Origin of the sequence: Psychrobacter sp. L7, assembly GCF_002810365.1 — a bacterium.
Lineage (GTDB): Bacteria > Pseudomonadota > Gammaproteobacteria > Pseudomonadales > Moraxellaceae > Psychrobacter > Psychrobacter celer.
Window position 1 is genome coordinate 403701 of sequence record NZ_NEXR01000010.1, and the last position, 48350, is coordinate 452050.

Consider the following 48350-nt stretch of genomic DNA (forward strand, 5'->3'; position numbering starts at 1 on the left):
ACCGCAGACCATAAAGGAGAAGACATGATACAGCGGTAGTGCTGTCAAGATGACATCATTGGCATCGACATCATCGTCAAAGGCACTATTCATCAAAGCGCTGATCTGTAGCATATTGGCGACTAGGTTGCCGTGAGAGAGCATGGCGCCCTTGGCCACGCCTGTGGTACCGCCGGTATACTGGAGCAGCGCCACATCGCTAAGGTTCATATCTGGACGCTGGTACTTACTGGCTGATACAGCGTTTAGCGCTTGTTTAAAACTCACACTGTCTGGCAAGCTATAGGCTGGAATCATTTTTTTGACATGGCGAGCCACAAGATTGACCACCGCGCCTTTGAGCGTGCCCAGCATATCGCCGATTTTGCACAAGATCACATGCTCAACCTGACCTTTGTCTTCGGCATCTTGATAAGTCTTAGCAAAGTTTTCGACGATAAACAGCGCTTTGGCACCGCTATCATGCAGCTGATGCGACAGCTCGCGGCTGGTATAGAGGGGATTGACATTGACCAGCACCATCCCTGCGCGAATGATACCCAAGGCCACGACAGGATACTGCAAGATATTGGGCATCATCACCCCAACTTTATCACCCTTGACCAGTCCTAGTGACTGCAAGTAGCTGGCGATTTGGCGACTGTACAAATCCAATTGCTTAAAGCTAACAGAAGCACCCATGCAGATATAGGCAGGCTTTTGCCCATAACGACTAAAATTACGCTCAAACACATCAAGTAAAGAGGTATTGTCCTCTGGCATATCGATAGTTGCTGCGATGCCATAACGCTCATAAGCACTCAACCACGGACTGTCGCTGTCTATCGTCGGCATATCGGGAAAGGCGTTGTCTTGATATGCCTGCCTAGCGGTATGGCCCGTGGCAGCTTGATCCTCTGTCGTCTCTTTATTGATACTGTCGGTCATAATTTTCCCTAAATGTTGCCGTTAAAAACATAAAATAATCAAAAGCGCGTCATCATTTCTCGCCCTTTAGCCATGCATCGATTAAAAGCAATACATCGATTAAAAGCAGTGCATCGATTCAATGAAAGACATGCCCCAATAAAGCACCCTTATCTATCGCAGCAAATCTGTGGCTACAAAAGCTTATGAATAAAAAAACAAGGCAACACCATTGGGTTTATCATTCATAAGCTTTGCAAGTCACAAAGCCATACCACGTCATCGATAAGTGGCACCATGCCTTAGCCACACGCTAAGGTATACCTTACTGTCATTATGATGGTTTTGCCAAACCGCTCAAGCCAAACCAACAGATATATACAAAAATAGGTCGGTGGGCACTATAGCAGTTTTATGCAAAATTCTCTATCTGTGGCGATGATGTTGTACAGACAAAAATAGCAGAAAAGACAAAAAATGATAAAGCAGCAATCAGCGGCCTTATCATTTTTGTGTACGATGACATCTCGAGCAAAACCACTCAGACTATAGAGTCCTAGCCCTAGTGAGTCATGAATAGCTGATCAGCTCGGCTTAAGCAAGAGCCTAACCGTGGTTTTTCTCTTCAAGCTCTCGCAAGTCTTTGCGTAAGATTTTACCCACGTTTGACTTTGGTAGCTCGTCGATAAACTCTACGTAACGCGGACGCTTATAACCCGTTAGATTCTCTTTGCCATACGCGATGACTTCTTCTTCTGTCAAGCTGTCATCACTACGTACCACATAAATCTTTGGCACCTCACCGCTTTTTTCATCATCGATACCGATGACACCGCACTCTAAGATTTTTGGATGACCTGACATGGCGTCCTCTACTTCGTTTGGATAAACGTTGAAGCCTGACACCAAGATCATGTCTTTTTTGCGATCGACAATCTTAAAGTAGCCTTCTTCATCCATCACACCGATGTCACCGGTACGGAAATAACCATCCGCCGTCATCACCTCGCTCGTGGCATCATCGCGTTTCCAGTATCCTTTCATCACCTGCGGCCCGCGCACACTAATCTCTCCGCGCTCACCAATCTCAACCTCATTACCCGCCTCATCCAAGATGGCCATATCTGTGGCTGGCATTGGCAGACCGATGTTGCCTGAGAACTCGCCTGTCCCTTGTGGGTTTGCTGAGGCAACAGGCGAGGTCTCTGATAGACCATAGCCCTGTACAATGATATTGCCCGTGATTTGCTGCCATTTTGCCGCTGTATCCTTTAGCACAGCCATACCACCGCCCATCGACATCTCAAGCTTGCTATGATCGAGCGCTTTGAATACTTCACTATTGGCAAGCGCATTAAACAAGGTATTTACCGCTGGGAAAAACGCAGGTGGATAATCTTTGTAGGCTTTGATTAAGCTTGCGCCATCGCGCGGGTTGGGTACCAATAGCCCAATACAGCCGCGATAGAGGCCGTACATACCACAAACGGTAAATGAGAAAATATGATATAGCGGTAGTGCCGTCATAATCACTGGCTGCTCATTCATTTTTTCAAACTTATCAAAAGCATCGCCTAAGTACGTGTCACACTGAATCAAGTTGGCAACCAAGTTGCCGTGCGTGAGCATCGCGCCTTTGGCCACGCCTGTGGTACCACCGGTATACTGTAGTACCGCGACATCATCCAAACCGATGTCATTGGGGCGCTGATAGCTGGCCGCCGAAAAGCGATTAAGCGCTTTTTTGAATTTGACGCTACCATTGATATGATAGGCTGGCACCATTTTTTTGACATGGCGCACCACCGTATTGACGATGAAGCCTTTCAGCGGGCTCATCAAGTCGCCCATCGATGTCACCACCACATGATCGACCATCTCCTTGCCGATATCTTCGTAGGTTTTTGCAAAGTTTTCTAACAAAATCAGCGCCTTGGCATCAGAATCTTCTAATTGATGGGCAAGCTCTTTGGTGGTATAAAGTGGGTTGACATTGACCAGCGTCAGACCTGCCCGCAGTACGCCCAAGACAGCAACGGGCAGCTGCAGGATGTTTGGCATCATTACCGCGACTTTATCGCCTTTTTTTAGGCCGAGGGACTGTAGGTAGGCGGCGACCTGCTTACTATAACGGTCTAATTCTTCGTACGAGAGTTTGACATCCATACAGACAAACGCGGTTTTGCCAGCGTGTTTGATGAAGTTTTGCTCAAGTATCTCAAGCAACGAGGTGTCAGCGGGCGGCATATCGATATCGTACTGCATGCCAAGTTTTTCGTAAGTTTTGACCCATACTTTGTCGTTACGACGAATCAAGTTACCGTGATTTTCCATAATCTTTTCTCTCCTAGTAATAGTACGCTACCGTCCACTCATACAAATCACAGCGTGACAAACACACAAAGTCTCAAAGCACTGGCAAACCATGGTGATGGCTGTCAGGCACCGACCTTGCTGTATGGTGACAAGCAAACCCTATAGCAGTAAATAGCCCTTTGTTCATTAACATACACACTTTATAAAGACTACTCAATACAAAAGATTGCTACTTGCGTTCGCAAAGCTACTTGACGCTCATTAATACCATTATTATCAATCAGTTAAGCAATAAATGACTCGCCATTTCATAGATTTTCATTTTCTTATTTATTGCTAGGGCGTGTCCCTAATCTGGAAAAGCAAGTATAAAGCCTTTAAAATAAAGAGACTATTTACCACATGGCTCTCTAAATTATGGCAAGAACAGTGCTCAATGATAATACATGGGAACAACTCCAAAGTACCATGAAAGCTCATGGCTGTCATACTTGGAAAAACGACAGACAAGTCATGGAAGCCATATTGTGGAAACTTCGTACAGGAGCCCCATGGCGTGATATACCGAGTGAGCTATGTCCATGGAAAACCGCCTATAATCGATTTAACAGGTTGTCAAAAAAAGGCTTATGGGAGCAATTTTTTTTGACCTACGAGCAAGTATTGATGAAGAATGGGTATTCGCAGACGGAAGCTACATCCGCTGTCATCAGCATTCAAGCGGCGCCAGACGAGGAGAACTTCGAGCCACTGGAAAATCTCGAGGTGGAACAACCACCAAGATACATCTCGCCGTCGACTCGCATGGAAACCCGATTGATTTTAAAATCACTGGGGGTGACGTCCACGACAGCCAAGCGGTAGATGACATCATAGAGATGTTAACGGATGCGACCTACTTCATTGCTGATAAAGCTTATGATTCTGAAACCATTAGAAACAGGCTAAAGCAAGACAACATAAGCCCTGTCATCCCTAAAAGAAGAAATGCTAAACAACCAGATGTAGCGTTTGATCATTATTTATATAAGCTACGACACTTAGTTGAAAACACGTTTGCAAGGCTAAAGCAGTTCCGTAGTATTGCGACTCGATACGAGAAATTGGCTCGTAATTATAAGTCTATGCTGTATCTAGCTTGTACTATGATTCATTGCAAACTGAATTAGGGACACGCCCTAGACAAATTTCTACTTTTATACCAAAAATCCTCACTGACGCAGTTATTGCTAAAGCGTGGCGAAAACGCTGGCTTTTATGGCATGTGAAGCGAGTTGTGTTATTTTACCTTGCTTGCCTGAACAGGCACGTCACACCTTGTCGTCTATTCTGAGTTATCTCTTTTTAATTTTGCCGATATCCTTTACGATAGCACTATCTTATTTTGGCGCTGATGCGCATTATTCACACCTATTACCTATACCTATTAAAACTGATAAGTGAACCTTACTTTATGTCCGATGTTATTGACCATACCGTCCCTGCCGCCCCTTCTCATGAGCCGATGGACACCCGCTCGGTAGCGGAGTTCACCGAGCAGGCTTATCTCAACTACGCCATGTACGTCATCATGGATCGGGCGCTGCCAAATATCGCCGATGGTCTAAAGCCCGTCCAGCGCCGTATCGTCTATGCCATGAGTGAGCTTGGCCTAAAATCCTCTGCTAAAGCCAAAAAGTCTGCCCGTACCGTCGGTGATGTACTGGGTAAATACCACCCACATGGCGACAGTGCTTGTTATGAGGCTATGGTACTCATGGCGCAGCCGTTTAGCTATCGCTATCCGCTGATCACCGGTCAAGGCAACTGGGGCAGCCCTGATGATCCCAAATCCTTTGCCGCCATGCGCTATACCGAGGCCAAAATGTCTGCCTATGCCAACACCTTGCTGGCAGAGCTCGGCCAAGGCACGGTCGATTGGCAAGATAACTTTGATGGTACCTTACAAGAGCCTATCACCCTGCCTGCGCGCCTGCCCAATATCTTGTTAAACGGCACGACAGGGATCGCCGTCGGTATGGCCACCGACATCCCGCCGCACAACCTAAATGAAGTGGTACGCGCCGCCATTCGCTTACTAAAAAATCCTGAGCTATCGGTAAAGCAGCTCACCCAGTCGATACCTGCGCCTGACTTGCCCACGCCAGCTGAGATCATCACCAGCAAAAAAGACTTGCAGGCCATGTACGAAAGCGGCCGCGGCAGCTATAAAATGCGCGCGACCTACCATATCGACCCCAAAGAAAAAAACCTCGTCATCATCGATGCGCTGCCCTATCAAGTCTCAGGCAACAAAGTGCAAGAGCAAATCGCCAAACTCATGCTGGACAAAAAACTGCCATGGGTGACCGACATCCATGACGAGTCTGACCACGAAAACGCCTGCCGTATCGTGCTTGAGCTACGCTCTACCCGCGTCGATGTCGAGCGCGTGATGAGTCACCTGTTTGCCAGTACTGACCTTGAGAGTAATTATCGCGTCAATATGAATATGATTGGCCTAAACGGTAAACCGCAGGTCAAAAACCTCAAAGACATCCTTGAAGAGTGGCTCATTTGTCGCCGCTCGGTGGTCACGCGGCGCTTGCAGTATCGCCTCGATAAAATCGATAAACGCTTACATATCTTGGCAGGGTTGCTGATCGCTTATCTACATATCGATGAGGTCATTCGTATCATCCGCGAGGAAGACGAGCCAAAGTCAGCATTGATGGAAGGTTATGATCTGACCGACATCCAAGCCAATGCCATCTTGGACATACGTTTGCGTCAGCTGGCAAGGCTTGAAGAGATTGAGCTGCGCCGCGAGCAAGATGCACTAGACGCTGAGCGCGCCACCATTCAAGAGCACTTGGACAACCCAGACAGTCTGACCAATCTGATGATTGAAGAGCTGAACGCCGATATGAAAGAACACGGCAACGAGCGCATGTCACCACTAGCAGAGCGCGAAGAAGCGCAGGCGCTAAAAGAGTCGGATCTGGTACCAAGCGAGCCTATCACCGCGATACTCTCAAAAGCAGGCTGGATTCGCGCTGCGAAAGGTCATGACGTCGATGCCGCTGGTATGAGCTATCGCTCAGGAGACAGCTATCAAGCGCACGCACGCGGTAAGTCCAACGAGAGAATCTACGTACTCGATAGCACAGGGCGTAGCTATAGTGTCGACGCGCATAGCCTAGCCTCAGCGCGTGGTCAAGGCGATCCGCTGACCAGCGTACTCAAGCCGCCAGCAGGTGCCAGCTTCGAGCAGCTAATAACTGGTCGCGACGATCAGCGTATCATCCTCGCCAGCTCTAACGGCTATGGCTTTATCAATACCCTTGGCAACCTCGATAGCAATCAAAAAGCCGGTAAAAAAATCATCAATCTAGCGGCCGATAGTCGTCTGCTTCCTGTCGTGCGTATCGATGCGCCAGCAGAAGTGACGGTTCATGTTGACGGTGCAAGCAGCAACGAAAACGTGGCACCTGACCATGTCGCTGTGATAACCAATGCAGGGTATTTATTGGTATTTGCCCTTGATGGCTTGCCCGAGCAAGCACGTGGTAAAGGTAATAAGCTGATTAAACTAAAAGACGGTGAAGAAGTGCTTGCTATCACGCCGCTAAGCTTGCGAGACAGCCTAGTCATTACTGCGGGCAAACGTCATGTGACACTAAAACCCAATGATTTGGCCAACTATACAGGCACTCGTGGTAATCGCGGCGGTCAGTTGCCAAGGGGCTTTCAGAATGTGAGTTCGGTTGCGATTGGGTAATCATGGCGATACTTTGTGCTCTAGGCTCTAATAGGCACAGCCCTCCATAGTGTTAATAAAAAGCCGTCTATACACAAGGTGTAGACGGCTTTTTTATGCACGCTAAAACAAATGGTCAGTATAGTGAAAAGACACTACTCGGCTAAAACTTGCTAAAGTTGCTATCTCCAAACACTGCTGTCAAGAAGCTTTCAATCTGAGTGCTTGTCATCAGATAGGGATTATAGTCAGAACCTGCTGAGAAGCTTTTTAGAGCATAATCTTCATCTTCAGCGTTTGAGGTGAGATGCTTGACTAAAAACCCATTCCATTGACGCGACTCTATTTCATAGATATTCACAATATTAGGGGAAATGACTGAGTGTTTATCAAGTATTTTTTCTAAGGCAGTATTGATAGCAGGCCTTGTCCCCTGAAAGCTTTGCACAAAATAACCTTCGCTAATGACCAAAGCTGAAACTATACGATTATCTTCAAAATATCTTCGCCAATACTCAAGTGCACGAGTCAGCTCCACGCCCGAATCTAGGCCGATGTTTTTGGCGACGTATGTCATGTTAATAAGAATATGCTCGCCATTTCTTTTTTTACTTTCTGAGGTATAGTTTGTCGTCATCGGTATAAGAAACCTTATTTATTTGAAATACTTATCTAAACTAAAACACACTTTATTATAATACATAATAAAATATTTTTTAGGTTTTAATCGACTTTCTTTTACTTGTTATGATTTTTTAGAGTTATAGATAGCATTTCATCTTTAGCCCTGTCGCAACCCCAAAATAGGAATAACCAAGTCTTCCTCATCACTCAGATGCTGCGAGAGTAAATTGGTTGCGTCCACCAAGGTTTGATGCAACTGCCCTGCCAATGCTTTATCCTCAACCTCAGTTCTCGCCAGCGTATCGTTTTGCAGCTGCAGCTTATCGAGTAGCGCATCCAAGCGCACATGGTCGCGCCCCAATATCTCAAACCCTGCCTGTAGCTGCGGGTACATCCGAATAAATTCAGGGAAAAACCCCTCGTCCTCCACGCCATGATGCTGATGCAGCTTGAGGATATGCATATTGATACGTTTGAGTAGCTGCGAGCGATATTTTGCCCAGTCGTACTCACCAGATTGATAACCCTCACTTATCTGTGTCAAGATACGCTGGCGTTTGCGTATGTTAGTATGTACCTTTAGCCAGCCCGATGTCTTATAGGCATAATCTGCGCCAAACCATTGATCAGGCGGTAACTTATTGAATAAAAATAACCACTCCGCCTCTAGCCGACTCTCAGGATGACGCGGTGATGGAGCAAACAAATCATCGTCTAATGCTTGTGGACTAGCCTTATTATCGCTTGTGGTAGAGAAGGTCATGCAGGTGTCCTTAGGTCGTGGCTTTGGCTGATGACTGGCGCTGATAACGCTCACTCAAACGTATTACCAAGCACTTATATATTTGCTATTTTATTAAAAATAACTGCAATTACAATAGATAATATTTAGATTTTATATAGCCCGTGCCCCACTCTGACCCATTAACTCAAAAGACTTACACGGTTGTTTTTTAAACATAAAGGATGCTCATGTTTATTGTAGATAAGGCTGCGACAGCCAGTATGAACCATACATTGCCTGTGCCAAAAGTGATATTTTTTGATATCGACGATACGCTAAGCCGCAACGGTATTATTGCAGCGCACAACAAGGCTACCCTTGAGGCGCTTGCCCAAACCGGCATTAAGCTGGTGATTTCTACAGGGCGCTCTAAAGCGATATTGCCGGCTGATATTTTGGCCTTGCTCGAGGCAGAGGTTTTAGACGCCATTATCTGTATGAACGGACAGTACAGCTTTGATAATCAGGGCTTAATCAGTCACTATCCGTTGTCTGCTGAGCAGGCGGACAAAATAGTGCAGTTATGCCAAACCAGTCAGCTGATTCATAAGTTTGACTCAGCGACTCATATCGCTTGGTCGGGGGAAAATGAGCGTCTGCGTGAATTCAATGCCAAAACCCCCAACTCCATCGTCGATCCCCTCTACTATCTATCAAACCCTGTTTATCAGTGCTCGGTGTTTTTTAACAATCAATTCGATAAAATGCAGGACATCAATTTTGCACAGGACGATTTAAAGCTAGTACATTGGCATCAAATTGGTGCGGATATTTTGCCTGCCAACGCCTCAAAAGCCCGTGGCATCCTAGACGTTTGTGACTATTACGGCGTAAATGCCAGTGAGTGTATGGCGTTCGGCGATGGTATGAATGATTTGGAGATGTTTGATTTGGTCGGCTATGCAGTCGCAATGGGCGATGCCCAGCCTGCGCTAATCGAGCGCGCAGATTTTGTCACAGGTACCATTGAAGAACATGGGATTCAAAAGGTGCTTGAGCAATTTAAGGTGGCGTCATAAATAGAATATAGTGAGTTCAGTATAAAAACGATACAGTGGGACTGGGATAAATTTTTCGCAGCCTCTGTCGGCGCAGGCACAGCACGCAAGGAAAATTTATACCAGTTCCACGTTGACATATAACGTATCTGTTTTATTTAGAATTGACTATAGTCTTAAGCAAAACCCTTGCCAATCGCTGACAAGGGTTTTTATTTTTTATATCAGCTAAATAGTATTAGCGATTATTCAAATAACAACTACTGAGCAGGATAATAGGTCTCTGCGCCAGGGCCGACTGGCAGACCCAGCACAAACACCCAGACAGAAAATAATATCGTCCAACCAATCAAAAAAGCCATGGAGTATGGCAGCATCATCGCCATCAAGGTTCCCACCCCAGTGTCTTTTTTGTAGCGCATTGCCACTGCCAAGATAAGACCAAAATAGCTCATCATCGGCGTGATAATATTGGTGGATGAGTCGCCAATACGGTAAGCCGCCTGAATCATCTCTGGCGCATAACCTGTGAGCATGAGCATCGGCACAAAGATCGGCGCGGTCACCGCCCACTGAGCAGACGCCGAACCGAGCATCAGATTGACCAGACCACAAATGATGATAAAGCCTACCAGCAATAAAGGCCCTGTCAAACCAACATCACTTAAGAAGGTCGCGCCAGACACCGCCATCACCGAACCAAGATTTGACCATTTAAAGAACGCGGTAAACTGCGCGGCAAAAAACACCAATACAATATAAATACTCAAGGAGCTCATGGCGTTACTCATGGCATCGACCACGTCTTGATTGCTCTTGATGCTGCCGGTAATCTTGCCGTAGATATAGCCTGGTAGGGCAAAAAACACAAAGATAAAGACCACGATGCCTTTTAAGAATGGTGAGCCTGACACCAGACCGGTTTCTGCATTACGCAAGATGCCATCTGCAGGCACCACGGTCCACGCCAGCAATAAGCAAAATATGAGCATGCTTATCCCTGCCCATAGTAGTCCCTTTTTCTCAACTGACGATACTTTTTCGATTTGTGTCTCTAGTACAGAGGCATCGTCAGCGTCGTTAGGATTGTATTTACCTAGGCTTGGCTCAACGATTTTTTCTGTGACAAAATAGCCCAGACCACTGATCAAAAAGGTACTGGCGATCATAAAGTACCAGTTGGCCTCTGCGCCGACGGTGTAGGTAGGATCGATGATACGCGCCGCTTCTTGGGTAATCCCCGAAAGCAGTGGATCTACGGTTCCTAATAATAAATTGGCACTATAGCCGCCTGACACCCCAGCAAACGCTGCAGCCAGACCGGCTAGCGGATGCCTACCAAGTGAGTGAAAGATAACGGCCGCCAGTGGTATTAATACCACATAACCAAGCTCAGCGGCGGTGTTTGACATGATGCCAGCGAACACAATGGTAAAGGTCACCATTTTTTTGGGTGCATTCATGACCAGACCACGCAGGGCGGCTGATATCATGCCAGAGTGCTCAGCAATACCGACACCGAGCAAGGCCACCAGCACCGTACCAAGCGGCACAAAGCCGGTAAAGTTGGTGACTAAATTTTCAACAATGCGTGCTAAACCCTCGCCGTTCAATAGGTTAACGACTTCGATCATGCCATCGGCACTACGCCCGCTGGTGCCCTCAGGGCGCGGATCTATCACCGACACCCCAAAATAAGACATCACAGCTGAGAGTACCAACAGCAGCACAGACATCCAAACAAACAAAATGACCGGATGCGGCAGTAGATTACCGAGCCACTCAACCCCTTGTAAAAACCGCTGCATACGAGAGCTTTTCGCTGCGGTATCAAAGTTATTGTTTGGTGGACTGCCATTTGGCGAATTACTTCCTTGCATAGCCACTGCTCCATTTAGGACTTAAATAAATTAATAGGTTTCAAACGTATGAAAACATTGATAAAAGATAGCGATTGAAACATAGTTGGGAAACAGAAACAAATACTTTTGGCTTATAAAACCAAATGTTTGCAATTTTGGACAATCTATAAATGACAAGGAGCCTATATATAGTCAGTTGAAAACAAAACTGTCATAAGCTCCAAAGCGCTACTGGGATAAATTTTTGCCGCACCCGTCGGCGCAGCACCGCACACAAGGAAGATTTATACCAGTAGCGCTATAACATTTTTTAAACTAAATCTACTATATTCACCAGTACCATCATCGATACAAGTAAACCAAAAACAAAAAAGCGAGAGATTAGAATATCTCTAATCTCTCGCTTTTGCAGCGGTGCAGCAGTACTGTCATTAACGCGTGCGCGCTAGCAAACCATAAATCCAGCCGCCTATTTTATAAAGCCCTATCACCAGTAAAATCAGCACCAGCGCCGCCAGCACATAGGCCAGCCAATTCGGCACGCTGCTCAGCCAACCAATGGTAAAGGCCATCCCCATGTAGGTTTCTACCGGCCAATTGACGATAGGCGTCGGTGAGCCTGAGTTAAACATCGCCATAAAAACGATGATACCAATGATGGCAGCAATCACGCCGGCACGGTTACGATTATTCATACTTTCTCCTAATCTTACACTTATATTTGGTTTTTTTAGTGACTTGCTCAGTAACATACCTTGAAACGACAGCATCATCTTAGTTATTTTGTTGTACTTTTTATGATGATGGTACGTGCGGCCAAAATCTCTTTACGCCGACCCTTTAAATCAGTAACACTAATGGTCATAATAGTATCGATCACCGTATGCAGCGTTTAGCACTTTGTATGCGCCTGTTTTTATGCCGTTTTATCGATTTGCCTTTATTATTTAGGAGAGATATTTTGACACACGTATCATCATCCCAAGCGCCAGCCCGCTCTGTGGTCGGCATCGGTCGCCTATTGCCTACGGCCGTGACAAAGACTGCACCAAAAGCCTTGCTTGCTATGGCAGTCGGCTTGGTACTTGCCAGCTGTAGTAACTCTGACAATGCAGCAGCGGATGGCAGTGCTGGCGCAAGCAGTGAGACGCTTAATCTGTATAACTGGTCAGAGTATATGCCTCAAGAGATTCTCGATGGCTTTGAAGAAGAGACCGGTATCGCCGTCAATTACACCACTTTTGACTCCAACGAAGCGATGTACGCCAAGCTCAAGCTACTTGATGACTCTAGCCAATACGATTTGGCGATTCCATCGACGTACTATGTCGAAAAAATGGCCAAAGAAGGGTTGTTGCAAGAGCTCGATAAATCGAAATTAAGTAACTTTAACAACCTTGATACGTCATTTACCAATACCAAGGTCGATCCAGACAATAAGTACTCGATTCCTTATATGTGGGGCAGTACAGGCCTTGCCATCAATGGTGATAGCGTCGACCCTGCGACCGTCAATCGTTGGAATGATCTGTGGGACCCGAAATATAAAGGTCAAGTGATGCTGACCAACGACGTGCGCGAAGTCTTTGGTATGGCACTACTAACCCTCGGCTACTCAGGCAACAGCAGCAACCCTGAGGAAATAAAAGCCGCTTATGACAAGCTCACCACATTGATGCCAAATGTCAAAACCTTTAACTCAGATGCCACGCGTATGCCCTATATCGAAGGGGAGACGGCGCTTGGTATGACGTGGAATGGCGAAGCGGTCATGGCCAATGATGAAGGCTTGACCAGCTTGGTTTATAAATACCCATCTGAGGGCGCGATATTGTGGATGGACAACTTTGTCATTCCAAAAAATGCCAAGCAAGTGGATGCCGCGCATAAGTTTATCGACTACCTGCTTCGCCCCGAAAACGCCAAAATCGTCAGTGAAGAGATTGGCTATGCGTCGCCAAACTTAGCCGCACGCGAGATGATGGACGAGTCAGTACGCAACAATCCGGCGATTTATCCTTCTAAAGAAGTACTGGCAAAAGCAGAGTTCCAAGAAGATGTGGGTGACGAAGCCTTGCAAATGTATCAGCAGTATTGGGATAAGCTAAAAACAGGCCGTTAATCTTTGGTTATTGGGCTTTAAAAATTATAGAGATGGATTATAAATGCAAATCCGTCTCGCCGCCTTTGTCCTCGATACGGCGTTGCTCGCGGCGCTGATAGCGTAGGCCTGAGGCTGCAAACCACTGCGGCTTGGTCTTTTGTAATAAGTCGCTGAGGCGCTGAAGCTGCACTTGTAGCGTCTGAGTTAACCAAAAATAGCCCTGCCATTCAAAGCCTAGGTTTTCTACACTGGGGTATTCAGAGACCGCAATACGGGTGATCGGCTGAAACACTTCATCGCTCGGACTGCGTAGCACCGCCGCCATATGCAGCATGGCTTGGGTCAGCTCATGCTGGTAGTGTATCAGCAAAATATGGTTTTCGTCGTCGATCTCGATATTGGCCAAGCGCGGCGCTGCACTGAGCAGCAAATCAATCGTCCCGATGATGTTACGGTGGGTACGCTGGATGGTTTCTAGGGTTTCTTTGTCGATACCTGACTCGCTGGCGGTCGCTGCAATATGTGGGCGCACAGCCAGCAGGCGTTTATTGATTTTTTGTAGCGCTTTAACCAGTGACTTGTTGACTGGCGTATCAGGGACAGAGCTGCTTTGGGGGTAAACGATACTCGCTGAGCTGGTGGCTTTGGTATACTTAAAAGGCTTTGGCACCAAGACCTCAGCATCGATATGATTGCCAACGCCTGCGTATAGATTACTACAAGTCTCCAGATTATTGGCCAACAAAAACCGCCACATCAAGGTTGACTTTAAAGGCAAAATCATCGTCGCGCCGACCGCCACCCCAGCGCCAATCAAGATATTAAACGCGCGGTACAGACCATCTTGACCGACATTGCTATGATCAGGGCTAGAGACAATCATCAGCATGGTAATGCCGGTGAGCAACCCGATATAGCCCAATTGTTTGACCGCCACATAACCGATGATACCGCTAATCAAACCAATCAGCGCATAATATAGCCACATCCAGCCGCCGATGTCTTGACTCACCCACAAAAACCCCAACCCCACCGCCACACCAAGTATCGTGCCAAGTATCCGCTCTTTGGCTTTGGTATAAATCGCCCCTTGATACTGCAGCAGTCCCAAAATGACAAACACAGTAATGGTCGTCCACTCCCCGTTTGGAAAGTGTGTAAACTCATTTAATAATAAGGCGGCGAGCACTGCCACCCCCAAACGGATGGCGTGCAGGACATCCGCATGCTGGTAGCGCGCATAAGGCTCAATGAACGGTGCGCTAAATCGCTGCCAAAGTTTTGGTTTCACGCAAGGTCACTCTTATTAGATGAATAAAAAAACAGTCGCTTGGCGCACGTCTTAGTAGGTTCAAACCCTCATGCGCCACTGTCTATCAAGTAGCTTAAACACTTCACCGACATTTATCAAAAAAATAACGCCTTTTATCTATCGACAGATAAAAGGCGTCTATCAGGCAGCGCCCTGACGAGCTGGCGCAAGCCTTGAGGGTCATCAGAGCAAGCCTTACACCTCTAAGAAGTCCAAGATGCCTTCCGCGGCTTCACGGCCTTCCCAGATGGCGGTCACGACCAAATCAGAGCCGCGCACCATATCGCCGCCTGCAAAGATTTTGGGATTGCTGGTTTGAAATTTAAATGCTTGCTGCTCGAGCGCCAATACGCGGCCCGAGCTATCCATACTCACTTGCTGTCTCTCAAACCAGTCAGCAGGGCTAGGACGAAAACCAAAGGCCATAATCACCGCATCACACTCAATGATCTCTTCTGAATTTGGAATCGGCTCAGGACGACGGCGGCCACGATTGTCTGGCGCGCCCAGTTGTGTGGTGACGACCTTGACGCCATTGACCTTACCATTTAGGCCGATGATTTCGGTCGGCTGACGATTGAACAAAAACTCCACCCCTTCCTCGCGCGCATTGACCACCTCGCGGCGTGAGCCTGGCATGTTTTCTTCATCACGGCGATAGGCACAGACGACTTGCTCAGCGCCTTGGCGAATGCTGGTACGGTTGCAGTCCATCGCCGTATCGCCACCGCCCAGCACCACCACGCGTTTGCCTTTTAGGTCGATGTACTCTTCGGCATCTTTTTCCCAGTCATTGCAGCGATTGACGTTGGCAATCAGATAATCTAGAGCGTCATAAACGCCGTCGAGCTCTTCGCCTACAAAGCCGCCGCGCATATAGGTATAAGTGCCCATTCCCATAAACACCGCGTCGTACTCGCTCAACAGCTCATCGATAGTGACGTCTGTACCGATTTCGGTCTCGAGGCGAAACTCAATACCCATGCCTTCAAAGATCACACGGCGATTGCGCATGACGTCTTTTTCCATCTTAAACTCTGGGATACCAAAGGTCAGTAGGCCGCCAATCTCAGGACGCTTGTCAAAAACCACAGGCTTGACGCCATTTCTTACCAAGATATCAGCGCAACCAAGACCTGCCGGCCCAGCCCCAATGATGGCAACTTTTTTGTCTGTCCAAACCACATCTGACATATCAGGTCGCCAGCCTAAGGCAAAAGCGGTATCGTTGATATATTTTTCAACATTACCGATGGTCACCGCGCCAAAACCATCGTTTAGGGTACAAGCGCCTTCGCACAAGCGGTCTTGAGGACAGACGCGGCCACATACTTCAGGCAAAGTATTGGTACGGTGGCACAGTTCTGCTGCCTGAAAGATTTGGCCTTCGGTGGCCAGCTTGAGCCAATTAGGGATGTAATTGTGAACTGGGCATTTCCACTCACAATAAGGGTTGCCGCACTCAAGACAACGATGAGCTTGCTGCGCTACCGCCTCACTCTCAAACGGCTTATAAATCTCAACAAACTCTGTCGAGCGGGTGGCAATGTCTTTTTTGGCAGGATCAAACCGTGGTACATCTAAAAACTGAAAACTATTTTCTAAGCGTTTTGCCATGATAACTGTCTCTTCTCTAGGTGGCTTTTATCGTGGGTGGGGAGCCGCTGCGACACACTGTCAGTCCGTCTGATATATGTCGCTGCGGTCACCGACCTGCGAAAAAACCAATGTATTAAAACGTCTCTTATACCTTATACCCGACTACTGCGGATCAGCCATGGTGGTTTTTAGGAGACTGGCAATATTCGCCGCTTTGGGCTTGACCAAGTAAAATTTGCGCACATAGTGCTCAAAGTCAGCCAATATCGTCTGGCCCCAAGCGCTGCCTGTTTTATTGACATGGTTTTCTATCACTTGCTGCAAATAAATGCGGTATTCTTCGGTTTGCTCGCTGGAGATACGGTTTAAGTCAATCAGCTCGTGATTGCAGCGATCAAAGAAGTCGCCATCCATGTCGAGCACATAAGCAAAGCCGCCGGTCATCCCTGCGCCAAAGTTCAGCCCTGTCCGTCCAAGGATGGTCACCACGCCGCCGGTCATATATTCACAGCAGTGATCGCCTGTGCCCTCTATCACCGCGTGCGCCCCTGAGTTACGTACGCCAAAGCGCTCGCCTGCGGTGCCTGCCGCATATAACTTACCGCCTGTCGCACCATAAAGGCAAGTATTACCGATGATGGCGGTCTCTTGGGTACTAAAGCTGGCACCCTTTGGTGGATAGATGACGATCTCGCCACCAGCCATACCTTTACCGACATAGTCATTGGCATCACCTTCTAGCTCGATATTTAGGCCGCCTGCATTCCACACGCCCAAGCTCTGCCCTGCTGTGCCCGTTAGATGTAGCTTGATTGGCATATCACTCATACCAAGATTGCCCCAGACTTGAGCGATCTCACCTGAGATACGCGCGCCGATTGAGCGATCGCAGTTGCCAATAGCATAGCTATAATCGCCGCCTGTACCTTGACGAATATTAAGCAGCATATCACTGACCATCTGCTCAGCGAGCAAGCCTTTATCAAATGGCTCATTACGCTCTACCTGACACGTTTGTGCGTTGCCAACGCTGGCTGGATGACTAAACAAGAGTGGCGTTAAGTCGAGGTGACGCTGCTTTGCAGTATTGCCTTCTAACACCTCGAGCAAATCAGTACGTCCGACCAGCTCTTCCATACTACGTACGCCAAGGGCGGCAAGCCACTCACGTGTCTCCGTCGCCACAAACTTAAAGAAGTTGATGAGCATCTCCGCTTCACCGATGAAGTGCTCGTCACGCAACTTGGCTTTTTGGGTAGCAACGCCTGTCGGGCAGTTGTTTAGATGGCAGATACGCAAGTATTTACAGCCCACCGCAATCATCGGCGTGGTACCAAAACCAAAGCTTTCTGCGCCAAGGATAGCGGCTTTTACCACATCAAGGCCTGTCTTGAGTCCGCCGTCCGTTTGTACCCGCACTTTATCACGCAGCCCATTGACCCGTAGCGACTGATGCGTCTCTGCCAAGCCCAGCTCCCACGGCGAGCCTGCATGATGGATAGAAGACAGCGGTGACGCTGCCGTACCGCCATCATAGCCTGAGATGGTGATTAAGTCGGCATAGGCCTTGGCCACGCCCGTCGCGATGGTGCCAACGCCTGGACGTGAGACCAGCTTCACCGAGACTAAGGCATCGGGATTGACTTGTTTTAAGTCAAAAATCAGCTGCGCCAAGTCTTCGATAGAATAAATATCATGATGCGGCGGCGGTGAGATGAGTGTCACCCCTGGTACAGAGTAACGCAGGCGCGCGATCAGCGCATTGACCTTACCACCTGGCAGCTGTCCACCCTCCCCTGGTTTTGCGCCCTGAGCGACCTTGATCTGCATGACTTCAGCTGAGCGCAAGTACGCAGGCGTGACACCAAAACGACCAGAGGCCACTTGTTTGATTTTTGAATTGCGCAACGTGCCATAGCGTACCGGATCCTCGCCGCCCTCTCCTGAGTTTGAGCGGCCACCGATGGTATTCATCGCCATGGCGATCGCTTCATGTGCTTCTGGTGATAGAGCGCCAAGCGACATGCCCGCCGAATCAAAGCGTGTCAAGATAGCCAAGATGTCTTCGACCTCATTCACGTCAATCGAGTTATCTGTCTTTAATTGCAACAAATCCCGCAAGGTTGCTACAGGGCGACTGTTCACCAAGTCGGCATAATGACGATAATTGTCATAATCGCCTGTCCGTACAGCGGTGTGCAGGCTGTTAATCACATCAGGGTTAAAGGCGTGATACTCTTTGTTAAAGACAAACTTGAGCAAACCACCTTGATCAAGGGGCGCACGGCGCTTAAAGGCGTTGGCCGCGAGTATGGCCTGATCTGCTGCCAGATCGGCAAAGGTGGCGCCTTTGATACGGCTTTGCACACCTTTAAAGCATAGGTTTACCACTTCTTCTGAGAGACCGACCGCTTCAAATAATTGTGCACCGCGATAAGAGACGATGGTTGAGATACCCATTTTTGATAAGATTTTTAGCAAACCTTTATCCAAGCCTTTACGGAAATTGACCCGCGCCTGAATCGGATCGCCAAGCAGCTCACCACTGGCCACCAAGTCATCAATGACATCATAAGCCAAATATGGATAGACGCAGGTAGCGCCAAAGCCAATTAATACCGCCACCTGATGTGAGTCACGCGCCAGCCCCGTCTCGATGATGAGATTGGCATCGGTGCGGATACCTTGGGCAATCAGATAATGATGCACTGCCCCTGTCACCATCATGGCATTGGCAGGAACTTTGTCGGCGGCGATGTTTTTGTCAGATAACACAATCAGCGTATGGCCGGCGCGAATACTGCTTGCCACTTGCTCACAGATAGCAGTGATGGCTTCTGACAGCTCAAGGGTGCGATCATAATTTAAATCAATACGCGCCATCTGAAACGCTGGGTCGTCTAAGCGCTCAAGCTGCTGCATTTTGCTGGCTGACAATACCGGTGAGGATAAGATAATACGGTGTGCATCGCGCGCGGATGGTGCAAACACATTGGTTTCAGCGCCGAGGCACGTCTGTAGTGACATCACGATTGACTCACGTAATGGGTCAATCGGTGGGTTGGTCACCTGCGCAAACTGCTGACGAAAAAAATCGGCGACATGACGAATTTGTTGCGACAGCACTGCCATTGGTGTGTCATCGCCCATCGAACCTACTGGCTCTTGACCATTTTCGGCATTGGGACGGATGATTTCGGTACGCTCTTCATTGGTGATGTGATACATCTTTTGTAGGGCTTTGAGTGGCTCGCCGCGGCAGGCCTGCGCCGCCAGCTGCTCTTCTAGGCGCTCATCATCACGGATACGGGTCGCTTCTTCACGCAGCCATTTGCGATACGGGTGCGCTTTTTTTAGTAAGGTCGCTATGGCTTTGGTATCTAAAATCTGGCCAGTCATGGTATCGATGACCAGCATTTGACCGGGACCGACGCGGCCTTTTGCCAGTACATCTTTTGGCGCATAATCCCAAACACCCACCTCAGAGGCGACTGTGATGTAGCCGTTCTTCGTCGTCACCCAGCGCGATGGGCGCAAGCCATTGCGATCAAGCATGCACACCGCATAGCGCCCATCTTGAATCACCAGACCCGCAGGCCCATCCCATGCTTCCATATGCTGCGAATAAAACTCATAAAACGCGCGCAAATCCATGTCCATGCTATCGACATTTTGCCAAGCAGGTGGCACGAGTATCGACATGGCATGAAACAGACTCATGCCGCCAGACATCAGCACCTCAAGCATATTATCCAAACTTGAAGAATCCGAGCCTGTACGATTGACCAGTGGTGTCAGCTCATTTAGGTTGGGCAGTTTGTCCGATTTGAGTTTTGGGGTACGTGCCTCCGACCAGTTACGGTTGCCCGTGATGGTATTTAGCTCACCATTGTGCGCCAGATAGCGAAACGGCTGCGCAAGCGGCCAGCGCGGTAAGGTATTGGTAGAAAAACGCTGGTGGAATACCACGATATGTGAGGCCAAGCGCTCATCTTGCAAATCCAAAAAGAACGCTGGCAAGTCAGACGGCATCACCAACCCTTTATAGATAATCGTCTGAGCGCTCAACGAGCACACATAAAACAACTCATCGTCTGCCAAACGTTGCTCGGCTTTTTTGCGCGCGACAAACAGCTTACGATTGAAATCATCTGCTGATAAATCATCAGGCGCATTGACAAACACTTGCTTAAAATCAGGCAATGTCTCACGGCCTATGTCACCGACAATCGTCAAATCAAGTGGCACATTACGCCAGCCCGCCACATCCAAGCCTTGTGCAGTAATCTCTTCAGAGAGTATTTGCTGGCTGTGTTTTGCTTTAGCAGCGTCGAGACTGACAAAGACCATGCCCACCGCAAAGTTATCAGTAATATCAAACTGTAGCTCGGCGGCAATTTTTTGAAAAAACTTGGTCGGCGTTGCCAACAATAGACCACAGCCGTCACCCGTCTTACCATCAGCAGCAACACCGCCACGGTGCGTCATACAGCTTAAGCTATGAATGGCTGTTTTTACCAAATCATGGCTGGCCTCACCCTCAATGTGAGCGATCAAACCAAAACCACAGTTATCAGAGAAGTCATCTGGCGTGGCCAAATGCGTATAGGAGGAAATCATTGACATGGCTAGTCCTTTTAAGTGAACGGGTCGCTTATCATCCAATGCGGAGCATAAACGGCTATCCGTAGGCAGAACGGGCTAATAATTAATATTCGTATATCCGAATTAATAATTGATGTGACGTTCTTATTCATCATACTCTGAGAATCAGGTTAGCACCTTGACCCTCCTAGTCATTAATGATGTCTGAACAGATAATTAATGTATGAATAGACAGTAAGTAATTGATCTTGGCAATCAGATAAAAATCGCTTTATCTGCCAGTTACTCAGTTCTCAATCACATGCTATTGTTAACTGGAGTATCGCTTGTCACCGTGTATTACCGAACGCTATGATTATATTGGCTAGGTAGTGTAACGGTGCGATGATTTATATTGAATATTTGACGCTCTGTATTTAAGCGCTTTATTCACTCTAAAAAGAGCGACCGTAAGGGAGGCTGCGCCATTTATTATCGTATAAATGCAAATAAAAATGGCTGCGCTTGGGACAACAAACAGTAGCAAAGCGTCTTATAAAGTTGATGCAATCACTCACCGAATGTTCAATAAATAGTTATTTACGATAACTATACAGAACGTCGCCCACCGTTATATTAGTTAATGATTGACAAAAAATCTAGTCTTTTCTATCGATTCATCACCCATATTTTGTAAGAGAACGTATTACTAATGGTTATATAATGACGAAAAATAGCAGATAAAAACGCATATAAAGGCAGGTTTCAGCCATCATTTAAGCCATGGTTCATGCAACTAAGATAGCAGAACATCAAAGCAAAAGCGGTAACTGGAGAAAATAATAACGGTCACTTGATACACAAAATACCTGCCAAAAAAAGCCCATCAGCATCTTTGCTAATGGGCTTTATTACTATCGCTACGGCTCTGATCAAATCATCAGACGCAACTTAATTGCTTTTTTCTTCAATCAGCTCTTTAATACTGTCGCCGTTATTTTTGGCAGCGTTGTTGTTTTTAGCTACACCTTGGTTGGTACTTTTATTGTCCGTGTCGGTATTGCTATTTTTATTGGGATTACTGTTTTTATTGCTGGCGTTATTGACACCGCTATTTGCCGCATTATTTGCGCCCGCATTTGCCCCACTGCTACTACTTGGCGGCTTCGGCGTTGGCACGACTGGTGGCTTCTTATTGCTACTATCACCGCCTGCCGCTACCGGTTTTTGATTGTCCGCAGGTTTGTTGCTCGACTCTTCGTTGCCTGCGGTCACAGACGACTGCTCTTCACCGCCTACGATACGCTCCTCAGTGACAGATAAGGTCTCAGAGGTGTCGATAGACTGGCGAATACTGGTCTCACTGCTGCTCTTAGCGCGCCGTGTTTCATCGGCGTCGTTGCTGTCATCGGCAGGTTGACGCACTGGTACTTCGCGCTTGGTCGGGCGCAAATCAACCGTGCGCGTTCGCCTATTGCTCAAATCTTTTATGGGATCGGGGCGCTCATAATTATCGATGATACCGATATAGCGATTGATTTCTTCTGGCAACACGCGGACATCGGCCGGTAGTTTAAAGTCCACCAGTTTTGAGGCGCCAACCGCTTCTTGCGGACTGCTCATCAACCCATAAGTTAGCATATAACGCACTTGGTTTTCGTCATCTAAATAGCGAAAATACGCAAACTTTTTGCGATCATCACGGCTTTCTAAATAGCTGACGATAACGTCGTTTTCGGCGACATTCATCACCTGCACTGTCCATTTGCCCTTGTTTGCTAGCAAATAGCGCTTGTCTTTGAACTCATCAGGATAGCTGCGCAAATCGCGAATGGTCGCGTCAAAGCTGAGCGGCTGCACATCCGTATCCAACTCATGCAAGGATTCTATGGTGAGCGGCTGCTCAAGCTCAGCACTAAGCGGCTGCGGCGTGGTTATCGGTGCGTTTTCGATTTTGGCACCCATCGCTGGGGTTTGACTAAACATCCAAACCAAAGCGGTAACCACGCCAAGTAGCAACGTCGCTACCAGCCAAATCAATGCTTGGCGGCGATATGCTTGGCTTGCGCTACGCGTCGTCGATCTTGGTGCTGCCATGAGAGTATCCTTGGTGAAAATAGGGTTAAGAACGCAACATAAAGACTCGTTGAAAGTAAATGCCAGCGGTCACGTTAGGCGCTAAACGCACGTTGTCTTCACCAAACGCTTATAACTGTAAGAACAATATCTTACGTACTGTTTGCGGCCAGCACGTCGGTTAATAGCGTGGCATCAAAATCATTGGTCAATACCGCCTCACCCAGTGATTTTAACAAAATCAGGCGGATTTGTCCGTGTTTCACTTTTTTATCATGACCCATCAGATCAAGCGCAGTGTCCACCGCGATCGCAGGCGGGTGGATAGGCAGATTTGCCAAGGTCAACACATGCTTGACACGCGCCACCTCCTCATTACTTAGCCAGCCCATTTTTTGTGAAAGCTCGGCGGCCTGTACCATACCTGCCGCCACAGCCTCGCCGTGTAGCCAGTTGCCGTAGCCTTGATGCGTCTCGATCACATGACCAAAAGTATGGCCGAAATTAAGCAAGGCACGCACACCTGACTCGCGCTCGTCTTGGGCCACGATATCGGCTTTATATTGACAGCAGCGCTTTACTGCCTCACCAAGCACGGCCAAATCCAGCGCCATCATGGCAGGCAGATTGCTCTCCAGCCACTGCAAAAAACTGACATCCATGATAAGGGCGTACTTGATGACCTCTGCCAGCCCTGCTGAGAGCTCACGAGCGGGCAAGGTTTTGAGTGTACTCATATCAGCCAGTACCATTTGCGGTTGCCAAAAAGCGCCAATCATGTTTTTGCCTTGTGCATGATTGATGCCTGTTTTGCCGCCGACACTAGAGTCTACTTGTGACAGCAATGTCGTTGGTATCTGGATAAAATTCACGCCGCGCATAAAACTTGCCGCCGCAAAGCCTGTCATATCGCCAATGACGCCGCCACCTAGGGCGATGAGCGTCACGTCACGGTTGAAGTGAGCATCCATCAGTGCATCATAAATCTGATTGATACTGTCTTGATTTTTATACTGCTCACCATCTGGCAGCACGCAGACTCTCACAGTAAAGTGCGCGGCCAGCGCTTGTTCAAATGCAGAGAGATATAAAGGCGCAACCGTCTCATTGGTGACGATTAAAACCTGACGGCCCGTGATATAAGGCGCCACCTGCTGCGCCATACTGCCATTTTTGGCAGCGTCTTCAGTAATAATGATGGGATAATCATGGCTTTGTGTCTGAACGGTTAAACCCTCAAAAAACAGTGGCGTGGCCATGAAGTACTCCTTAAATAGTGGTCATAAGCGATGAGCAACTGACTGTCTGTCATCCATACAGTATCTATACAGTTAGCTTCGGTTATTGGGGACGGTAATGGCAGACATATCAAACGATGCCAGCTGCTGCAAGAGTTGATTGACCATATGACGCGGATAAGTATGGCCAGTTGGCATGATGATATGCGCCACTTGCCGGTATAGCGGATCACGGGTGCTGTAGAGATCCTGCAATATCTGCTTAGGGTTGGGCTGCTGTAGCAATGGTCGCGACTTGTCTTTTGCCGTACGCGCCATTTGCACATCAACGGGGGCATTGAGATACACGACGATGCCACGCTGGTGCAAAAACGCGCGATTTTCGGCAGACATGACCGCACCGCCACCAGTTGCCAATACAATTTGCGGTTTTTGGGTCAACTCATCGATGGCGCGTGTCTCACGCTCGCGAAAGCCTGCTTCACCTTCTTTGGCAAAGATCCACGCAATATCGGCACCTGTTTGCGACTCGATGTACCAGTCACTATCCAAAAACTCACGTCCTAGCTGCTTAGCCAGCAGTTTACCGATTGTCGTTTTCCCTGCTCCCATCGGCCCCACTAAAAACACCGACGGCAATTCCTCCACCATAGTACTTACTCAGCTAAATTAGCTATGATACAACGTCATTGATATTCTGGCTAGTAACGAGCCGCGATAATTGTCCGCAAAATCTCATCCCTCTTTCGGCTGACTCATAAAAAAAGCAAGCACTCAGGCTCGCTTTTTTAAAGTAGGTCAACCTATGATTAATTCAAGCGGCTGGTACCATCATTGATGAGTTTTGGTGTGACAAAGATTAATAGCTCTTCTTTGGCATTACTACGCACATCTTTGCGGAAGGCGCGGCCAATATACGGCAAATCCCCTAAGAAAGGCACTTTATCCACGCCGTTACTGGTACGGTTTTTGAACACGCCACCTAAGACCACGGTCTGACCATCTTCGATGATAACGTTGGTTGAGATTGAGTCTTCAGCGATGGCGACCTGATTGTTGATGATGGTCGGTGTGCCATTGGTGATGAGGAGTTGTAGGCCAATTTTACCATCAGGGGTGATGTTTGGCGTGGCCTCCAAGCTCAGCGCCGCTTCTTTAAAGCTGGTGGTGGTCGCGCCACTGGCTGAGGCTTCTTGATACGGAATCTGAGTCCCAGATGACACCTTTGCGGTTTGTTTATCCGCGGTCAAAATCTTCGGCGTCGAGATGACTTCACCGCGGTTGTCCGCTTGCAGCGCTGATAGCTCAAGGTCGAGCATCACATCTGACATACTGAGCAAACCAAAGGCAATACTACCCGCTGGGTTGGCCACACCCAAATCGACGTTTAGGTTATCAGGGCGCGTGATGTCATAAGAAGGATACGAGACCGTCTGACCGTTGACGGTGGTGGTTTCTACATCAAAGTCTTTTAAGTCCCACAATGTCTGGTTACTGCCGCCCACCAATAAGTTGCGGTTATTGGCCGCACCATTTGACAAGATACCCCAACGAACACCGATCTCTTTACTAAAACTGTCGGTCGCACTGACAATACGCGCCTCGATCATCACCTGACGCACCGGAATATCGATTTTGCTGATCAGTTTATGAATGTTTTCAATACTGTCTGCCACATCTTTGACAATCAAGGTATTGGTACGCTCATCCACAGTGACGGTACCGCGATTTGACAACAAAGAGTTATTGTCATCGGCACGGTTTGAGCTACCACCAGAAGAGCCGCTGCCTTGAGAAATCAATGTCAGAACATCTTGCGCTTTAGCATAGCTTAAGCGGATGTACTCTGTACGTAATGGTGCAAAAGATTCAACCGCTTGCTGCGCTTCAAGCTCACGTGCTTCTTGCTCTGCAAGCTCTGTCGCTGGCGCGACCAAAATCACATTGCCGTTTTCACGTTTGCCCAGATTTTTACTCTTTAAAATAATATCAAGCGCTTGATCCCAAGGCACGTTGATCAGGCGCAACGTGATGTTACCTGCAACCGAATCACTTGCCACGATATTCATCTCGGTAAACTGCGCCAAAATATCTAAAACGCTGCGGATCTCGACATCTTGGAATTCCATAGACAGTGGCTCACCGCTATAGACTCTTTCTTCGAGCGTCGGCTCACGCAGTAGCTCAGGCTTACTGATGCTGATATTTAGCTGATTGCCTGACTGGTAGGCTTGATACTCATAATCGTCGTTCATATTGATGGTGACGACACCATTTTGACCTTGGTTTTTGGTATCAATACTAGTGACCAGACCGCTATTGATATTTAGACGGCGCAGCAAGTTTCTAGGCACCGTACTGCCTGTCAAACGGACGACCAGCTTATTGCCTTGACGTTGTACATCTACTGGAATGGCTTCATTGGCCAAAGCGATACTGATATTACCACCACCATCGTTACCTGCAGCAAAATTGACGGCGGTTAGGCCTTCATAGCTATACTGCTTACTCACTTGTGAGGCGGCAAGCTGTGGATCCAATAGCGGATTGACCCGAACCACCATCGTATCTGCGGGTACTTGATTTTTGACCACCGTAGTGTCGGTGCTATTGACCGCCGAAACAGGAACGCTACTGGTTTCTACAATGGGGGTGACAACTGCTGTGGTTGTCATGCCACTACTGTTATTCAGCACATCTTGCACAGGATCATTGGTGATTATTTGATTAACGACGGGCTGATTAACAGGTTGGCTAACCACGGGGCGGCTAGGATCAGTGATAGTCAGCAGCAAATCATTACCATCGACCGCTGTGGTATAGTTGCCTGCTTGCTTGAGACCCACAATGAGACGCGTGGTGCTGTCGCTGCTTAGTGTCGTGACATCATTGACCATGCCGATGTTGTATTCGTTAAATCGGCTAGCCAGCCCATTTTGCACTTGTTCAAAATCTAGTACCAAGCGGCTTGGATCATCTAGCTGATAGGCTGCAGGCAATGCTGGCGCACTGGCAAAGCTCAAGCGCATTTGCGTCACTGCTGGCGCAGTTTGTACCACAGAGACGTTATTGATACGCTGGGCAGCTTGGGCATGGTTACTCACTGCTACCATGCTGACTGCCAATGCTGAAACGGCAAAAGCAGAAGATACGCGGTTACTCATCGTCATTACCTTGTTGTTGCGTACTGTCATTATTTATTCCTCAAAAAATCTGCCGACTTAGCTTATAGGAGAGACCAGCGACTGGGGTTTTTCGATAAACCCTGCGCGGCTGTCTGGCACAATTTCAATCAAGTTAATCTGGGTCGGCGTGATTTCAACAATACGGCCGTCATTCAATCCAAGATAATCACCTACTTTCACACTCGCAACTGAGCCATCAGGACGTTGTACCAACGCATATCGCTGACCTTCAGGCGAAATAACAACACCGCGAAAGACCAGCTGTGATAGCTCGTACTGCTCAAGCGGCCCTTTGACTCTGGTAATATCAGGGCGTACACCATCGATAGGCGTCGTCGGCCCTTGTACATTGACCAAACTTGGGGGCAAAAACGGACTGCGCTGCGTGCTTGCGCTGTATACAAAATCTTCTACCAGCTCCGCCTTAGGTGGGGGCTCAATCGGCTGCGCTGGCTGGTTGCGTATGTCATTCATCGACTGCTGTGCCATCCCTATGCGATCGCTACAGCCCGTCATCGACAACACCACCATACTTAACGCCAGTAACGTGGGCAGTTTATTTATCATCATTGACTGTCTCCTGCAGCAGCGGCATCACCTTCAGGATTTGCTTCTTTTGAACGATAGGTTTTGGTTTGTAGTACCAGATTTAGCTCTGGCAATACATCCAAGCTCGGCTGCGGGTTACTCACCTCAAAATCATGCATCGTGATGATACGAGGTAGAGCAGCCAGTCCACTGATAAAGCTGCCAAACTGATGATACTCACCCAATGCGGCAATACGTATCGGCTGCTCAATAAAAAACTCGTTTTCAATTTCAGGCTCAACCGAGATATCCTGAAAACGAATATTGCTGCCCACACCAGTCATGTTGATGCCCTCTACCAGCTCTGACACCCGTGTGTCTTTTGGTAGTTGATCAAGTAACGAGTTAAACTCAGCTTCCATCTGCACCACTTGCGCTTTATACGCTTCTAAGTGACGGGCGCGTGATTCTTTTTCACGATAACTATCGAGCAAGGTTTGCTGCTGGCTTTCGGCGGCATTGATTTCATCGATTTTGCCACTGATCGGCAGCGCCCATGACAAGGCGGCGATAAAAACAATGATAAGCCCTATCACCGTTACCTTGACGGGCAATGGCCAGCTACCATAGTTTTCGGAGTCTAATGACTCAAAACTGCGACGAAACTCTTGTAAGTCAAACTGCTTTTTTGGCTTTAGGTCTGCTTTTTTGATTTTGATTAGGCTTTTTTTGCGGCTCAGTTTCATAACGCACCTCCAAGCCCAGTACCTTCTTCAGGTGTGGCCGTCTCTGACTGCACCCTTGTGGTTACCACAAACTGTACATAGCTGTCTTCTGGATAAACAGGGCGCGTCTGCTCACCTGTATTGATGGTGTTATTGAGCGCAGGCGCTGCCTGATAAGCACTGATGTTTTGTTGAATATTGCTGACAGCAGAGTTACCCATCCATTTACTACTATCGAGATTACGAATCAGATTGGACACCACATTTGGGTTATCTGCCAGGCCGGTCAAGGTGATGACATCTCCTTCGCGCTTGAGATTATTGAGATAAAGCGCCGACGGCATTGCTTTAGCCAAATCGTCCCATAGACGTACAGGAACCGGTCGGCGACCTTGCAAGTCTTGAATCACTTGCATACGTGAGATAATATCTTCACGGCGCTGCTCTAAGCTATCGATTTCGCTCAACACGGTGTCTAAACGCGCGTTTTCTTGTTCAATCAAGGCATTGGCATCGAGCTGCTCTTCAAGCTCATTATTAAAATAGCTCCACGTAGCAAATGCGGCCAACAACGTCAGTAGTGTCACAGCTACCACAAGCGTGATAAACTCTTTGTTGCGGCGTTCGCGCTCTTCGGCGCGCCAGGGTAAGAGGTTAATACGAGCCATTAGTCAAAGCTCCTTAACGCAAGACCACATGCTGCCATGAGGCTTGGGGCATCGATCGCCAGTTGCTCATTATCGATATGTGGCGCGATGGTCATATTGGTAAATGGATTGGCGATACTGACAGTCACGCCCAGTTTTTGTTGCGCCATGCCAGCCAGACCGGGAATCGAGCTACTGCCCCCCGCGAGGACCACGTGATCGATATTGCTGTATTGGCTCGAAGAAAAATAGAACTGCAAAGAGCGAGTGATTTGCTGAATGGTGTTTTCGATAAACGGCGTCAATATCTCAGGATAGTAATCGTCAGGCAAGGTGCGCTCACGCTTACTCAGCGCCGCTTCCTCAGATGATAAGCCATAGCGATTTTGTATTGCCTCTGTAAGCTGAGCACCGCCAAATAGCTGTTCGCGGCTATAGATAAATTCGCCATTTTTGGCGACATATAAGGTGGTTTGATTGTGACCAATATCTACCAAAGCGACTAATTCTGGTAGCCCTGGTAAATTATCTACCATCAAACCAAAAGCACGCTCAATGGCGTGCGACTCAATATCCATGACCTTGGTTTGCATGCCACCGAAGGTCAAGGCATCGACGCGTTGGTCGACATTCTCCGAGCGTGAAGCCGCCAGTAGCACCTGCACCATATCGTCACTGACCAAAGAAGGGCCTAAGACTTCAAAGTCTAGGTTGACGTCTTCAAGAGGATAAGGCACGTATTGATCGGCATCGAGACGTATCTGCGCTTCGCGCTCGACATCGCTGAGTGCCATGTCCATATCGATGATCTTGGTAATCACCGCTGACCCTGATACAGCTGTCGCTGCATGAGCATTAGCCACTTGACAGCGTCTGGCCAAACTGGCAATCGTATCGCCAACGGCTTCAGTATCCACGATGAGTTTATCGACGACTACGCCTTCCGGTAGTCTTTCAATGCCATAAGATTTTAAGTGGAACATGCCTTGTTGGCGCTGTATGTCAACCAACTTTACTGAGGTGGCACAGATATCCACTCCAATCAAATGTCGACTTTTGGAAGTAAATAGCCTCACAAACTCTATACCTTATATTAAGTGTACAATCTGATAGTTATTTGTAATAATTGAATACAATACTTTACTTAATAGATAGATTCAAGCATTTAAATTATATATTAAGGCTAACTTACACATTTATTATGACCTCCCTATTTCGTTCAAGGTATAATGCACTACCTGTTGCAAATCATTAATTAATAAGTCTTATTATGGCCAAAAAAAATGCTACTGCTCACATTATTCACTTTTTGGTAGGGCTATTTATTGCTTGTTTAGCCTTGGCGGTCATCTTGGCAATGGCAGTTCCTATTGGCTTTTATGGCATGGCCATGTATTTATCGCCTACCCTGCCAAGTACGCAAGAGATAAAGACCGCAACGCTAGAAATGCCATTGCAGATATATAGTAGTGATGACAAACTCATCGGTCAATACGGCAATCGTTTATCATTGCCGATCACTTTTGAGGAAATCCCTGAAGATTTGACTCATGCTTTTTTGGCCGCAGAAGATGCGTCTTTTTTCCAGCACAGTGGTATCAGCATTAAAGGTCTAGGTCGCGCGGTCACCGAAGTGGTGACCGATGATGATAGTCAAACAGGTGGCTCAACCATCACCATGCAGGTGGCCAAAAACTACTTTTTGAGCCCAGAGCGTACCTTAAATCGTAAACTAACTGAGCTGTTTTTAGCTCGTAAAATAGAAGACGAGCTCAGTAAAAACGACATTTTGACCCTTTATGTCAATAAGATTTATTTGGGTGAAGGCGCTTACGGCATCCGTGCGGCCGCCAAAAAATACTATAGTAAGTCACTAGACAACCTCACCATTGCAGAGATGGCAATGCTGGCAGGTCTGCCAAAAGCCCCTTCTAAGTACAATCCTGTTGCCAATCCTGAGCGCGCCCTGACACGCCGAAACTGGATCATTGGCCGTATGCATGAGCTGGGTTATATCAGTCAAGCGCAGCATGATGAGGCAGTCAACTCCCCCATCGGCATCAAGCTCTATCAAGAAAAACTCGATGTTAATATGCCTTATTTGGCAGAGATGGCACGCTCTACCTTAGTAAATCGCTACGGTGAGCAGGTCATGCATGGCGGCTGGCGCGTGCGTCTGACCGTCGATAGCAAAGCACAAACCGATGCAGAGGCCGCCGTACTCAAAGGTCTCATTGCTTATGAGCATCGACATGGATGGCGCGGCGCTGAAGCGAATGATGAGCCATTAGAGAACTTCCGTCGGTATAGTAACCTATCACCTGCCAAAGTGACAAAAGTAAATGCTCGTAGTTTTGAGGCCACTATCCCCTCGGGTGAGACGGTAACGGTTAACTGGTCTGGGATGAGCTGGGCGCGCAAATACATCTCTGCCGATCGTATCGGTTATTATCCAAGTAATGCCAGTCAAGTCGTCAGTAAAAACGATATTGTGCGCCTGATTCCGACAGCGAGCAACCGCTGGCAGCTGGCTCAAATTCCTGACATACAAGGCAGTCTGGTTTCATTAAACCCAGAAACAGGCGCGCTCAATGCTTTGGTCGGTGGTTTTGATTTTAATCACAGTAAGTTTAACCGAGCGCTACAAGGCTGGCGGCAACCTGGCTCTACCATCAAGCCTCTAGTCTATACCGCAGCCTTAGAAAAAGGCTACCGCCCTGATAGTATCGTCTCAGATCGTCCTATCCAAGTTGGAGACTGGAAACCCAAAAACTCTGACGGGCGTTTTTTAGGAGACATCACCTTACGTCGCGGTTTGTATCTATCGCGTAACCTTGTCTCTATTCGTCTGTTACAGGCCGTCGGTATCTCTGATACTCGTACATTATTAGACGAGTTCGGTCTCGATAAAGAAAAGCTGCCAACTACCCTATCGTTGGCATTGGGTACAGGGCAAGCGACACCGCTACAGATGGCCACCGCTTATGCAACCTTTGCCAATGGCGGTCACCGTGTACAGCCTTATTTTATTGAGCAAATTTATAACTACAATAACAAACTGCTTTTTCAAGCCAACCCGCAGCAAGCCTGCGCCTCATGTTTTAATGAGCAACTAGAACGCGTCAACAAAAAACTGCTAGAAGACTATGATAGCGCGCTCGAACAAGCGGCAACTGTAGATGCAGCAGCAGACTCAAAAGACAGTGATGCCGAAGCAAGTACACAGAGCGATCAAAGCCGTATCTATGATGCCAGTCCGCAATCAGATCGCCTAAAAGCGCCTGCAGTACAGTACGTGATGGCCAAACAAGCACCGCGTATCTTAAAGCCTAGAGTGGCCTTTGAGATGGCAGACATATTACGTGATGTTGTACAGCATGGCACGGCCAGAAGAGCAAAAGCACTGGGACGTGATGATATCGGTGGTAAAACTGGTACCACCAACGAAGCAAAAGACGCTTGGTTTGCAGGGTTTCATCCCAGTAACGCAACCGTCGTCTGGATGGGCTTTGACCAACCATCGACCATGGGGCGGCGCGAATACGGCGGGGTGGCAGCGCTACCAGTATGGATTGACTTTATGAAAGCCCAGCTCAAAGACACCCCTCATCAATGGGTCTCTATCAATAATCGCTCAAAATCCAAAAAACAAAAACAAAAAATCATAGAAATGACGGATGATGGTATCGTTACCAGCGCTGAAGATGGTAATACGCCTACCGACACTGCATCAGAAAAACCTGTCAAAACCAGCACCCAGCAGCGCAAGCCGCCAGCACCTGAGCCGGTCGAAGACGAGCGTTCAGCACCAACGACGCGTCATGATAGCGTACCGCAAAATCCGCTATCGGTAACCCCGGTGGAGCGTATGCCGGCCATGCCTGAATAACCCAAGCTCTAGGGTGTTTCCTCATTTTAAAAATGAGATAAATCGCCGTCAAACAAGGAAAATAGCGCAGGTAATATCGAGATATTAGTCAGCTATTTGACACCGTTTTGGCCGGATTTAGCCATTTTTAGCCCATTTAGATGGCTATCGATTGAATTGAGGACACACCCTAGTATGGTTAATTCACTTTAAAACCGATACAGTGCAGCTGGTATGAGTTTTGCTCAGCATCTGTCAACGTAGACACAGTAAGTAAGAAAAATGTATATCAGTTGCACGTTAATTTGGGCCTATCGACTTTATTTCGAACTGACTATACATTATATAAAAAGCGTGTTTGACCATGATCAAACACGCTTTTTTCTTGATGCTCTTGTATAAAGTAGGGCCAAAAAGCCGTTAAACAATGTGGATCAGGGTGGTTAAAACTCAACCATACCCGCACGCAGCTGCTCTATCAGCTCTAAGAGCTGCTGACGCCACTCACGGATGGTGGCTTCATCTGGCAGCCACTGATTCGATAACGTCACAACGTTGACAATAAGATCAGTCGCTTTTGCCGTATCTCTACTCGCACCTAGCGTCTCATCAATCACTGTATCTGGCGGTACCGCATACAAACTACGCTGATACGCGCGCTCTATGTTGGCCACAAAACCCTGCTGCTGCAACTGTTGTAAACGCTGGACTTCAGGCGATACCTGCGTGCGCGCACTTAGCGCTTGCTCGATGTCGCACAATGTCGGCGCTGTCATGTTTAAACCATAAAAATGTCCAAGCTCCTGAGTAAAAGCCAACAACGCACCATATAAATGAAAAATAGCGGTTTCACAATGAGCCTGATATAGCTGCTTATCACTACTACTGTCTGCCGCTTGGCAGGCAAGACGACAAAAATACAGCTTTTGATTGGTGCGGTCTGCTTGATATTTGGCAACACGGGTTTTACCAGCCATTGGCAATTTATCCTTCTATAAGATATAAGTGGAAGCTTGTTTTCCAGTGTACTATTTTTTTGGATAACAGTACCACGTCTTTCTGACTTTTGTACGTGCACAAAAAAGCCAGCAACATAGGCTGGCTTTTTTGACAGTGATAAGACATCAAAGACAATTAATTATCTTGATTTAGCTCTTGCGCAAAGGCTTCATCAAAGCTTGCAAAGTCTTTACTATCGGTGCTGGCCGTCATATCAAAAGCTGCGTTTAGATCTGACTCTTGCAGTTTTTGCTCTGCTTTTTCTTTACGGGCTTTGTGATAAGCAAGTCCCGTACCAGCAGGAATCAAGCGACCAACGACCACGTTTTCTTTTAGACCACGTAGCTCATCAACTTTACCTGTTACCGCAGCAGCAGTTAGGACACGAGTAGTCTCCTGGAACGACGCCGCTGAAATAAAGCTTTCTGTTGCCAGACTTGCTTTGGTGATACCAAGCAATTGACGCTCGTACTGTACTGGGAACTTACCTTCGGCTTCAAGTTTGCTATTTAACGCTTTGATATCCGCGTACTCGACCTGATCGCCTTTAAAGTGGTTTGAATCACCGCCATCAGTCACTTCAACTTTGCGCAGCATCTGACGAATAATAACTTCGATGTGCTTATCGTTGATTTTTACACCTTGCAGACGATAGACGTCCTGTACTTCGTTAACGATATAATCAGCAAGGGCGGTTTGACCTTTTAGACGTAAGATATCGTGCGGGTTTTGCGGACCATCAGCGATGATCTCACCGCGAGCAACGGTTTCGTTTTCGAAGACGTTGATCTGACGCCATTTCGGGATTAGCTCTTCATGCACTTCACCATCTTCATTGGTGATGATAAAGCGGTTTTTCCCTTTGGTTTCTTTACCAAAGCTGACCACACCAGTCATCTCTGCCATGATGGCATGATCTTTTGGACGACGTGCTTCAAACAAATCAGCCACACGTGGTAGACCACCGGTAATATCCTTGGTACCTGATGACGCTTGTGGTACACGGCCTAATACCGAACCTGCGGCTACTTTTTCACCGTCGCTGACGCGGATGATGGTTTCCGCTGGCAAGAAATAAACCACTTCTTTGCCTTCATCCGTATTCAAGATGATAGCAGGACGCAAATCTTTAGCCGAGCTTGAGCGGTCACGAGTCGCTAAAATCTCAAACGAGCTCATACCTGTTGCATCATCGACTTTGACCGTCGCTGTCGAACCATCAATGATATCGCTAAAGCGTGCCGTACCGGCAAACTCTGTGATAATTGGGTGCGTGTGTGGATCCCATTTAGCGATGGTCTGGCCACCTTCGACTTGCTCTTCGTTTTTCACCAGAACGCTTGAGCCATAAGGCACTTTATAGCGCTCACGCTCACGACCAAGCTCATCGGTCAACGCAAGCTCTGCTGAACGCGAGACGATAACCAAGTGGCCATCAGTGTGTTCAACTGTTTTCATGTTTTCAAAATGCACTTGACCTGCATTACGTGCTGAGATGCTGTTGTCCACAGATGCTGAGCTTGCCGCCCCGCCCACGTGGAAGGTACGCATGGTCAACTGGGTACCAGGCTCACCAATTGACTGCGCTGCCATGACACCGACTGACTCACCAATATTGACCTTATGACCACGAGCCAGATCACGACCATAACACTGTGAACACACGCCATGCTCAACTTCACAGGTGATCACTGAACGTACCCAGATGTCATCAATGGCGTTATTGTCTAGCACATTTACCCAATGCTCATCAATCAACGTACCCGCTGGAATCAAGACTTTTGACGGATCGTCATTATACGTCACATCACGCGCGGTCACACGGCCAAGAACAAGCTCACCGAGTTTTTCGATGATCTCACCACCTTGGATGTGCGGCTTCATGAGTAAGCCTTCTTCGGTACCACAGTCTTCGCTGGTCACAACCAAATCTTGCGCCACATCGACCAAGCGACGCGTTAGGTAACCTGAGTTAGCCGTTTTTAGGGCAGTATCAGCCAGACCTTTACGCGCACCGTGCGTCGAGATAAAGTACTGTAGTACGGTCAAACCTTCGCGGAAGTTAGCTTTAATCGGTGTCTCAATGATTGAGCCATCTGGTTTTGCCATCAAACCACGCATACCAGCAAGCTGACGAATCTGCGCGGCACTACCACGAGCACCAGAGTCTGACATGATAAAGATAGAGTTAAATGACTTTTGCTCGTCTTCTTCGCCTTGGGCATTGATGACTTTATCGGTCGCCAAGTTATCCATCATCGCTTTAGCGACTTTATCGTTGGTACGCGACCAGATATCGACGACTTTGTTATAACGCTCACCTGCGGTCACAAAACCTTGCTCAAACTGATCTTCGATTTCGCGAACTTCCGCTTCGGCGGTTTCGATGATTTGTTTTTTCAGCGGCGGAATCACCATATCATCGATACCGATTGATACGCCTGATAATGTCGCTTGAGCAAAACCAAGATACATCAATTGGTCAGCAAACATGACACTTTCTTTGACGCCGACTTTACGGTAGCAAGAGTTGATCAAACGCGAGATGTTCTTTTTGGTCATCTCTTGGTTGCACTCATCAAACGACATGCCTTGTGGCATGATGTTCCAGATAAGCAAACGACCAGCCACTGTATCTTTTAGAGTGACTTCTTTGCTTTCGTTGCCCTCTGCATCGACGTGCGTTTCTGTCACACGCACTTTGATTTTTGCGTTGACATGCAAGTCGTTTGAACCAATGGCACGCAAAGCTTCGTTGACGGTCGAAAATATCATGCCTTCGCCTTTGGCATTGATCGACGAGCGGCTAATGTAATACAGACCAAGTACAACGTCCTGTGAGGGTACGATGATTGGATCACCGTTGGCTGGCGATAGGATGTTGTTGGTTGACATCATCAATGCGCGCGATTCGAGCTGAGCTTCTAGCGTCAATGGCACGTGTACGGCCATTTGGTCACCATCAAAGTCAGCGTTAAACGCGGTACAAACCAGCGGATGCAATTGGATCGCTTTACCTTCAATAAGCACCGGCTCAAATGCCTGTAAACCCAAACGGTGAAGCGTTGGCGCACGGTTTAGTAGGACTGGATGCTCACGGATAACCATGGCCAGCATATCCCATACTTGCGGCTCTTCACGCTCTACCATCTTTTTGGCAGCTTTAATCGTTGTGGCTAGGCCATGCGATAGTAGCTTGTTGTAAGTAAATGGCTTGAACAACTCAAGTGCCATTTTCTTCGGTAGACCACACTGATGCAGACGCAGGGTCGGACCAACCACGATGACCGAACGACCAGAGTAGTCAACACGTTTACCAAGTAAGTTTTGACGGAAACGGCCTTGCTTACCTTTGATCATATCTGCCAAAGATTTCAATGGACGCTTGTTACTACCAGTAATTGCACGACCACGGCGACCGTTATCAAGCAAGGCATCGACTGATTCTTGTAGCATACGTTTTTCGTTACGTACGATGATATCAGGTGCACTTAGCTCGAGCAGACGCTTTAGACGGTTGTTACGGTTGATGACGCGGCGATACAGATCGTTTAGATCTGATGTCGCAAAACGGCCGCCTTCTAGTGGTACCAGTGGGCGCAAGTCTGGTGGCAATACTGGTAAGATATTCATTACCATCCACTCAGGCTTGTTGTTCGAGTCACGGAACGCTTCTAATAGTTTTAGGCGCTTAGACATCTTTTTGAGCTTGGTTTCAGAGCCTGTTTGCGGGATCGCTTCGCGCAGCTCATCAATCTCGATATCGATATCGATGTCTTTGAGCAGGTCTTGTACCGCTTCTGCACCCATTTTGGCAGTGAATTCGTCACCGAACTCTTCTAGGGCTTTGTAGTAGTCTTCATCATCGAGCAGCTGGTACTTCTCTAAAGAAGTCAGGCCAGGCTCAGTGACGATATAGCTCTCAAAGTATAGAACGCGTTCGATATCGCGTAGGGTCATGTCGAGCAGTAGACCGATGCGGCTTGGCAGAGATTTTAAGAACCAAATGTGCGCAACAGGGCTTGCAAGATCAATGTGACCCATACGATCACGGCGAACTTTGGCGGTGGTGACTTCTACGCCACACTTCTCACAGATAACGCCTTGAAACTTACGGCGTTTGTACTTGCCGCACAAACATTCAAAGTCTTTGACTGGGCCAAAAATTTTGGCACAAAATAGACCGTCACGCTCAGGCTTAAACGTACGGTAGTTGATTGTTTCTGGCTTTTTAACTTCACCATGTGACCACGACTTAACCACATCAGGGGCGGCTAAGGTAATTTGAATACTATCAAACTCTTGATTACCGCTAGCGGTAGGGCTTTGCATGATATCGAGTAAATCTTTCAAGTTGCTTCTCCGTTATCTTTATAATCATCTAACAGCATATTGTCGACGCCAAGTTAGATGAATGAAGGCAATGAATCGGGTTGAGACAAATCACCAAAAGTAGTCGCCATAAGCGTACTACTTTTGGTTGACAACTAGGTTAAACAGCAATCTTTCTGCTTTGGGTTTAGTTGCTTTGTTTTAACTCAATATTAATACCCAGTGATTTGATTTCTTTGGTCAGTACGTTGAATGACTCAGGCATACCTGGATCCATGTACTGCTCACCATCGACGATGTTTTTGTACATACGGGTACGGCCTTCGACGTCATCTGATTTCACTGTCAGCATCTCTTGCAACGTGTAGGTTGCGCCGTACGCTTCTAGTGCCCATACTTCCATCTCACCGAATCTCTGACCACCGAACTGTGCTTTACCGCCTAGTGGCTGCTGGGTGACCAGTGAGTAAGAACCCGTTGAACGCGCGTGCATCTTGTCATCGACCAAGTGGTTAAGCTTGAGCATATACATGTAACCCACGGTCACTTTACGGTCAAACTTCTGACCGGTACGGCCATCATACAAGGTTTGCTGACCATCACGATCCATACCAGCAAGCTCTAGCAAGTCTTTGACTTGATACTCGTGAGCACCATCAAATACTGCTGTACCCATCGGCACGCCATCACGTAGATTGTCTGCTAATGCCAAGATATCATCATCAGACAAGCTGTCTAGATCGACTGACTCACCACCGACTTGGTTATAAATCTTATCTAAAAACTCACGTAACTCTTTGATTGCCGCTTGCGCTTTTAGCATACCGTCAATCTTTTCACCCAAGCCCTTAGCCGCCATACCCAAATGCGTCTCAAGTACCTGACCGATGTTCATACGCGATGGTACACCTAGCGGGTTCAATACGATGTCAACGGTATTGCCATGCTCATCATATGGCATGTCTTCGACTGGCATGATGCGTGATACCACACCTTTGTTACCATGACGACCCGCCATTTTATCCCCTGGCTGGATACGACGTTTCACCGCAAGATAGACCTTGACGATTTTTTGGACGCCATGCTGCAAGTCATCACCAGCCGTTAATTTGCGTTTTTTCTCTGCAAATTTCACATCGATGTCTTTTTGCTTATCGACCAAGTAATCAGCGATCTGCGTGAGACGCTCAGAGATCTCTTCTTCGACTGGTTGGATATCAAGCAGCGTTTCAAGACTCATCTCTTTCATGTCAGCCAACGCCATGACTGTGCCGGCTTTTAGACCAGCACCGCCACTGACTTTTTGACCATCAAGCAAGGTGCCGATACGGCCACGAGCCGCTTCTTCAAAGATACGTAGCTCTTCTTTTAAATCTTTACGATAGCTATCGAGCTGCGACTTCTCGATTGCTTTGGCACGCGCGTCTTTTTCGACGCCATCACGGGTAAAGACTTGTACGTCGATGACCGTACCTTTGCTTGATGTTGGCACCCGCAGTGAGGTGTCTTTTACATCCGCGGCTTTTTCACCAAAGATAGCCCGTAGCAATTTCTCTTCTGGCGTGAGCTGCGTCTCACCTTTTGGTGTGACTTTACCAACCAAGATGTCGCCTGCGTCTACTTCAGCACCGATATAAACGATACCTGCCTCATCAAGGTTTGAGAGCGCCGCTTCACCAACGTTTGGAATATCAGCAGTGATTTCCTCTGTTCCAAGCTTGGTATCACGCGCCACACAAGTCAATTCTTGAATATGAATGGTGGTAAAGCGATCTTCTTTGACAACTTTTTCAGAAAGCAAAATCGAGTCTTCGAAGTTATAACCATTCCACGGCATAAAGGCGATACGAATGTTTTGACCAAGCGCCAATTCACCCAAATCGGTTGATGGACCATCAGCTAGAATATCCCCTGATGCGATTTCGTCGCCTTGGTTGACAATGATGCGCTGGTTGATACAAGTATTTTGGTTTGAGCGCGTGTATTTGATCAAGTTATAGATATCGATACCCGCTTCGCCTGCGACCATCTCCTCTTCGTTGACACGCACGACGATACGCGAGGCATCGACGTCTTCGATCACACCGCCACGCTTGGCGATCACACATACGCCAGAGTCACGCGCGACGTGACGCTCCATACCCGTACCCACTAACGGCTTATCCGCACGTAGGGTCGGAACCGCCTGACGCTGCATGTTTGAACCCATCAATGCACGGTTAGCATCATCATGCTCTAGGAATGGAATCAAACCTGCGGCGACCGATACTACCTGACTTGGTGACACATCCATATGCGTCACTTTTTCTGGTGGCATACGGACAAATTCACCATAGCTACGCACGCTGACCATCTCATCGCTCAGCTCACCATTTTCATTCACTGGCGAATCTGCTTGAGCAATGACCGTACCAACTTCTTCGATGGCAGATAAGTATTCGATCTGGTCAGTTACTTTGCCATCAACCACACGGCGATAAGGCGTTTCTAAGAAACCAAAGCTGTTGGTTTTGGCAAAGGTCGCTAGTGAGTTAATCAGACCAATGTTTGGGCCTTCAGGCGTCTCAATCGGACAGACACGGCCATAATGGGTGTCATGAACGTCACGTACTTCAAAGCCTGCACGCTCACGGGTCAGACCACCTGGGCCAAGCGCGGATACACGGCGCTTATGCGTGACTTCAGACAATGGGTTGTTTTGGTCCATAAACTGTGACAACTGACTTGAGCCAAAGAACTCTTTGACAGCAGCTGCTACTGGTTTTGAGTTGATCAAATCTTGTGGTGACAAGTTGTCTGATTCTGCTGAGCTTAAACGCTCTTTGACCGCACGCTCTACGCGCACAAGGCCAACGCGGAACTGGTTCTCTGCCATCTCGCCCACTGAACGAATACGGCGGTTACCTAAGTGATCGATATCGTCGACTTCACCGCGACCATTACGAATCTCAATCAGCTCTTTTAACACATTGATGATGTCATCATTGGTCAACACACTACGCGCACGCTGGATATCAGCGTCGTCAGTGTCCTCAAAATCAAGACCTAAGCGACGGTTAAACTTCATACGACCGACGTTTGACAAGTCATAACGATCGGCGTTAAAGAACATACTCTCAAACAGCTTTTCAGCAGTCTCAACCGTTGGTGGCTCACCTGGGCGCATGACTTTGTAGATCTCAATCAATGCTTCTTCACGGCTAGAAGTGGTATCAGCACGTAGCGTATCGGCGATATAACTGCCTTGATCGATATCGTTGGTGAACAAAATGCTAAACTCTTTGAGTGCATCACTGGCTTCGAACGCACTGAGCTTGACCAGTAATTCATGATCGATGAGCGTATTGGCATGAGCAATCACTTCACCATTGACCACGATATCTTCAGCCAAAATACGCTCGTATAGATATTCATCAGGCACAGCAATTTTCGTCATACCCACTTGCTCTAACTGACGGATACGGCGAGCATTGATACGTTTGCCCTGCTCGACGATGACATCACCATCAGGTGACACGATATCGAACTGCGCCATCTCGCCGCGCAGACGATCAGCGACCAGATCAATCCCAAACTGCTCTTCACCCTTATAGACTTTTACTTTATCAAAGAACAAGTCTAAGATTTCAGAGGTCGTCAAACCAAGCGCACGTAAGATAATAGACGCAAGTAACTTACGACGACGGTCAATACGAGCAAAAACTAAGTCTTTGGCATCAAATTCAAAGTCAAGCCATGAGCCGCGATAAGGGATGATACGAGCGTTATAAAGCACCTTACCACTTGAGTGCGACTTACCTTTATCATGATCAAAGAACACACCAGGCGAGCGGTGCAACTGTGATACGATGACACGCTCAGTACCGTTGATAATAAAGGTACCGTTATCAGTCATCAGTGGCATCTCGCCCATATAGACGCTTTGCTCACGGATGTCTTTGATCGCCGCTTTACTGTCTTTGTCTTTGCTGTCTTTATCCTTGATAATCAAACGGATCTTGACACGCATCGGTGCTGCAAACGTTGAGCCACGCAAGATACACTCACGCTCATCAAACTCAGGCTCGCCTAAGTAATATTCAACGAATTGTAGCTCTGCATTACCAGAATGACTCTCAATCGGAAAAATAGATGAAAAGGCAGCTTGCAGACCAGTATTCTCACGAGCTTTCGGCTTTTTGTGCTCTTGCAAAAATTGCTCATAAGAATCTACTTGAATAGACAGTAAATAGGGAATGTCCATTACAGTGGGCAATTCAGCAAAACTTTTGCGAATACGCTTTTTTTCAGTATAAGAATATGCCATCGAGAGTCCTTACAGTAAACGTGGAAACAAATTAAAAGCGTGGCATGCGTGCATAAATACTATGCAAACATAGCAACGTAAACGTTAATATAAAACAGGTGTTCGTGTTCAGTTTATATCTTTTGTTAATGACTACTTTACTACCAGTGCCGGCTTAGCACCCTTATCAAGTTTTGTCATCAGCATATAGGTCTTTTACCTAGACCATCCAGCCAAAACCCCATCAGCTGTCACTCATCAAAACCAATATCGTCGCTGATATCTACCGTCTACGAGCCTACATACTGACAGTACAACCATGCAAAATGAATAACCTAAGATAAACAGCTTATTAGAACTAATAATATTGGGGATAACTATAACTTTTAGAATCAGTGTAAACTATAGCGTTAATGGAAAAGCATGCAGACACAAAAAAACGCCAAACATCTTAAGACGTTTAGCTCATATCACTGATTTTAAAAACTGGCATGTGTGCTTGCATGTATATCGTCTGTCCTTTTGATGGGTATCCACCGTGATGTTGCATACGTATGTTGGCAGACACAAAAGGTCAAGCTACGAATTATAGTAAAAAAAAGCTGGCAATGCAAGGCATTACCAGCTTTTTTTTCGTACAGCGTTAAACTTATTTTAGTTCAACAGTTGCACCAGCTTCTTCAAGTTTCTTTTTCAACTCTTCAGCTTCGGCTTTAGATGCGCCTTCTTTGATTGGTGCTGGAGCACTTTCAACCAAATCTTTTGCTTCTTTTAGGCCAAGACCAGTTGCTTCACGTACGGCTTTGATAACGCCAACTTTCTTGTCGCCGAAGCTAGCAAGAACAACGTCAAACTCGTCTTTTTCTTCAGCAGCTGGACCAGCAGCAGCGGCAGCAGGTGCAGCAGCAGCAACAGCAGCAGTTACGCCGAATTTTTCTTCCATATCGCTGATTAGCTCAACGATGTCCATTACTGACATTTCAGCGATTGCGTTTAACACATCTTCTTTAGATAGTGCCATGAGAACTCTCCGTTATCTGATAAAAATTAATTGATTTTAATATCGCTTGGATTGCTTGCCAAATGTTTAAATAGAGTTGGCAATACAGTACAACCAGCGATGTCAAAGTTACGTTAAAACAAGCAATTAAGCAGCTTCTTTTGCGTCTTTGATTGCCGCTACAGTGCGAACGAACTTGCCAGGAACAGCGTTCATAGTCTGGACAAGCTTGGTCACTGGTGCGTTCATAGTTGCCATCAAGATAGAGATTGCTTCGTCGCGAGTTGGTAGCTTCGATACGCGCTCTAGCTCTTCTGGACCATAAACTTCACCACCGACTGATACTATTTTGGTCTCTAACGCTTTGTTTTCTTTGCTAAAGTCGAAAACGACTCTGGCAGCAGAACCCAAATCTTCCATAGAGAAAGCCAAAAGTAGTGGACCAGTCATACGGTCTGACATGCTCTCAAAATTAGTGCCTTCAAATGCGCGTTTTGCTAGGGTGTTTTTCACCACTTTCAAAACGACGCCTTTTTCACGAGCTTGTTCGCGCAGCTTAGTAAGCTGTGCAACACCAATACCGTGATATTCGGCAGCTACTGCTGAGTAAGCATTAGCAGCAACTTCAGACACTTCAGCCACAACTTGTTGTTTTTGTTCTAGCGTTAATGCCATAAGTTGACTCCTTTAATCTTATCAATCCGCTCATCTTTTAGTTAAAAACGATCAGCTAAGATAGACTTGATACGACACGTTATTCATAACTTCTAAAAATAGAGTTTATTCATAACGACTGATTACGGCACCGTTATCAGACTGACATCGAGTGATAGCTTGGTATAAATACCGGTTTATCGGCTCTTATCAACAACTGGGTGGGTCACCGTCTGCGTAGGACAACTAAGATTTTCATCTGTCGTCGATTAACAAAAGCAGCTTACCGTCATCACTAGCTATCAAAAGACCACTTAATAATGACGTAAAACCGCTCTCTACCTACGGTCTTAGACAGCATAGCGTTTGCTACGCTGACCTAATTCTTTAAAACAATATGGACTCTTTATTCAAAATCGTTGAATATCGAGTAATTTTTATACAAAAAACTATTTAGCCACGCGATAAGGAACAGGATCGATAGTGATGCCTGGGCCCATGGTGCTAGACAAGGTGATTTTCTTAATGAATGTACCTTTAGACGTCGCAGGCTTAGCGCGCTTTAGATCTGAGATCAATGCTTGAACGTTTTGGGTAACTTGTTCAGTCGTGAAACCAACTTGACCGATAGTGGTGTGGATGATACCCGCTTTGTCAACACGGTACTGTGCTTGACCAGCTTTGGCATTGGCCACAGCTTCCGCAACGTTTGGCGTTACTGTACCAACTTTTGGGTTAGGCATTAGGCCACGTGGACCTAGGATAGTACCTAGTTGACCCACCACACGCATCGCATCTGGAGCTGCGATAACAACGTCAAAGTCCATGTTACCGGCTTTAATGTCTTCTGCTAGGTCTTCAAACCCTACAACGTCTGCACCAGCTTCTTTGGCGGCTTCAGCAGCAGCGCCTTGAGCGAATACGGCAACGCGTTTGGTTTTACCAGTACCCGCAGGCAAGTTGGTAGCACCGCGAACGACTTGGTCAGATTTACGTGGGTCAACGCCCAAGTTTACTGCGATGTCGATAGACTCTTTGAACTTCAAAGGTGGTAAATCGTTTAGGATTTGAACCGCTTCTTCAAGAGTGTATAGCTTTTCGTTTTCAACGCGATCAGCGATTAGCTTTTGACGCTTAGTAAGTTTACTCATTTACACACCCTCCACGGTAATACCCATTGAACGAGCGGTACCAGCGATGGTACGAACAGCAGCGTCAAGATCAGCAGCAGTCAAATCTGCGTCTTTAGTTTTCACGATTTCTTCTAGTTGTGCACGGTCAACTTTACCGACTTTTGCGGTGTTTGGCGTACCAGAACCTTTCGTGATACCAGCAGCTTTACGTAGTAAAAACGCAGCTGGTGGTGACTTCATGATGAAAGTAAAAGATTTATCGCTATAAACAGTGATCTCAGTTGGGATCGGCAGACCCGGCTCTTGAGATGAAGTCGCAGCGTTAAATTCTTTACAGAACGCCATGATGTTCACGCCTTTTTGACCCAAAGCTGGACCAATCGGTGGTGAAGGGTTTGCTTTACCTGCAGGCACTTGCAGTTTGATGTAACCATCAATCTTCTTAGCCATGATATTCTCCTAAATGGGTGATAGCGCCAAATCAACATGGTAGAAACCTTATCGAAAAACAGCTCCCCGGTTAATGAACTTTATAGGTTTAGTCTAGTTTTTCAACTTTACTAAACTCAAGCTCGACCTGAGTCGGCCTATTAAATACGTTTACGGTCAGATGTAGTTTAGACTTTTCATAATCCACTTTTTCTACCAACCCTTTAAAGTCAGTGAATGGACCATCAATGACCAATAATTCTTCGCCTGGCTCAAAGAGCGTCTTAGGACGTGGGTCAGCTTCAGTCTGATTCAGACGGTTCAAAATACGATCCGCTTCTGCCTGCGTGATAGGTGCTGGCATCTCTGGCGTACCGCCAATAAAGCCCATAATACGTGGACAGTCTTTGACGATGTGCCACGTGTTATCATTCATTTCCATCTGGATCAATACATATCCTGGAAAGAATTTACGCTCACTCTTACGCTTTTTGCCGTCTTTCATTTCGACGACTTCTTCTGTCGGCACCAACACATCACCGAACGAATCAGCAAACTCACTGCGGTTGATACGATCAGTTAATGAACGCTGTACTTGCTTTTCATATCCTGAAAATGCTTGGACAATATACCAACGCATATCACGCTCCTGATCATTATAAATAAGTCGTTATCTGTCCATTTTGGTCTTGCCCACTAATACGTGTGACTAGCCAATAAAGATACCAACGAACCAATTAAAAAAGTTATCCAACAACCAAATAAAGAACCCAACAATCGCAATCACAACAAGCACTTGCCATGTGTATTGAAAGGTTTCGTCTTTACTCGGCCAGGTCACTCGGCGTAGCTCAACCGCAGCGTCTTTTAGTAAGATTTTAAAAGCGCGACCCTGATGGGTTAAGGCCAAACACACCAAGGCAACCACAACCAAAGCAACAATGATGCCAATACGCACCCAGACATCGTTGGCTGGCTGCCAATAACCGGGTAAATACTGATTGACCAATGTTGCTGCAATTAATACTACTGCGGCTACAAGCCACAAAATCAAATCTTTGATTGAGCCTGTCTTAGCAACCTCGACCGCAGTGGTCTTATTGCCTGCTGAGACGTGCTTACCTTTAGTCAGCATCGAGCTCGCCGTCGCCTTGGCATCAGATAACTTATTCTCGAGGTTATCTTGATTATTGCTCATAAAGAACTCGCTTCGGAGATGGTGAGGTACAACAAAGATGTGATAAGAAGATGGCAGGCGATGTAGGACTCGAACCTACAACCCTCGGTTTTGGAGACCGATGCTCTACCAATTGAGCCAATCGCCTATGGGTGTAAAGGACAGCATTATACAATATTTAGCATAGAATGCAAGCCCTTAGCGGTAAAATTATCGTTTTTACCGAGCTTTGCTCTTAGTCATTTTGTGGCTACATCAGTCTTACTTAAGTAAATAAATAAGTAAAAATCGATGTCCCAACTGACTTATTAGAAGCAGCGTTAATATAGCAAGCTCTCATAAAAAACACAATAGACTAAAAACAAAAAAGAACGGTATTTTTACTTACTGTAGTTATTGATAGTTATAGCTTTAAAAAACATACTTTTATGAAGTACCACCTTCCCTACCCCTTTCCAATAAACCCCCATAACCCCTACAACTTCCACAAAAAAAGCCACCCTATAAAGGATGGCTTTTCACTACTCAATACTTTGTGTCAGCTTGTGCTGAGATCAGTATCGCTTAGTTTTTAACGTTAGCTACCACACCAGCACCTACAGTACGGCCACCTTCACGGATAGCAAAACGTAGGCCTTTGTCCATAGCGATTGGGTGGATAAGCTCTACGCTCATCTCAACGTTGTCACCAGGCATGACCATTTCTGTACCGTCTTGTAATTGGATTGCGCCAGTTACGTCAGTGGTACGGAAGTAGAACTGTGGACGATAGCCGTTTAGGAACGGAGTATGACGACCACCTTCTTCTTTTGATAGTACGTATACTTCGGCGTCGAAGTTGGTGTGCGGGGTGATTGAACCTGGCTTGGCTAGTACTTGGCCACGTTGTACGTCTTCACGCTTGGTACCACGGAGTAGTACGCCACAGTTTTCGCCTGCACGACCTTCGTCTAGCAACTTACGGAACATCTCAACACCAGTACAGGTGGTTTTTTGGGTGTCTTTGATACCGACGATTTCGATTTCGTCACCAACTTTTACGATACCTGATTCAACACGGCCAGTTACAACGGTACCACGACCTGAGATTGAGAATACGTCTTCGATTGGCATTAGGAATGCTTTGTCGATGTCACGCTCTGGCTCTGGGATGTAGGTGTCTAGGGTGTTTAGTAGTTCTACGACTGCTGGTTCGCCGTATTTGCCTTCGTCGCCTTTTAGGGCTTGGGTGGCACTACCTTTCATG

At 47.2% G+C, this 48350-nt stretch carries 32 protein-coding genes and 1 tRNA gene (1 of these 33 only partly in view); 5 read left to right on the forward strand and 28 right to left on the reverse strand.

Going from position 1 to position 48350, the window contains the following annotated elements; genetic code table 11:
- A protein-coding gene (locus CAP50_RS11435) for an AMP-binding protein (protein ID WP_100750070.1) crosses the window boundary here: on the reverse strand, window positions 1–927 show its 5' portion. 864 nt of this gene lie to the left of the window's left edge; 927 of the gene's 1791 nt are visible here — the first part of the coding sequence; it begins with the start codon at window positions 925–927; its stop codon lies beyond the left edge, outside the window.
- Window positions 928–1512: 585 nt separating this feature from the next.
- The gene (locus CAP50_RS11440) at window positions 1513–3240 is read right to left on the reverse strand and encodes an AMP-binding protein (RefSeq protein WP_100750071.1); all 1728 of its coding nucleotides are present in this window, start codon (window positions 3238–3240) and stop codon (window positions 1513–1515) included.
- Between the two features lie 399 nt (window positions 3241–3639).
- Here CAP50_RS11440 and CAP50_RS11445 point away from each other — a divergent pair.
- Both CAP50_RS11445 and parC read left to right on the forward strand, forming a co-directional pair.
- Window positions 3640–4391, forward strand: a protein-coding gene (locus CAP50_RS11445; protein ID WP_198411581.1) for an IS5 family transposase whose coding sequence is annotated in 2 segments (ribosomal slippage) — window positions 3640–3868 and window positions 3868–4391 — 753 coding nt in all. Because the reading frame shifts where the segments join, the coding sequence is not laid out codon by codon here.
- 284 nt (window positions 4392–4675) lie between these two features.
- Window positions 4676–6982 (forward strand): DNA topoisomerase IV subunit A, encoded by a 2307-nt coding sequence (gene parC / locus CAP50_RS11450; RefSeq protein ID WP_075100343.1) that lies wholly within the window; start codon window positions 4676–4678, stop codon window positions 6980–6982.
- Window positions 6983–7124: 142 nt separating this feature from the next.
- Here the strand turns inward: parC and CAP50_RS11455 are convergent, their stop codons facing one another.
- Window positions 7125–7598, reverse strand: coding sequence for a BLUF domain-containing protein (locus tag CAP50_RS11455; protein ID WP_100750072.1), 474 nt, complete (start codon window positions 7596–7598; stop codon window positions 7125–7127).
- A 144-nt stretch (window positions 7599–7742) separates the two neighbouring features.
- On the reverse strand, window positions 7743–8348 hold the full coding sequence (locus CAP50_RS11460) for a hemerythrin domain-containing protein (protein WP_100750073.1): 606 nt from the start codon (window positions 8346–8348) through the stop codon (window positions 7743–7745).
- 209 nt (window positions 8349–8557) lie between these two features.
- Here CAP50_RS11460 and CAP50_RS11465 point away from each other — a divergent pair, with 209 nt between their 5' ends.
- Entirely contained in the window at window positions 8558–9388 is an 831-nt protein-coding gene (locus CAP50_RS11465; protein ID WP_241900755.1) for an HAD family hydrolase, read from the forward strand.
- A gap of 239 nt (window positions 9389–9627) precedes the next feature.
- Here the strand turns inward: CAP50_RS11465 and CAP50_RS11470 are convergent, their stop codons facing one another.
- Together CAP50_RS11470 and CAP50_RS11475 are read right to left on the reverse strand one after the other, a co-directional pair.
- On the reverse strand, window positions 9628–11247 hold the full coding sequence (locus CAP50_RS11470) for an AbgT family transporter (RefSeq protein WP_100750074.1): 1620 nt from the start codon (window positions 11245–11247) through the stop codon (window positions 9628–9630).
- A 413-nt stretch (window positions 11248–11660) separates the two neighbouring features.
- Complete coding sequence (locus CAP50_RS11475) at window positions 11661–11924, reverse strand: hypothetical protein (protein WP_075100341.1); 264 nt, start codon at window positions 11922–11924, stop codon at window positions 11661–11663.
- Between the two features lie 266 nt (window positions 11925–12190).
- Here CAP50_RS11475 and CAP50_RS11480 point away from each other — a divergent pair, with 266 nt between their 5' ends.
- Window positions 12191–13351, forward strand: coding sequence for an ABC transporter substrate-binding protein (locus tag CAP50_RS11480; protein WP_241900756.1), 1161 nt, complete (start codon window positions 12191–12193; stop codon window positions 13349–13351).
- A gap of 37 nt (window positions 13352–13388) precedes the next feature.
- Here CAP50_RS11480 and CAP50_RS11485 read toward each other — a convergent pair whose 3' ends face one another.
- From CAP50_RS11485 to CAP50_RS11535, 11 genes are all read right to left on the reverse strand, one after another.
- A complete protein-coding gene (locus CAP50_RS11485) occupies window positions 13389–14624 on the reverse strand; it encodes an FUSC family protein (protein WP_100750075.1) in 1236 nt (411 codons plus the stop codon).
- Window positions 14625–14840: 216 nt separating this feature from the next.
- The gene (locus CAP50_RS11490; RefSeq protein WP_100750076.1) at window positions 14841–16262 is read right to left on the reverse strand and encodes an FAD-dependent oxidoreductase; all 1422 of its coding nucleotides are present in this window, start codon (window positions 16260–16262) and stop codon (window positions 14841–14843) included.
- 144 nt (window positions 16263–16406) lie between these two features.
- Complete coding sequence (gltB, locus tag CAP50_RS11495) at window positions 16407–20870, reverse strand: glutamate synthase large subunit (protein WP_100750077.1); 4464 nt, start codon at window positions 20868–20870, stop codon at window positions 16407–16409.
- 909 nt (window positions 20871–21779) lie between these two features.
- Window positions 21780–22925 carry a hypothetical protein gene (locus CAP50_RS11500; RefSeq protein ID WP_241900757.1) on the reverse strand — a complete coding sequence of 382 codons (1146 nt, stop codon included), beginning with the start codon at window positions 22923–22925 and terminating at the stop codon, window positions 21780–21782.
- Window positions 22926–23056: 131 nt separating this feature from the next.
- Complete coding sequence (aroB, locus tag CAP50_RS11505) at window positions 23057–24163, reverse strand: 3-dehydroquinate synthase (RefSeq protein ID WP_100750078.1); 1107 nt, start codon at window positions 24161–24163, stop codon at window positions 23057–23059.
- 72 nt (window positions 24164–24235) lie between these two features.
- On the reverse strand, window positions 24236–24793 hold the full coding sequence (aroK, locus tag CAP50_RS11510; protein WP_075100336.1) for a shikimate kinase AroK: 558 nt from the start codon (window positions 24791–24793) through the stop codon (window positions 24236–24238).
- Between the two features lie 158 nt (window positions 24794–24951).
- Window positions 24952–27336, reverse strand: coding sequence for a type IV pilus secretin PilQ (pilQ, locus tag CAP50_RS11515; RefSeq protein WP_100750079.1), 2385 nt, complete (start codon window positions 27334–27336; stop codon window positions 24952–24954).
- Between the two features lie 27 nt (window positions 27337–27363).
- Window positions 27364–27897: a pilus assembly protein PilP gene (locus tag CAP50_RS11520; protein WP_075100334.1), complete on the reverse strand. Its 534-nt coding sequence runs from the start codon at window positions 27895–27897 to the stop codon at window positions 27364–27366.
- Window positions 27894–28601 carry a type 4a pilus biogenesis protein PilO gene (locus CAP50_RS11525; protein WP_075100333.1) on the reverse strand — a complete coding sequence of 236 codons (708 nt, stop codon included), beginning with the start codon at window positions 28599–28601 and terminating at the stop codon, window positions 27894–27896. The genes CAP50_RS11520 and CAP50_RS11525 overlap by 4 nt, the downstream gene beginning before the upstream one ends.
- Window positions 28598–29248, reverse strand: coding sequence for a PilN domain-containing protein (locus tag CAP50_RS11530; protein ID WP_075100332.1), 651 nt, complete (start codon window positions 29246–29248; stop codon window positions 28598–28600). The genes CAP50_RS11525 and CAP50_RS11530 overlap by 4 nt, the downstream gene beginning before the upstream one ends.
- Window positions 29248–30303, reverse strand: coding sequence for a pilus assembly protein PilM (locus CAP50_RS11535; RefSeq protein ID WP_100750080.1), 1056 nt, complete (start codon window positions 30301–30303; stop codon window positions 29248–29250). Before CAP50_RS11535 ends, CAP50_RS11530 begins: the two co-directional genes overlap by 1 nt.
- Before the next feature lie 194 nt (window positions 30304–30497).
- Here CAP50_RS11535 and CAP50_RS11540 point away from each other — a divergent pair, with 194 nt between their 5' ends.
- The gene (locus tag CAP50_RS11540) at window positions 30498–33116 is read left to right on the forward strand and encodes a penicillin-binding protein 1A (protein WP_100750081.1); all 2619 of its coding nucleotides are present in this window, start codon (window positions 30498–30500) and stop codon (window positions 33114–33116) included.
- Window positions 33117–33538: 422 nt separating this feature from the next.
- Here CAP50_RS11540 and CAP50_RS11545 read toward each other — a convergent pair whose 3' ends face one another.
- The 11 genes from CAP50_RS11545 to CAP50_RS11595 form a co-directional block, all read right to left on the reverse strand.
- Window positions 33539–34072, reverse strand: a complete 534-nt coding sequence (locus CAP50_RS11545; RefSeq protein ID WP_100750082.1) for a DUF6586 family protein — start codon at window positions 34070–34072, stop codon at window positions 33539–33541.
- Between the two features lie 157 nt (window positions 34073–34229).
- A complete protein-coding gene (gene rpoC / locus CAP50_RS11550) occupies window positions 34230–38447 on the reverse strand; it encodes a DNA-directed RNA polymerase subunit beta' (RefSeq protein WP_075100328.1) in 4218 nt (1405 codons plus the stop codon).
- A 166-nt stretch (window positions 38448–38613) separates the two neighbouring features.
- On the reverse strand, window positions 38614–42732 hold the full coding sequence (rpoB, locus tag CAP50_RS11555; protein WP_100750083.1) for a DNA-directed RNA polymerase subunit beta: 4119 nt from the start codon (window positions 42730–42732) through the stop codon (window positions 38614–38616).
- A gap of 628 nt (window positions 42733–43360) precedes the next feature.
- Complete coding sequence (gene rplL / locus CAP50_RS11560; protein ID WP_075100326.1) at window positions 43361–43732, reverse strand: 50S ribosomal protein L7/L12; 372 nt, start codon at window positions 43730–43732, stop codon at window positions 43361–43363.
- Between the two features lie 126 nt (window positions 43733–43858).
- Window positions 43859–44386, reverse strand: a complete 528-nt coding sequence (gene rplJ / locus CAP50_RS11565; RefSeq protein ID WP_075100325.1) for a 50S ribosomal protein L10 — start codon at window positions 44384–44386, stop codon at window positions 43859–43861.
- Between the two features lie 428 nt (window positions 44387–44814).
- Window positions 44815–45516, reverse strand: a complete 702-nt coding sequence (gene rplA / locus CAP50_RS11570) for a 50S ribosomal protein L1 (RefSeq protein ID WP_075100324.1) — start codon at window positions 45514–45516, stop codon at window positions 44815–44817.
- A complete protein-coding gene (rplK, locus tag CAP50_RS11575) occupies window positions 45517–45948 on the reverse strand; it encodes a 50S ribosomal protein L11 (protein WP_075100323.1) in 432 nt (143 codons plus the stop codon).
- A gap of 88 nt (window positions 45949–46036) precedes the next feature.
- On the reverse strand, window positions 46037–46567 hold the full coding sequence (gene nusG / locus CAP50_RS11580; protein ID WP_075100322.1) for a transcription termination/antitermination protein NusG: 531 nt from the start codon (window positions 46565–46567) through the stop codon (window positions 46037–46039).
- A gap of 69 nt (window positions 46568–46636) precedes the next feature.
- Complete coding sequence (gene secE / locus CAP50_RS11585) at window positions 46637–47125, reverse strand: preprotein translocase subunit SecE (RefSeq protein WP_100750084.1); 489 nt, start codon at window positions 47123–47125, stop codon at window positions 46637–46639.
- A 51-nt stretch (window positions 47126–47176) separates the two neighbouring features.
- Window positions 47177–47252: transfer RNA gene (locus CAP50_RS11590), tRNA-Trp, on the reverse strand.
- A 416-nt stretch (window positions 47253–47668) separates the two neighbouring features.
- On the reverse strand, window positions 47669–48350 hold a 682-nt coding region (locus tag CAP50_RS11595), incomplete at its 5' end, for an EF-Tu C-terminal domain-related protein (RefSeq protein WP_241900758.1).

What these genes read in the sequence shown, in the direction of transcription:
- CAP50_RS11440 (WP_100750071.1), bottom strand. Translation starts at nt 3,240, where the DNA reads ATGGAAAATCACGGTAACTTGATTCGTCGTAACGACAAAGTATGGGTC.
- parC (WP_075100343.1), top strand. Translation starts at nt 4,676, where the DNA reads ATGTCCGATGTTATTGACCATACCGTCCCTGCCGCCCCTTCTCATGAG.
- CAP50_RS11455 (WP_100750072.1), bottom strand. Translation starts at nt 7,598, where the DNA reads ATGACGACAAACTATACCTCAGAAAGTAAAAAAAGAAATGGCGAGCAT.
- CAP50_RS11460 (WP_100750073.1), bottom strand. Translation starts at nt 8,348, where the DNA reads ATGACCTTCTCTACCACAAGCGATAATAAGGCTAGTCCACAAGCATTA.
- CAP50_RS11465 (WP_241900755.1), top strand. Translation starts at nt 8,558, where the DNA reads ATGTTTATTGTAGATAAGGCTGCGACAGCCAGTATGAACCATACATTG.
- CAP50_RS11470 (WP_100750074.1), bottom strand. Translation starts at nt 11,247, where the DNA reads ATGCAAGGAAGTAATTCGCCAAATGGCAGTCCACCAAACAATAACTTT.
- CAP50_RS11475 (WP_075100341.1), bottom strand. Translation starts at nt 11,924, where the DNA reads ATGAATAATCGTAACCGTGCCGGCGTGATTGCTGCCATCATTGGTATC.
- CAP50_RS11490 (WP_100750076.1), bottom strand. Translation starts at nt 16,262, where the DNA reads ATGGCAAAACGCTTAGAAAATAGTTTTCAGTTTTTAGATGTACCACGG.
- gltB (WP_100750077.1), bottom strand. Translation starts at nt 20,870, where the DNA reads ATGTCAATGATTTCCTCCTATACGCATTTGGCCACGCCAGATGACTTC.
- CAP50_RS11500 (WP_241900757.1), bottom strand. Translation starts at nt 22,925, where the DNA reads ATGGCAGCACCAAGATCGACGACGCGTAGCGCAAGCCAAGCATATCGC.
- aroB (WP_100750078.1), bottom strand. Translation starts at nt 24,163, where the DNA reads ATGGCCACGCCACTGTTTTTTGAGGGTTTAACCGTTCAGACACAAAGC.
- aroK (WP_075100336.1), bottom strand. Translation starts at nt 24,793, where the DNA reads ATGGTGGAGGAATTGCCGTCGGTGTTTTTAGTGGGGCCGATGGGAGCA.
- pilQ (WP_100750079.1), bottom strand. Translation starts at nt 27,336, where the DNA reads ATGACAGTACGCAACAACAAGGTAATGACGATGAGTAACCGCGTATCT.
- CAP50_RS11520 (WP_075100334.1), bottom strand. Translation starts at nt 27,897, where the DNA reads ATGATGATAAATAAACTGCCCACGTTACTGGCGTTAAGTATGGTGGTG.
- CAP50_RS11525 (WP_075100333.1), bottom strand. Translation starts at nt 28,601, where the DNA reads ATGAAACTGAGCCGCAAAAAAAGCCTAATCAAAATCAAAAAAGCAGAC.
- CAP50_RS11530 (WP_075100332.1), bottom strand. Translation starts at nt 29,248, where the DNA reads ATGGCTCGTATTAACCTCTTACCCTGGCGCGCCGAAGAGCGCGAACGC.
- CAP50_RS11540 (WP_100750081.1), top strand. Translation starts at nt 30,498, where the DNA reads ATGGCCAAAAAAAATGCTACTGCTCACATTATTCACTTTTTGGTAGGG.
- CAP50_RS11545 (WP_100750082.1), bottom strand. Translation starts at nt 34,072, where the DNA reads ATGGCTGGTAAAACCCGTGTTGCCAAATATCAAGCAGACCGCACCAAT.
- rpoB (WP_100750083.1), bottom strand. Translation starts at nt 42,732, where the DNA reads ATGGCATATTCTTATACTGAAAAAAAGCGTATTCGCAAAAGTTTTGCT.
- rplL (WP_075100326.1), bottom strand. Translation starts at nt 43,732, where the DNA reads ATGGCACTATCTAAAGAAGATGTGTTAAACGCAATCGCTGAAATGTCA.
- rplJ (WP_075100325.1), bottom strand. Translation starts at nt 44,386, where the DNA reads ATGGCATTAACGCTAGAACAAAAACAACAAGTTGTGGCTGAAGTGTCT.
- rplA (WP_075100324.1), bottom strand. Translation starts at nt 45,516, where the DNA reads ATGAGTAAACTTACTAAGCGTCAAAAGCTAATCGCTGATCGCGTTGAA.
- rplK (WP_075100323.1), bottom strand. Translation starts at nt 45,948, where the DNA reads ATGGCTAAGAAGATTGATGGTTACATCAAACTGCAAGTGCCTGCAGGT.
- nusG (WP_075100322.1), bottom strand. Translation starts at nt 46,567, where the DNA reads ATGCGTTGGTATATTGTCCAAGCATTTTCAGGATATGAAAAGCAAGTA.
- secE (WP_100750084.1), bottom strand. Translation starts at nt 47,125, where the DNA reads ATGAGCAATAATCAAGATAACCTCGAGAATAAGTTATCTGATGCCAAG.